This is a genomic window from Pseudomonas chlororaphis subsp. piscium (genome assembly GCF_003850345.1).
Classification (GTDB): domain Bacteria; phylum Pseudomonadota; class Gammaproteobacteria; order Pseudomonadales; family Pseudomonadaceae; genus Aquipseudomonas; species Aquipseudomonas piscium.
In genome coordinates this window covers 1,782,022-1,839,479 of record NZ_CP027707.1, presented here as the reverse complement: position 1 = coordinate 1,839,479, position 57,458 = coordinate 1,782,022, and the positions used below count along the sequence as shown (strand labels likewise).

Below are 57,458 nucleotides of genomic sequence, written 5' to 3'. Positions count from 1 at the left end.
TGCGGCGACCTCCTCGGCCCCCGCAGGCTCGGCCAGGCGGGCCAGGGCGGCCAGCAATTCCGGAGTGGCGGCGGTGATCTCGGTACGCTCACGCACCTGGCCGAACATGCCGTTCACCGCGTCCAGCGCTTCGAGCACGACGTCCATCAGTTCCGCGTCGACGCGGCGCTCACCCTTGCGCAGGATGTCGAACACGTTTTCGGCGATGTGGCAGCACTCCACCAGCTCGTTGAGCTGGAGGAAGCCGGCGCCCCCTTTTACAGTGTGAAAACCGCGAAAAATTGCGTTGAGCAGATCCGCATCGTCCGGTCGGCTTTCCAGCTCGACCAGTTGTTCGGACAGTTGCTCTAGAATCTCGCCGGCCTCAACCAGAAAATCCTGAAGGATTTCTTCATCGGCGCCGAAGCTCATGTATGGGTGCTCCTAGAATCCAAGGCTGGAAAGCAAATCGTCGACATCGTCCTGACCGGATACAACGTCTTCACGTTTATCGGCATGAATCTGCGGACCTTCACCCTTGGCCAGATGTTTTTGCGGATCTTTTTCAGCGAGGATCGATTCACGGTCATGTTCGATGCCGGCAAAACGATCGACCTGGCTGGCCATCAGGACCAGTTTGAGCAGATTGCTCTCGACTTCGGTGACCAACTGGGTCACGCGCTTGATCACCTGACCGGTCAGGTCCTGGTAGTCCTGCGCCAGCAGAATGTCGTTGAGGTTGCTCGATACCGCGCGCGTCTCTTGTTCGCTGCGGGTCAGGAAACCGTCCACCCGGCGGGCCAGGTCGCGGAATTCTTCGGCGCCCAGTTCGCGGCGCATGAAACGCCCCCAGTCGGCGCTCAGGGTCTGGGCTTCGTTGCTCAGGCCATTGACCAACGGGGTGGCGCTCTCGACCAGGTCCATGGTGCGGTTGGCCGCGGCCTCGGTCAGCCTGACCACATAGGACAGGCGCTCGGTGGCATCCGTGATCTGTGAAACCTCCTCGGCTTGCGGCATATGCGGGTCAATCTGGAAATTGACGATGGCACTATGCAGCTCGCGGGTGAGCTTGCCGACTTCCCGATACAGGCCGCGGTCACGGGTCTGGTTGAGCTCATGGATCAGTTGCACTGCTTCGCCGAACTTGCCTTTTTCAAGGCTGTCGACCAGTTCCACTGCGTGTTTTTTCAGGGTCGATTCGAAATCGCCCAATGAAGATTCGTTGTGCTCCATAGCTCCCCCGTGGCGGAATGGTTCCACATCTCAACCGATGCGTTCGAAGATCTTCTCGATCTTCTCTTTCAACGCCTGGGCCGTGAAGGGCTTGACCACATAGCCGTTTACGCCGGCCTGGGCAGCTTCGATGATCTGTTCGCGCTTGGCTTCAGCGGTCACCATGAGTACCGGCAGGTGCTTGAGTTTTTCATCGGCGCGCACATGGCGCAGCAGATCGATACCGGTCATGCCAGGCATGTTCCAGTCCGTTACCAGAAAGTCGATGCTCCCGCTGTTGAGGACCGGAATGGCGGTGGTGCCATCGTCAGCCTCGACCGTGTTGGTGAACCCCAGGTCACGCAACAGGTTTTTTATGATCCGCCGCATCGTTGAGAAGTCATCAACGATGAGGATTTTCATGTTCTTGTCCAATTCGACCTCCAAGCAGTCTTAAACGCGTCCAGCACCTGAACGCGCCATTCAATCAATCAGGCAGAGCACTCAACGACTGCATGGAATACACACCGCAAGACCGGCAACGTCGTGCCAATCTCGTCCGCAGTGTCCCCCACACTGCCTGTCAGCGCGCTCGCCACTCTCCCAAACGCCCCCGCAAACGGGCCGCGCACTGGCTGTGTAACTGGCTGACCCGCGATTCGCTGACCCCCAGGACCTCACCGATTTCCTTGAGGTTCAGCTCTTCGTCGTAGTACAGCGCCAAGACCAGTCGCTCACGCTCCGGCAAATTGGCAATCGCGTCCGCCAGCGCTGCCTGGAAACGTTCGTCCTCCAGGTCGCGCGACGGCTCGAGATGAGCACTCGCGCCATCCTCATGCAGCCCTTCATGCTCGCCGTCCTGCAACAGGTCGTCGAAGCTGAACAGGCGACTGCCCAAGGTGTCGTTCAAAATCCCGTAATAATCGTCGAGACTCAATTGAAGTTCGGCCGCAACTTCATGATCTTTAGCGTCACGACCGGTTTTAGCTTCAATTGCACGAATGGCATCGCTCACCATCCGGGTATTGCGATGTACCGAACGCGGCGCCCAGTCACCTTTACGGACCTCATCGAGCATCGCGCCACGGATACGGATACCCGCGTACGTCTCGAAACTCGCGCCCTTGCTCGCGTCGTACTTGGTCGACACTTCGAGCAGACCGATCATCCCGGCCTGGATCAGGTCTTCGACCTGGACACTGGCCGGCAGGCGCGCCAGCAGGTGATAGGCAATACGCTTGACCAGTGGCGCATAACGCTCGATCAATTCGTACTGGCTGTCACGTGCTGACTTTTTGTAAAGGTTGTAGCCGCTGGCGCTCATAGCACCGGTCCCGCTGTCTGATGCACTAGCCGCTCGACGAAAAATTCCAGATGCCCACGTGGGTTGGCCGGCAACGGCCAGGTATCGACTTTCTGCGCAATGGCCTTGAACGCCAGCGAGCATTTCGAACGCGGAAACGCCTCATAGACCGCACGCTGCTTTTGCACGGCCTTGCGCACGCATTCGTCGTAAGGCACGGCGCCGACATATTGTAGGGCCACGTCCAGGAAGCGATCCGTGACCTTGGTCAACTTGGCGAACAGGTTGCGGCCTTCCTGCGGGCTCTGCGCCATGTTGGCGAGCACGCGGAAGCGGTTCATGCCGTAGTCGCGGTTGAGCAGCTTGATCAGCGCGTAGGCGTCGGTGATCGAGGTCGGCTCGTCGCAGACCACCAGCAAGACTTCCTGCGCGGCGCGAACGAAGCTGACCACCGAGTCACCGATACCGGCAGCGGTGTCGATCACCAGTACATCGAGGTTGTCGCCGATGTCGCTGAATGCCTGGATCAGGCCGGCATGCTGCGCCGGGCTCAGATGAACCATGCTCTGGGTGCCGGACGCCGCCGGCACGATGCGGATTCCACCCGGCCCCTGCAGCAGCACATCGCGCAGCTCGCAGCGGCCTTCGATCACGTCGGCGAGGGTCCGTTTGGGGGTCAGCCCCAATAGCACGTCGACGTTAGCCAGACCCAGGTCGGCGTCCAGCAGCATGACGCGCCGGCCGAGCTCCGCTAGGGCCAGGGACAAGTTCACTGACACGTTAGTCTTGCCGACGCCACCTTTGCCGCCGGTCACCGCGATCACCTGTACGGGATGCATGCTGCCCATGTTCTTTCTTTACCTTGTCTTACTTAGACGGGGCCACATAACTGGCTGCGCGTTCACCAACGGAACAATGCCTGGCAGACCATCGATGTAGGTACATTGCAATCTTTTCATGATTCCCTCAGCCAACCCGCTTGGTCGGGTTGTGATAGAGGTCAGCGAACATGTCAGCCATGGCTTCTTCGCTGGGTTCTTCCTGCATCTGCACGCTCACCGCACGACTGACCAGCTGATGACGGCGCGGCAAGTGCAGATCGTCCGGAATCCGCGGGCCATCGGTCAGATAGGCAACGGGGAGTTCGTGACTGATCGCCAGACTCAGCACCTCACCAAGGCTGGCGGTTTCATCCAGTTTAGTCAGGATGCAGCCGGCCAGCCCGCAACGCTTGTAGCTGTGGTACGCGGCGGTTAGAACCTGTTTCTGGCTGGTGGTTGCCAAGACCAGATAATTTTTTGCCCGGATCCCGCGTCCGGCCAGACTTTCCAGCTGCATGCGCAGGGCCGGGTCGCTGGCTTGCAGGCCGGCGGTGTCGATCAGCACCACGCGCTTGCGCAGCAGCGGATCAAGGGCTTGCGCCAGGGACTGGCCCGGGTCGACATGGGTCACCGAGACATTGAGGATCCGGCCCAGGGTCTTGAGCTGTTCCTGGGCGCCGATGCGGTAGCTGTCCATGCTCACCAGCGCGATGTTCTGCGCGCCGTACTTGAGTACGTAACGGGCGGCCAGCTTGGCCAGGGTGGTGGTCTTGCCCATGCCGGCGGGGCCGACCATGGCGATCACACCGCCCTCCTCCAATGGCTCGACTTCCGGGGTCACGATCATCCGCGCCAGGTGGGCCAGGAGCATGCGCCAGGCCTGGCGGGGTTCGTCGATTTCAGTGATCAGCGCCAGCAGGTCGCGGGCCAGCGGACCGGACAAGCCGATACGCTGCAGGCGCCGCCAGAGGTTGGCCTGCTCGGGCCGGCTGCCTTGCAGCTGGCTCCAGGCCAGGGAACCGAGCTGGACTTCCAGCAGCTCGCGCAGGCCGTTGAGTTCAAAACGCATCGAGTCGAATGCCCGCTGATCCACAGCCGGCGCGGCGGCCACCGGGGCCGGGCGCTGGGGCTCGCTGAACGTAGGTTCGATCAGCGGCTCGGCAGCGGTCAGCGGCAGGCCGGCGAACAGCTGGCGACTGGTGCTGGCATCGCCGTCGCCACGCAGGCTCAGTTCGGCCTGGGCGGTAACGATGCGCGACTGAGTCTTGCGCAGTTCGTCCTCGAGCTCCATGTTCGGCACCCGCGGCGCCAGCGCCGACAGCTTGTAATCCAGGGCAGCCGTCAGCTCGACACCGCCGGCGATGCGGCGATTGCCAATGATGGCGGCGTCGGCGCCCAGCTCATCACGAACCAGCTTCATGGCCTGACGCATATCGGCGGCGAAAAAACGCTTAACTTGCATAACCCACTACCTCAGCCGTTGGGCCCTACTGTCGCAACGATGGTCACTTGCTTGTTGTCAGGGATTTCCTGGTAAGCCAACACGTGCAAGCCCGGGACCGCCAGGCGTCCGAACCGCGAGAGCATCGCGCGGACCGGACCGGCTACCAGCAGAATCACCGGTTGACCTTGCATTTCCTGGCGCTGCGCGGCTTCGATCAACGAACGCTGCAGCTTCTCAGCCATGCTTGGCTCCAACAGAACACCCTCTTCCGAGCCTTGTCCTGCCTTCTGCAGACTATTGAGCAAAATCTGTTCCAACCTGGGCTCCAAGGTGATCACAGGCAGCTCGGACTCAGTCCCTACAATGCTTTGCACGATGGCGCGCGACAATCCGACCCGCACCGCGGCCACCAAAGCGGCAGTATCTTGACTCTTGGCGGCATTGTTCGCGATGGCCTCGGCAATGCTGCGGATATCGCGCACCGGCACCTGTTCGGCCAGCAGCGCCTGCAGCACCTTGAGCAGCTGGGACAGCGAGAGCACGCCCGGCACCAGTTCTTCCGCCAGCTTCGGCGAGCCCTTGGCCAGCAGTTGCAGGAGCTGCTGGACTTCTTCGTGGCCGATCAACTCGCTGGAGTGCTTGTACAGAATCTGGTTGAGGTGGGTGGCGACCACGGTGCTGGCATCGACCACGGTGTAACCCAGCGACTGCGCCTGGGCGCGCTGGCTGATCTCGATCCACACCGCCTCCAGGCCGAAGGCCGGATCTTTGGCGGTGATGCCGTTGAGACTGCCGTAGACCTGCCCCGGGTTGATCGCCAGCTCGCGGTCCGGATAGATCTCGGCCTCGGCCAGGATCACCCCCATCAGCGTCAGCCGGTAAGCGCTGGGCGCCAGGTCGAGGTTGTCGCGAATATGCACGGTGGGCATGAGGAAGCCCAGGTCCTGGGACAGCTTCTTGCGCACGCCCTTGATCCGCGCCAGCAGTTGCCCACCCTGGTTGCGGTCCACCAGGGGAATCAGGCGATAGCCGACTTCCAGGCCGATCATGTCGATCTGGGTCACGTCATCCCAGCCCAGCTCCTTGGTTTCCATGGCGCGGGCCGGCGAAGGCAGCAGCTCCTGCTGGCGCTTGACCTCTTCCAGCGCCTGGACCTTGACCACGTTCTGCCGTTTCCAGAACAGGTACGCGGCACCGGCCGCCAGGGCCGCCATGCTCAGGAAGGAAAAGTGCGGCATGCCCGGCACCAGGCCCATCACCGCCATCAGGCCGGCGGCGACGGCCAGGGCCCGGGGCGAGGCGAACATCTGCCGGTTGATCTGCTTGCCCATGTCTTCGGAACCGGAAGCACGGGTCACCATGATCGCGGCCGCGGTGGACAGCAGCAGCGATGGCAATTGCGCCACCAAACCGTCACCGATGGTCAGCAAGGCGTAGACCCGGCCGGCATCGCCGAAGGACATATTGTGCTGGAAGATACCGACCGCCATACCGCCGATCAGGTTGATGAACAGGATCAGCAGGCCGGCGATGGCGTCACCGCGGACGAACTTGCTGGCACCGTCCATGGAACCGTAGAACTCGGCTTCCTGGGCCACTTCCTGGCGCCGCGCCTTGGCCTGGGCCTGGTCGATCAGGCCAGCGTTGAGGTCGGCGTCGATGGCCATCTGCTTGCCCGGCATCGCATCGAGGGTGAAACGCGCGCTCACCTCGGAAATCCGCCCGGCACCCTTGGTCACCACCACGAAGTTGATGATCATCAGGATCGCGAACACCACGATACCGACCACGTAGTTACCGCCGATCACCACCTCACCGAAGGCCTGGATCACTTTACCGGCGGCGGCGTGACCGTCCTGGCCGTGGAGCATCACCACCCGCGTGGAGGCCACGTTCAGCGCCAGGCGCAACAGGGTCGCCACCAGCAGGATGGTCGGGAATACCGCGAAATCCAGCGGCCGCAGGGCATACACACAGACCAGCAGCACGACGATCGACAGGGCGATGTTGAAGGTGAAGAACACGTCCAGCAGGAACGGCGGCACCGGCAGCATCATCATGGCCAGCATGACCAGCAGTAACAGCGGCACACCCAGGTTCCCCCGACTGAGGTCAGCCAGGTTAGTGCGAGCCGTACTGATTAACTGAGAGCGATCCACCGGTATTCCCCGTTCCCTAAAGCAAACTTTTGACGCCTGGAGGCGGCGCAGGGCGGGTATTGCAAGAAGCCTTCCAACTTTGGCCTGGAAGGCAAACTGATTTATGGCGTTGCGCCATCACCGGCTAAAAAGGGCGACTCCAGCGCCGTCGACGCCAAGGCGCAGATCAAGAATCGCGACGCAAATCCGGCGGAATCGGCAGATCCTTGAGCGGATCGGGACGCTTGCCCTTGCCAGCCTGGTGCTGGCGAATCTGATAGACATACGCCAGCACCTGGGCCACCGCCAGATAGAGCCCGGCGGGGATTTCCTGCTCCAGCTCGGTGGAGTAGTAGATCGAACGCGCCAGCGCCGGCGACTCCAGCAACAGCACTTCGTTGGCCACGGCGATCTCGCGGATCTTCAGCGCCAGGAAATCGCTGCCCTTGGCCAGCAACACCGGCGCCCCGCCCTTCTCCGCGTCGTACTTGAGCGCCACGGCGTAGTGGGTCGGGTTGGTGATGACCACGTCCGCCTCGGGAATCGCCGCCATCATCCGCCGCTGCGACATCTCGCGCTGGACCTGGCGAATCCGCTGCTTGACCTCCGGGCGCCCTTCCTGGTCCTTGTGCTCGTCACGAACTTCCTGCTTGGTCATCAGCAGCTTCTTGTAGCTCTGGTACAGCTGCACCGGCACGTCCACCGCGGCGATCAGGATCAGCCCGCAGGCCATCCACAAGGTGCTCCAGGCCACCACTTGCACACTGTGGATAATCGCCTGCTCCAGCGGCTCGTGGGCGATCCGCAGCAGGTCGTCGATATCCGAGCGCAGCACCGACAAAGCCACGACCAAGATCACCACAAACTTGGCGAAGGCCTTGAGCAACTCGATCAGCGAGGTCGGCGACACCATGCGCTTCATGCCGCTGAGCGGGTTCATGCGACTGAACTTGGGCGCCAGGCTCTTGGTTGAAAACAGCCAGCCGCCCAAGGAGATAGGACCGATGAGTGCCGCCAGCACCAGGGGCAGCAGGATCGGCATCGCGGCGATAATCGCGATCTTGCCCGAATGCAGCAGGTACAGGCCCATGGCGCCGGGGCTGAGCAGCACCTCGCGCGGCAGGGAGAAATTCAGGCGCATGATTTCCAGCAGGTCTTGCGCCACCCCCGCGCCGTAGATCAGCAGGCCGGCGGCACCGATCATGGTGATCGCCAGGGTGTTGAGCTCTTTGGAGCGGGCAATCTCGCCCTTTTCCCGGGAGTCCTTTTTACGTTTCTCCGTGGGGTCTTCTGTCTTGTCCTGACCGCTCTCGCTCTCAGCCATGGCTCAACGCGCCTGTGCCAGGTTGCGCAGCAACTGCAGGGCCTCGACGGCCAGCGGTTGGTACTGGTTGAGAATGTCGCCCAGGCTGACCCAGAAAATCACCAGGCCCAGCACCAGGGTCAGCGGAAAACCGATGGAGAAGATGTTCAACTGCGGCGCCGCGCGGGTCATCACGCCAAAGGCGATGTTCACCACCAGCAGCGCGGTGATCGCCGGCAATACCAGCAACAGGGCGGCGCCCAGCACCCAGCCGAGCTTGCCGGCAATGTCCCAGAAGTGGTTGACCAGTAGCGTGCTGCCCACCGGCAAGGTGGTGAAGCTTTCGGTCAGCACCTCGAAGACCACCAGATGACCGTTCATGCCGAGGAACAGCAAGGTCACCAGCATGGTCAGGAACTGCCCGATCACCGCCGCCGAAACGCCGTTGGTGGGGTCGACCATGGACGCGAAGCCCATGCCCATCTGCGTCGAAATGATCTGCCCGGCGATCACGAAAGCCTGGAAGAACAACTGCAAGGAGAAGCCGAACAAGGCGCCGATGATGATCTGCTCGGCAATCAGCAGCAGCCCGCTCAGATCCAGCGCATTGACCGCCGGCATGGGCGGCAGGCCCGGCACCACCACGACGGTGATGGCCAGGGTGAAATACAGGCGGACACGGGTCGGCACCAGGGTCGTGCCGAAGACCGGCATGGTCATCAACACGGCGCCGATACGGAACAGCGGCAGCATGAAAGTCGCGACCCAGGTGCTGATCTGCGTATCGGTAAGCGCCAGCAGAGACATGGCTTAGCCGATCAACTGCGGAATACTGCCGTACAGCTGCAGGATGTATTCCATGAAAGTTTGCACCAGCCAGGGACCGGCGACGATCAGCGTCACCAGCATCACCAGCAGGCGCGGCAGGAAGCTCAGGGTCTGTTCGTTGATCTGGGTGGCGGCCTGGAACATCGCCACCAGCAGGCCCACCAGCAGGCTGGGGATCACCAGGATGGCGACCATCATGGTGGTCAGCCAGAGCGCTTCGCGAAACAGGTCTACTGCGACTTCAGGCGTCATAACGCGTCACCCGCCAACAAGGTTCTAAACACCACCGAAACTGCCCGCCAGGGTACCGATGATCAGGGCCCAGCCATCCACCAGCACGAACAGCATGATCTTGAACGGCAGGGAAATGATCAGCGGCGACAGCATCATCATGCCCATCGCCATCAGCACACTGGCGACCACCAGGTCGATGATCAGGAACGGAATGAAGATCATGAAGCCGATCTGGAACGCGGTCTTCAGCTCCGAAGTGACGAAGGCCGGCACCAGGATCGTCAGCGGCGCCTGGTCCGGCGTCGCGATGTCGGTACGCTTGGACAGGCGCATGAACAGCTCCAGGTCGCTACTGCGGGTCTGGGCCAGCATGAAGTCCTTGATCGGCACCTGGGCCTTGGCCACCGCGTCCTGGGCGTTGAGTTTCTCCGCCAGGTACGGCTGCAGGGCATCCTGGTTCACCCGGTCGAACACCGGGGCCATGATGAACATCGTCAGGAACAGCGCCATGCCAGTGAGGATCTGGTTCGACGGCGTCTGCTGCAGGCCCAGGGCCTGACGCAGGATCGAGAACACGATGATGATCCGGGTGAAGCTGGTCATCAGCATGACGAACGCTGGAATGAAGCTCAGCGCGGTCATGATCAGCAGGATCTGCAGGCTGACCGAGTATTCCTGCTGGCCGTCGGCATTGGTGCCGAGGGTGATCGCCGGGATCGACAACGGGTCGGCCGCCAGCGCCAGCGGCGCCGCCAGCATCAGGACCAACATCAAGAGGAGGCGCAACGGCATTACTTCTTATCCTTCTGATCCTTGCCCAGCAGCTCCATCAGGCGCTGGGCAAACTCCGGAGTCGCCTGCTCGGTGCTCGGCACCTGCACCGGCTCCTTGAGCACGTGCAACGCAGTGATGGTGCCCGGCGTCAGACCGAGCAGAATCTGTTCGTTGCCGACCTGCACCAGCACCAGCCGATCTCGTGGACCGAGCGCCCGCGAGCCGACCAGCTCGATGACCTGCCCCTTGCCGGCCGGTCCGGCCTGCTGCACCCGGCGCAACAGCCAGGCGAGGAAGAAGATCAGCCCCACCACCAGCAATAGGCCCAGCACCAGCTGGGTCAGTTGCCCGGCCACGCCGCTGCTGCCAACCACCGGCGCAGCGGTGCCAGCCGCCGGCTCGGCGGCCAGGGCCCAGAGCGGCCAGGCCAGGAACAACGCGAGTGCCTTTCTCACTTAGCGCAGCTTCTTGATGCGTTCGCTCGGGCTGATCACGTCAGTCAGGCGGATGCCGAACTTCTCGTTGACCACCACCACTTCGCCATGGGCGATCAGCGTGCCGTTGACCAGCACATCCAGCGGCTCGCCGGCCAGGCGATCGAGCTCGATCACCGACCCCTGGTTGAGCTGCAGCAGGTTGCGAATGTTGATGTCGGTGCTGCCGACCTCCATGGAGATCGACACCGGGATGTCCAGGATCACGTCCAGGTTCGGACCGTCGAGGGTCACCGGCTCATTGTTCTTCGGCACACTGCCGAACTCTTCCATCGGCAGGCGATTGGACGCCGGCGCGCTGGCCGCGTCGGCCGCCAGCAAGGCATCGATATCGTCTTGCCCGGCGTCGCCGGTTTCCTGCAGGGCAGCCGCCCACTCATCAGCCAGGGCCTGGTCTTCTGCGGAAGTCATTTCGTGTTCGTCAGCCATGTTGTCCTCGGCGGGCAAAAAATCATTAACAAAGCGAATTCATAACAACACCGCTCAACGGCGCTCGATCGGCTCGATCACTTGCAGGGCCAGGTTGCCCTTGTGCGAACCGAGCTTGACCTTGAACGCCGGTACGCCGTTGGCGCGCATGATCATGTCTTCAGGCAGTTCCACCGGGATCACATCCCCTGGCTGCATGTGCAGGATGTCGCGCAGGCGCAACTGCCGGCGAGCTACGGTGGCGCTCAAGGGCACGTCCACGTCCAGCACGTCTTCGCGCAGGGCCTTGCTCCAGCGCTCGTCCTGGTCGTCCAGGTCCGACTGGAAGCCGGCGTCGAGCATTTCCCGCACCGGCTCGATCATCGAGTACGGCATGGTCACGTGCAGGTCGCCGCCGCCGCCATCGAGCTCGATGTGGAAGGTCGAGACCACGATCGCTTCGCTCGGGCCGACGATGTTGGCCATGGCCGGGTTCACTTCGGAGTTGATGTACTCGAAGTTGACTTCCATGATCGCCTGCCAGGCTTCCTTCAGATCGACGAAGGCCTGCTCCAGCACCATGCGCACCACGCGCAATTCGGTCGGGGTGAATTCACGACCTTCGATCTTGGCGTGACGACCGTCGCCGCCGAAGAAGTTGTCCACCAGCTTGAACACCAGCTTGGCGTCGAGGATGAACAGCGCGGTACCGCGCAGCGGCTTGATCTTCACCAGGTTGAGGCTGGTCGGCACGTACAGCGAGTGCACGTATTCGCCGAACTTCATCACCTGCACGCCGCCCACCGCCACGTCCGCCGAACGGCGCAGCATGTTGAACATGCTGATACGGGTGTAGCGGGCAAAACGTTCGTTGATCATCTCCAGGGTCGGCATGCGTCCGCGGACGATGCGATCCTGGCTGGTCAGGTCGTAGCTTTTGACGCTGCCGGGCTCGGCGGCGTGTTCGGTCTGTACCAGACCGTCATCGACGCCATGCAGCAGCGCGTCGATCTCATCCTGGGACAGCAGGTCCTGCACGGCCATGTCGTGTTCCTACTGCAGTACGAAGTTAGTAAAGAGCAACTGCTCGACCACCACTTTGCCGACCTCTTTCTGGGCCACTTCCTGCACGCTGGCGGTGGCCTTCTGGCGCAGCATTTCCTGACCGACCGGAGTCGCCAGGGTGTCGAAGCTCTGGCCGGAGAACAGCATGACCAGGTTGTTGCGGATCACCGGCATATGCACTTTCAGCGCGTCCAGATCGGCCTGGTTGCGCGCCAGCAGGGTGATGCTCACCTGCATGTAGCGCTGGCGGCCGTTCTGCGTGTAGTTGGCCACGAAGGCCGGCGCCATGGGCTCATAGATGGCCGCTGGCTTGACGCTGCTGGTTGCCTCGGCCGTCTCGGCAGGCTTGCTCTGGGCACTACTGTGCATGAAGTACCAGGTAGCCCCGACGGACAAACCGATCGCCAGCAACAAGGCCAGAACAATCAAGAGGATAAGCTTGAGTTTGCCTTTCCCGGCGGGGGTTTTCTCTGCTGCTTCGCTCTTCGCCATGCCAATAATCCGTCACTAATCGGGTTTTCACAGTCGCACGGCAAGGCAAGAGCAAGTGTTATGCCAGATTTGTCTGAACTGAAGGGATAGGGAAGCGCAAAGCAAAAGATCGCCAGCCGCGGTATCCCGCGACTGACGATCTTCTGTTCAATGACGCTTGAGCGGGTCAGGCGTAATAGTCGACGGCGCTGGTGCCAATGACCGTGCTGGTGCTGGCGGCGACTTCGGCCACGCTCGGCGGCAGCTCCTCATCCCCGCCATCCAGGCGCCCGCCACTGGCGCTGGTGCCGTTGCTGCGATGCTGCCCCTGCTGGGCCTGCTCCTGACCACCCTGCCAGTTGCGCGACTGGTCGGAGACGTTGACGTCCACCTGCCCCATACCTTGCTGGTGGAACATGTCGCGCAGGCGATGCATCTGCCCCTCGAGGGCCTCGCGCACGCCGACATGGGCACTCATGAAGGTCACCTGGGTCTGCTGGTCCGGCACCATGTTCACGCGGATGTCCAGGCGCCCCAGCTCGGCCGGCTGCAACTGGATCTCGGCCGACTTCAGATTGACGCTGGACAGGTACATGACCCGGTTGACCACTTCTTCGGTCCAGCCGCTCTGATGCATGGCCAGCGGCTGGTTCACCGGGATGGCGTTGGCGGTCTTGGGCGTGGCCGCCTGGGTCAGGGCCGCCAGGCGGTTGGCGAAATCGTCGACGCGGGTGTCGCTGGCGGCACTCTTGAGGTCCTTGAGACCGTCATCGAGCAGACCGCTGAAGGCCTTTTCGCCGCCCTGTTCGGTGCTGTCCTTGTTCACCTGCAGATCCAGCATGTTAGCCATGCCGCTGGCGAAGGTCTGGGCCGAAGTCGGCCCGTCATCGGCCACCAGGGGCGGCGCCGCCTTGTTCTGCGCCTGGCTGGAAGCCGAGACATGGCCACTCTGCTCCATGGCCAGGCGCACCACCGGCAGCGCATCCAGCGGATCGGCTTCGGGATCGAATTCAGGGTCGACCGGCACCGGCGTCACGGTACTGGTCACCAGCGGCGCAACCGGCTGCGTTTGCGGCTGCACTTGCGGCGATGCCGAAACCGGCGCGGCCACCACTTCCGGCTCAGGCACCGGCAATGGCACCGGCTGGGTCGCCTGCATCAGCGCCGGATCGAGGGTGGGGTCGACCGGCGTACCGTCGGCCAGCGGCTGATCGCTGCTCGCGGTTTGGTCATCGGCGACCTTGTCGTCACTGGCAGCGGCCTTGTCGGCAGGCAAGGTTTTGCCGCTATCGGCAACCGCCGGCTCGGGGACGGCAGTCTTGCCCTGGCCCGGATCCACCTTGACGGCGGCTTCGCCAGCCTTGTCGCGAGCCGGTTTGATGGGGCCGTCGGCGGCCGCTACCGGCTTGCCGAGCGCTTCCCTGGCGAACACCCGGGCAAAGCTTGCGCCTTTATCCCCGGGCTCGGCGGCGCTTGCCTGGGGACTGGCGGAAGCCGCTTGAGTCTTGGCCTGGGAAGCGGCCTGAAGCAGCATGTTCGGGGTAAGGGGCATGAAAACGGTCTCCGCTGCACTGGGATCGTAGGTACAGTTGGGAGACTTGGTTGCAAAGGTCGAGCCAGCTTTGCTGGCTCGCGGGGAAAAGCCTGGGTTGCGAGGGTTTTTCAGCAGTGGAAACGCTGGCGTTCCTGCTCGCACAGCTGCCGGACAATGGCGAATTCGCCATCGATCTCGCCCACCAGCTGCTCGATACCGCGCAACGACGAGTCCTGGGCACGCTGCTCCAACTGATGACAGAGCTCGGCCAGGCGAATCGCCCCCATATTGCTGCTGCTGCCCTTGAAGCTGTGGGCGGTGGCGACAAGTTGACGGGGGTCGTCGACCTTGTGCAACTGGCGCAAACGCTCTTCGGAGTCGCAAAGGAAGGTGTCGAGCAACAACGGATACTCATCCTCCATGACTTCCTGCAATGCGTTCAGCACCTCGTGATCCAGATGAATTTCAGCCACTTGCTCACTCCTTGATCAAGAATCGGCGAATTATGCCAGAGGCTCCCAAGAAAACTCCACGCAGGCACTACGACCATCGTCAGACCAACTGGCACGCTGGCTGAGCTGACGGATCAGGCTGACGCCGCGCCCGGACAGGCGATCACCATCGACGGGCCGCGCCATCACCCGCCCGACATCGAAACCACCGCCACTGTCCTCGACCCGGATCAGCAAGCGACCACCGGCACCCTGGGGCTCCACCTGCAGGTGCACCCGCACAAAACCCTCCTGCAACGCTTCGAGGCGTACCGCGCGCTCCCGGTAATAGCGGGAAAAGCCCTGGGCATCGCGCTTGAGGCTCGAGTCCAGGCGCAATACGCCATGCTCCAGGGCGTTGGAATACAACTCGGCCAGCACACTGTAGAGCGCCCCGCTCTGCGCCCGCAGGCCATGCACTTCCAGCAACAGCTGCAGCAGGTAAGGCAGAGGATTGAAGCGTTTGAGGGTGGCGGCGCGATACTCGAAGCTCACCGACCAGTCCAGCGGGCAGGACTGACCGCTGTCGGAGTACACCAGCGCCGGCGGCGCCAGCTGCCGGGCCTCGAGCAGACTGACCTCGACCATGCTCACATCGTCCCGCGCATCGCCACCAAACTCGCTCAGGGCCCGCTGGATCTCCTCGAACAACAGGTCCGGCTCGCGGTTGGCGGCAAACACCTGCTGCAGGCGCTCGACACCGAACAACTGCTCGTTGGCGTCGCAGGTATCGATCACCCCATCGGACAACAGGAACACCCGGTCGCCCAGGGCCATGGGAAAGACTTCGGTGCGGTCGTCGAATGCCTCGGCACCCAGCACCCCCAGCGGCAAATGGTGCGCCACCAGCGGCACCCGCTCTCCGCTTGCCAGGCGATGCAGGTAGCCATCCGGCATGCCGCCGTTCCACACCTCCACCGCCCGCCGCTGGAAACTCAGGCACAGCAGCGTCGCACAACAGAACATGCCCACCGGCAGGATGCGCTTGAGCTTGGCATTCATCTCGCGCAGGGTTTCGGGCAGCCCGTAACCCTTGGCCGTCATACCGTAGAACACCTCGGCCAGGGGCATCGCGCCCACGGCCGCCGGCAAGCCGTGGCCGGTGAAATCCCCCAACAGCACATGCATGTCGCCCGTCGGGGTAAAGGCCGCCAGCAGCAAATCGCCGTTGAACAGCGCGTACGGCGACTGCAGGTAGCGGATATTCGGCGCGTTCAGGCATCCGGAGTGCGCCACCTTGTCGAACACCGCCTTGGCCACCCGCTGCTCGTTGAGCAGGTAGTCATGGTGCTGGGTGATCTGGTCGCGCTGCTGCAGCACCGTTTCCTGCAAGCGCCGCAAGCGATCCATGGCCTTGATCTTGGCGGCCAGGATCACCGGGCTGTAGGGTTTTGCCAGAAAATCGTCGCCACCGGCTTCCAGGCAGCGCGCCAGCGCCTCGCTCTGGGTGAGCGAGGTCAGGAAAATGATCGGCACCAGCGCTTCGCCAGCCAGGCGCTTGATCTGCCGGGCCGCCTCGAAACCGTCCATCACCGGCATCATCGCGTCCATCAACACCAGATGCGGGCGCTGCTGGATGAACAGCTCCACCGCCTCGGCGCCGTTGCTCGCCGTCAGCACCTCGTGCCCCTGGCGCCGGACGATGCTCGACAGCAACATACGGTCGCTCGTGCCGTCCTCGGCGATCAGCACGCACAGAGGTGCCTCAATCGACTGCATGTCGATCAACTGATGTCGAACAGCTTGTCGAAATTGGAAATGGCGAGAATCTTGCGAACGTCCGAGTTGCTGTTGATCACTCGCACGTCGGAATCGTCGCCGCCGGCGTGATCGCGCAGCAACAGCAGCATGCCCAGGGCAGAACTGTCGAGGTAGGTGGCGTCTTTCAGGTCCACCACTATGGAGTCGGGTTTTTTGTTGAGGTGCTCGTAGGACTCGCGAAACTCTTGATGCCGGCCAAAATCGAAACGTCCCTTGATCGAAATCGTCAGTTTTTGCCCGTCCGGTGATACTTCAGTAACGACTGACATGATACCGCTTCCTTGTGATTGGCAATCTGTACAAGGTTTAGCACCCCGTACAGACATGGGCAACCCGAACCGCCGAAGCGTCGCTGACAAGCGCCTGGCGGCGACGAACGGGATGGCGATCAGTAAGGATCCTGACGCGGCAGGCGCTGGGACAACTCGTCGAGCAGCTTCTGCTCGCGCTTGTCTTCCAGTTGGCGGGCTTCATCGATGTAGCGCTGCACCAGTTTGCGCAAGCCCTCGACCCGGGCATAGGCCTGCTGCCAGGTTTCCCGGGCGCGGTTGAGGTTGTTCTGGTGCCAGGCCAGGCTTTGCCGCTGCTGCCCCACGGCGGTTTCCAGCTGATTGAGGAAGTGTTGGTAGTTCATCAGCCATTGGCCGGAAACCCCACCGCTACCCCGCTCGATCCACTGTTGCTGGTATTCGCCACGAAAGCGTTCCAGATCCCCCAGCTTGCTTTCCGCCAGGCGCACCTGGCCCTGGAAATGCCCCAGGCGCTGGGCGGCGGTGCGCTCGGCGCTTTCGGCCATTTCGACCACGGGCGCCAGACGCGCGGCACGGCTGTTGGCCATGGCGGATTAGCCGCCCGGCGCCGGAGCGAAAACCATCTCCAGATGGGCTTCGCTTTCACCCAGGCTGATGCTGTCGTTGAGCCCCTGACGCAGGTAGGTGACCATCGACGGCTGCAGCGAGATGGCGGCGTCGGTTTCGCGATCGCCGCCCGGTACATAGGCACCGACGCTGATCAAGTCGCGCGCCTGCTGGTAACGCGACCACAGCTGCTTGAAATACTGGGCGCGGGTCATGTGATCCGGGGTCACCACCGCCGGCATGACCCGACTGATGGACGCCTCGATATCGATGGCCGGGTAATGCCCCTCTTCCGCCAGGCGCCGCGACAACACGATGTGCCCGTCGAGCACACCACGGGCCGAGTCGGCGATCGGGTCCTGCTGGTCGTCGCCTTCGGACAACACGGTGTAGAACGCGGTGATCGAACCGCCACCGGCCTCGGCGTTGCCCGCGCGCTCCACCAGCTTCGGCAGCTTGGCGAAGACCGACGGCGGATAACCCTTGGTCGCGGGCGGCTCGCCGATGGCCAGGGCGATTTCCCGCTGGGCCTGGGCGAAACGGGTCAGGGAATCCATCAGCAACAGGACATTCTTGCCCTTGTCGCGAAAATATTCGGCGATACGCGTGCAGTACATGGCCGCACGCAGACGCATCAGCGGCGCATCGTCCGCCGGCGATGCCACCACCACGGAGCGCTTGAGCCCCTCTTCACCGAGGATGTGCTCGATGAATTCTTTAACTTCACGGCCCCGCTCACCGATCAGCCCGACCACGATGATGTCGGCCTCGGTAAAGCGGGTCATCATGCCCAGCAGCACACTCTTGCCCACACCGGTACCGGCGAACAGGCCAAGACGCTGACCGCGACCCACCGTCAATAATCCGTTGATGCAGCGAATGCCCACGTCCAGCGGCCGGCTGATGGGGTCGCGCTTGAGCGGGTTGATGGTCGGACCGTCCATTGGCACCCAGTCCTCGGCCTTCATTCCGCCCTTGCCGTCCAGCGCACGGCCGGCGCCGTCGAGGACCCGGCCGAGCATGCTCATGCCCATCGGCAGGCGGCCGGTATGGGCCAACGGCACGACACGAGCGCCGGGCGCGATGCCGGCGACGCTGCCGACCGGCATCAGGAATACCTTGCTGCCGGAGAAGCCCATCACCTCGGCCTCGACCTGCACCGGGTGATAGCTGTCGTCGTTGATCACCATGCAGCGCGTGCCCATGGCCGCCCGCAGGCCTTCGGCCTCCAGGGTCAGGCCGACCATGCGCAGCAGGCGGCCTTCGAGAATCGGCTGGTTCGGCAGTTCGGTGGCTTCGGCGTAGCTGCTCAGGCGCTTGCCGAAGCTGGTGCGGTCAAGGCGCATCGACGGGGTCCTGCGCGAGGTCGACAGGGTCGACATCCGCGGCGGGCTTGCCCGTGGCGGCCCCCAGCTCGACGCTCAGGTCCGATTCGGCGGGATGCAAAGCCTGCTCGTGAAGCTGGTCGGACAGCTTGTCCATGATCTTGGCGATCCGGGTTTCCATGGTCGCGTCGATACGGCTGTGCTCGGTCTCGACCCGGCAGCCGCCCGGCAGCATGGCTTCGTCCTCGACGATGCGCCAGCTCTCCTCATGGCGCTCGCGCAGGCTTTTGACCTGGGCGAAGTCCTGCGGATTGATGTACAGGCGCACATTGCCCACGCCCAGCGGCAGCAGCTTGAGGGCTTCGCGCATGACATGCTCGATCTGGCTGGAGTCGATGGCCAGCTCGCGCTGGATCACCTGGCGCGTCATGTGCTGCACCAGGTTGACCAGGGCTTTTTCAATCTGGGTGTCCTGCTCGGCGATCGGCTCGAACAGATTGCCCATCAGCGTTTCCAGCGCTGCCAGCTTGGCGCTCAGGGCCACTTCGGCTTCCTGGCGGACCTTCAGCGTGGTGCTGTGGAAACCTTCCTTTTCACCCGTGGCGAAGCCTTCGTTATAGGCTTCCTGGCGAATGCTCTCGAGCTCTTCGAGGGTCAGGGGCTGGACTTCTTCCAGCGGCACTTCCTCGATCTCCGCCGGCGGTTCTTCAACCGGTTCCGGCTCGGGCTCGGGGACATGGGGGTCGAAACTGGGCAGCGCCCAGACGTCGAAACCACCGACGTCCCGAGCGCGAATCAGGTCGCTGTGGGATTCATCACTGCTGGACGACATAAAGCGACCTTAGATCATTTCTTCGCCGCCCTTCCCGCCGAGAACGATTTCTCCGGCTTCGGCCATACGGCGGGCAATGGTGAGGATTTCCTTCTGCGCGGTTTCCACATCGCTGACGCGCACCGGGCCCTTGGCCTCGAGGTCGTCGCGCAGCAGTTCGGCAGCCCGCTTGGACATGTTCTTGAAGATCTTTTCCTTGACGCCTTCGTCCGACCCCTTGAGGGCCAGGACCAGCACGTCGGAAGACACTTCGCGTAGCAACGCCTGGATGCCGCGGTCGTCGACATCGGCCAGGTTGTTGAACACGAACATGAGGTCTTCGATCTGGCCGGACAGGTCTTCGTCGACTTCGCGGATCGAGTCCATCAACTGGCCTTCGATCGAGCTGTCGAGGAAGTTCATGATGTCGGCAGCGCGCTTGATACCGCCCAGGGTGGTACGCGAGGCGTTGGAGTTGCCGGCGAACTGCTTCTCGAGAATCTGGTTGAGTTCTTTCAGGGCGGCCGGCTGCACGGTATTGAGCGAGGAAACCCGCAGAATGATGTCCAGGCGCGCCTTGTGGTCGAAGTTGCCGAGCACTTCGCCCGCCTGGTCCGGATCGAGGTAGGCGACCACTATCGCCTGGATCTGCGGGTGCTCGTAACGGATCACGTCCGCCACGGCACGCGGCTCCATCCATTTCAGGCTGTCCAGGCCGCTGGTGTTGCCACCCAGCAGGATGCGGTCGATCAGGCCGTTGGCCTTATCCTCGCCCAGGGCCTGGGTGAGCATCTTGCGCACATAGTCGTCGGAGCCCACGCCAAGGCTGGTCTGGTCGCCGACGATGTCGACGAACTCGCTCATCACCTGCTCGACCTGCTCGCGATGCACGTTACCCATCTGCGCCATGGCCACGCCCACTCGCTGGACCTCTTTGGGGCCCATGTGGCGCAACACCTGCGCGGCATCGGTGGAACCCAGGGACAGCAGCAGAATCGCGGCCTTGTCGACCCGGGTCAGTTTGGCGGTAGCGGCTCGGTTATCACTCATCTGCGTTAATCCACTCTTTCACGACCTGGGCCACGCGACCCGGGTCTTCTGCCACCAGACTCTTGATTGCGTTCAACTGTGCATCATAGCCCTCGCTCGGGCTAGGCAGCAGGATGCTTTGCGGGCCGCCGAGGCTGACGCGATCGTTGGCCAGTTCGCCATCCAGGCCGCCCATGCCGCCGAGTTCGACATCGCTGCCGAGCCCCGCCAGTTGCTTGCCTTTGCTGCCACCGGTGATGTTGTTGAGCACCGGGCGCAGCACGCCGAACACCAGGACCAGGATAAACAGCACGCCCAGGACCTGCTTCACGATGTCCCAGAACCAGGGCTGCGAGTAGAACGGGATGTCGGCGATCACTTCACCGCGATCGGTCGAGAACGGCACGTTGATCACGCTGACGCTGTCGCCACGGCTGGCGTCGAAGCCCACGGCGTCCTGCACCAGGCGGGTAAAGCGCGCCAATTCGTCGGCGCTCCAGGGTGCGCGGGTGGTTTCGCCGTTGGCCGGGTTGACCTTGACCTGATCGTCCACCACCACCGCCACCGACAGCCGGTTCAGACGACCCTGCTGTTGCTTGGTGTGGCTGATGGAGCGATCCAGTTCGAAGTTCTTGGTGGATTGTTGACGCTTGTCGTTGGGGTACGGCGCCAGCATCGGTTGGCCGGTGGCCGGATCCATGATCTGCTGGCCGTTGGCGTCCAGCAGCGGCTGGCCTGGCTGCACCATGCCGGCGGCAGCGGCAGAACCACCGGTGGTCTGCGGCGCGCTGGCCGGCGACGGCGGCTGGTTGCTCAGGGCGCCAGGAACGCCTTGCGGGCCTTGGCTGCTGGAGCGTTGTTCGTTGACCGACTGCTCGCTGCGCAAGGCCGGCTGGTCCGGGTTGAACTGTTCGGAAGTCGACTCGACGGCACTGAAGTCCACATCGGCGGACACTTCAGCCTTGTAGCGGTCGTTGCCCAGAATCGGCTGCAGGATGTTGTGCACACGCTGGGTCAGCATGCTTTCCATGCGGCGGCTGTAGTCGAATTGCTTGCCGGCCATGGTCAGTTCGGAGTTTTCCGCCTGGTCGGAGAGCAGGTTGCCCTTCTGGTCGACCACGGTGATCTGCGACTTGCTCAGTTCGGGAACGCTGGTCGCCACCAGATTGACGATGGCCACCACCTGGCCCGGCTCCAGCGAACGACCGGAATACAGCTCGACCAGTACCGAAGCGCTGGGCTTGCGCTCGTCGCGCACGAACACCGAGCTTTTCGGGATCGCCAGGTGCACACGTGCACCCTTGACGTTGTTCAGGCTGGAAATGGTCCGCGCCAGTTCGCCTTCCAGGCCGCGACGGTAACGGGTCGCTTCCATGAACTGGCTGGTACCCAGGCCCTGTTCTTTATCGAGAATCTCGAAACCGATATTGCCGTCGCCCGGGGCCACGCCGGCAGCGGCCAGCTTGAGGCGCGCGCGCGGCAGGTCGTCGGCCTTGACCAGCAAGGCACCGGAGTTGGGCTCGACGGTGTAGGGAATGTCGGCGGAGGCCAGGGTGTCCATGACCTGCTTGGCGTCCATGCCGGCAAGGCTGCCGTACAACGGACGGTAATCGGGTTGCTGGGACCACAACACCACGGCAAAACCAATCGCCACGCTGGCAGCCAGACCGACCATGAGGCCAACCTGACGCAACATGGTCATCTCGGAGAGGTTTTCCAGAAAGGACAACCCGAACAGCGGCGGTTTGCCTTCTGTCGGAGTGGCCTTGGCCGGTACGTTATCGGCGACTGCTTCTGCCATGACTCAATCTCGTCCTTAAACCGGCATCTGCATGATGTCTTGGTACGCCTGAACCAGCTTGTTGCGCACCTGGGTCAACGCCTGGAAGGACACACTGGCCTTCTGCGAGGAGATCATCACGTCGGTCAGGTCGACACCGCTCTTGCCGATCTCGAAGGCACTGGCCAGCTGGCTGGACGCCTGCTGAGTGTCGTTGACCTTGTTCACCGCCTGCCCAAGCATGTCGGAAAAACTGCTGCCGCTCACCTGCGGCACCGCGGCCGATTTTGGCTGGGCCATGGCGTCCATTTGCATGGCCCGCATGTCCAACATCAACCGATTAAATTCAATACCTTGGCTCATGGTCTACTCTCTCCGACGACCCGCAATTTTTTGACACTCACGCAGCGGTTAGTGAGGTGTTAGCAACAAGGGTGCCAGCTCCGCGGAGACACCGAACAAAAGCCTGCACGGCTTCAGTCTTAAATGACTCATGTTGCAAACAGATACGCCTCGACATCCATTCCGGCATCGCGCATTTGCGCCAACTTGTAGCGCAAGGTACGCGGGCTGATACCCAGGCGCTCGGCGGCCTCCTTGCGCCGGCCGCGCTCGGCCCGCAAGATGTCGATGATCATCTGGAACTCCCGGCGCCGCAGATCGTCGCCCAAGGCCCCCGCCGACTCGGCTGGCGACACCTCGGCCTCCACTGGCGCACTGCGCGCCACAGCCACCACGGCGGGCGCCATGGCCGGCAACGGCGCACAGGCCAGCGGCCCGCCCAGGCAGAAGTCTTCCGGCTGGATCAGGCCACCCTGTTGCAGGATCAGCGCGCGCTGGATGGCGTTGTCCAGTTCACGCACATTGCCCGGCCATGGATAACCGAGCAGGCACGCCTGCGCTTCGGCGGACAGCCGGGCGGCAGCGTGTTTCATTTTATTGACGTGCTTGGCCAGCAGGCGCTCGGCCAGCGGCAGGATATCGGCGGTGCGCTCGCGCAGCGGACGCCAGGCCAGCGGGAATACCGACAGTCGATAGTAAAGATCTTCACGGAATCGCCCCGCTGCCACTTCGCCAGCCAGGTCGCGGTTGGTGGTCGCCACCACCCGGATGTCCAGGGCAATGGGCTTGCGCGCCCCTACCCGCTCGACTTCGCGCTCCTGCAGCACCCGCAGCAGCTTGGCCTGCAGGGCCAGGGGCATTTCGGAGATCTCGTCCAGCAGCAGGGTGCCGCCATCGGCCTGTTCGAACTTGCCGGGCTGGGCGGCAATGGCGCCGGTAAAGGAGCCCTTCTCGTGACCGAACAACGTGGCCTCGAGCATGTTGTCCGGAATCGCCGCGCAGTTGATGGCGATAAAGGGCTGGCTGGAGCGATGGGACTGCTGGTGGATGTAGCGCGCCAGCACCTCCTTACCGGTACCGGACTCGCCCGAGATCAGCACTGTGGAATCGCTGCGAGCGACCCGTGCCGCCAGCTCGAGTAGTTGCGCGCTGGCCGGCTCGAATGCCACCGGCCCTTCGCCCTCGGCAGCCCCCAGGCAACCCAGGGCATGTCGCGCCACCAGATCCAGCAGAGCCTTGGGCTCGAAGGGCTTGACCAGATAGTCGGCAGCTCCTTGACGCATGGCCTCGACCGCACGCTCGACCGCGCCATGGGCGGTCATCAGCAATACCGGCAATTGCGGTTGGCGCGCACGCAGCAGGCCCAGCAACTGATGACCGTCCATGCCTGGCATGTTGACGTCGCTGACCACCAGGCTGAACGACTCGCCAGACACGGCCTCCAGCGCTTCTTCCGCGCTGCCGACCGCCTTGTAGTCATGACCGGCCAACAGCAACGTATCCGCCAGGGCCTCGCGCAGGGCGCGATCGTCTTCAACCAGTAAAACCTTGATTGCCATTACCTTCACTCCACTCCTTGAGCGCCGGAGAACAGTGGCAGAACCACCAGCGCACATGTACCGCGCCCAGGACGCGAGCGCAGCAGCAATTCTCCCTGATGGGCACGCGCCACCGCCTTGACGACTGTCAGCCCCAGGCCGGTTCCCGTAGCCTTGGTGGTGAAAAACGGTTCACCCAGGCGCTCCAGCACCGCAGCATCGATACCGCTGCCGCTATCGCTGACACACAGCCGCAAGCTGTTGCCACGGGTATAGATATGGACTTTCAGACGCACCTGGCCGGCACTCGCCTGGATCGCGTTCTCGATCAGGTTGAGCACCGCCCCCACCAGCGTGTCGCGGTTGCACAGCAACTCGCCGGCATGGCTGTCGCACTGCCAGCGCACGGGCACATCCTGCACATGGGTCAGGGCCGCCGCCTGCAGCGACTGCAGCAGCGCCTTGGGCGTCACGCGATCGGTCAGCGGCAGCTCGCCCCGGGCGAACACCAGCATGTCGCGAACCTGATGCTCCAGCTCATGCAGCCGCTCCTTCAGCCGCCCGGCAAAGCGCTGCTGGGTGGCGACGGGCAGCTCCTGCTCGGTGAGGTGGCTGGCGTACAACAGCGCGGCGGACAATGGCGTACGAATCTGATGCGCCAGGGACGCCACCATGCGCCCGAGGGACGACAGACGCTCATGACGGGCCAGTTGATCTTGCAGGTGACGGGTTTCAGTCAGGTCGTTGAGCAGCACCAGCTGGCCTGGCTCGGCATCCAGCGAACGGGTGGCAATCGACAACCGCCGTCCATCCTTCAGGGAAATTTCATGGCCGTCGTCTTCCCGTGGCGCGAAGCAACGGGCGATCACATGCCGCCACAGTTCGCCCTCGAGAGGCAGGCCCAGCAGGTCGCAGGCGGCAGGGTTGGCTTCACGGACAATGCCCTGGCCATCGATGACGATGACGCCGCCAGGCAACAGGTCGAGGAGGTTTTGCAGACGGTTGGCCAGACGCTCTTTTTCCGCCAGCTCCTGCATGCGCTGGGCGCTGACCACGGCCAGTTCGCCCTTGAGCTCGGTCACCCGAGCCTCAAGCATGCTGTAGGAGTCGGTAAGCTGGCTCGACATCTGGTTGAACAAGGCGAACGCCTGCTCAAGGCCAAGCCGACTTGCCTGCTCTACGGACGACGATTGCCCCTGGGTTTCAGGAACAGGAGACATCTGGGCGGCTTGGGGCATCGTGCTCTCTCGCGTGGCTGACCGTCAGTTAAACGGAACGTTGAGAGAGACTTAGCAATACCCGTGCCGGAAAAAAACCGCCCAGTTTTCAACAGGTTAAAAAACAGGCGTCAATCATCCGCCTGTTCATCACCCTCACGACGGCTCATGCCGTACTTGCGCATTTTTTCCACCAGCGTGGTGCGGCGGATACGCAGACGCTCCGCAGCCCGCGCGACAATGCCGTTGGCATCGTCGAGCGCCTGCTGGATCAGGCCCTGCTCCAGACCACCGAGGTAGTCCTTCAGGTCCAGGCCTTCCGGCGGCAGCATGGCGGTGGCGGCGAAGTCCGGCGTATGGCCATTGATCGCCACCCTCTCTTCCAGGTCGCTGCGCAGGCTGTCCACTAACTGCTCGTCTTCGTCGTCGACATAGCGGAATTTTTTCGGCAGCTCGACCACGCCGATAACACCGTAGGGGTGCATGATCGCCATGCGCTCCACCAGGTTGGCCAGTTCGCGAACGTTGCCCGGCCAGCCATGGCGGCAGAGCGACATGATCGCTGCGGAGTTGAAGCGGATCGAACCGCGCTTCTCGTGCTCCATGCGCGAGATCAGCTCGTTCATCAGCAGCGGAATGTCTTCCACCCGCTCACGCAGCGGCGCCATTTCGATCGGGAACACGTTCAGGCGGTAGTACAGGTCTTCGCGGAAACTGCCGACCTCGATCATGCTTTCGAGGTTCTTGTGAGTCGCCGCGATGATCCGCACATCGACGCTCTGGGTCTTGTTGCTGCCCACGCGCTCGAAGGTACGTTCCTGCAGCACGCGCAACAGCTTGACCTGCATCGGCAGCGGCATGTCGCCGATTTCGTCGAGGAACAGGGTGCCGCCGTTGGCCAGTTCGAAACGCCCGGCACGGCTGGTGATGGCTCCGGTGAAGGCGCCCTTCTCGTGGCCGAACAGTTCGCTCTCCAGCAACTCGGCCGGAATCGCGCCACAGTTGACCGGCACGAACGGCGCTTCGCGACGCTTGGAGTGATAGTGCAGGTTACGCGCAACCACTTCCTTGCCAGTCCCGGACTCGCCGAGGATCAGCACGCTGGCGTCGGTATCGGCCACTTGCTGCATCATCTGCCGGACATGCTGGATCGCCCGGCTGGTGCCGACCAGACTGCGAAAGAGGTTGGGCTCGCGATGGCGACCGCGCTCACGGGCCTGATCGTACATTTCACGATAGACCTGGGCGCGGTGCAGAGAATCGAGCAACTTGCTGTAGCTGGGTGGCATTTCCAGGGTGGAAAGCACTCGACGACGCTGGTCTTCCGGCAAGTCAATGGAAGAATTATCGCCCATTAACAAAACTGGAAGGAACTCATCCCAGGTTGAGAGTGTCTTTAACAGGCCCAGAAGTGCACCAGGAGCATTTACAGTCCCAATGAGGACACAGATTACTTCACGACTGGATGACAATGAGCCGACAGCCTGCTGCCAGTCATGGCTACCGCAGGGTAAATTTTCTTCGCCAAGAAAATTTAAAATCACCGCCAGGTCGCGGCGGCGGACGCTATCGTCATCAATCAGCAGAATTTTGGTTTCACGCCACATGCAATAGCAACTTCCCTAGTCAACTCAATGCCCGGAATCAGGGCAAGCTAGACGCTTGTAGGCATTTTGTGCCTGATAGACGTCTGAAATCTGAAAACAGCCACTAGTTAAGTCAAAAAAGCGTGCACAGTCAAATTTATGGCGCACTGGATTCGGATTAACTTAGGGGTTAATTAACCGAACAGATGGTAAACCTTTGCCGCGTTCTGTGCTTGATGGATCTGCGACATCTCGTCGACTATTGCCTGACGCTCGCCTGTCGTCACCTCAAGAAGCTGCCGATAAACCCCCAACAGCTCCTGCAAATTCTCGCGCAACGCGGCTTCATCTTCCGGAGCTTCACTCAAGATGTCTTCCATGCAGGAACGGCAGGCCAGATCCAACTGACCGATCGCTTCCCAGTTACGCTCGGCCAGGGCGGCAACCAGTGCTTCACGGGTTTCTTCGATGCGCTGCAATACAAGACTCATGGTGATCTCCTTAGAACTGCGGACCCGGCGCAGCGATGGCGTCCCAGCCTTCCTTGACGGTGCGCAGCAGATCGGCGACCTCGTCGAGAATCTTTGGATCGGTCTTGATGTTCGCCTCGGTGAGGCGCGTCATCATGTAGGTGTACAAGCCGTCCAGATCACCCAGGGTGTCGGATGAGTTTTCCAGATCGAGCCCTTCGCGCAAGCCGCCGATAATGCCGATGGCCTTGCCGATGAACACACCCTTGCCGGGAATATCCTTGCGCTCCATCGCCCCCTTGGCCTGGGCGATACGATCCAGACCGCCTTCCATCAGCATCTGCACCAGACGATGGGGACTGGCTTCGGAAGTCTGCGCCTGGGCACCAATCTTCTGGTATTGCCGAAGGGCTAACATCGGATTCATGTTCTACCTCATCAAAACTCAAGGGTTCGTATAACCAGCGTATCGACCTGGCGTCAAAAAACTTTAGATCAAAAGCCAAAAGCCCGGAACGCTACAAACGTTGCCGGGCTTTTGGCGCCTGGTATCAATCAGCCTTTCTGTTGCGCAGCCAACGCCTCGAACATCGAGGTGATGTTGCTGGCGGTGGCTTTCAACTTGCCCACCAGGGTGTCCATGTCGTTGTACTTCTTGGTCAGTACCGCCGTCAGGGTCTCGATACGACGATCCAGGGCTTCCTGATCCAAGGTCAGCTTGGCCTTGGCCTTGTCCAGCTCAGTCTTGCGCTGATCGAGAACACCGCCGGTCTGGGCAAAAGGCTTGATGGCGTCGTCCATGCGGCTCAGCAGGCCGTTTTCGCCGGTGAACAGGGTCTGCACCTCGCCACCGAGCTTTTTGTCGTTCATCGCCGCGGTGAACTTGGTGGAGTCGAAGTCCAGGGCACCGGTCTTCTGGTTGGTGGTTATCCCCAACTGCGACAGAACGGTCAGTTTGTCGCCAGATCCGACTTCCGACAGCGGCGCACGAATAGCCGCCAGAATCGAGCGCGGCAACGAGTCGCCGGTCAGCTGTGCCGGGATGGTCAGCTTGCCATTGTCATCCAGGGACGGCTTGGTCAGCGCGGTAACGCTGTTGGCCACCGCGTTGTAGGCATCGACGAACTTCTGGATCGAAGCCTTCAAGCCGTCGGTGTTGGCCGCGACGGTAATGGTCGAAGCGCCCTTGGCGACCAGGTTGAAGGTCATCCCGGAAACCGCCTTGTCCACCGAGTTGCTCTTGCTGGTCAGCGCCATGCCGTCGACGGTGAACTTGGCATCCACCGCCAGGGCACCAATGGAGCCCGCAGAAGTGGCGGTCATTGGCGAACCGGAAGTGCCAACGACATTGCTGCCGTCGATTTCCAGACCGGCAATACCGCTAAGAGAAATGTCGGACCCCGCACCGGTAGTGGTCGACCCCACCACCAGACGCGACCCAAAGGAGTCGGTCACGATGTTCGCGCTGATACCCGCGCCCTTGAGCGATGCATCGGCGTTGATCGAGTCACGCACCGACTGCAGGGTAGCGCCAGCTTTTATATCGAGATTGTAGTTAGCACCATTTTGACTGATTTTGAGGGTACCAGTCGGAATAGCGCTTGTAGTACCGCCAGCGAAGGCAGCACTGGCGACTTTCGAGGAGGTCGCGAGATTCTGTACATCGACAACATAGTTGCCATTGACCGCGGTATTGCCAGCGACCGCCGTTACATACTTGCTGTCGGAAGTAGTGGCGGCATAGCCGGGAAATTGCGGATTGGTCTTGCTGCTGAGTTCGGTAATGGTGGTCCGAAAGGTCGACAACAAGGACTTCAAGGTGCCGATACCGGAGATGCTTGCGGTGTTGGTCGCAGTTCCCCGGTCGATCTGACCTTGCTTGGGCGCTTTGTCAGCGTTCACCAAGGCTTTGACGATAGCACCGGTATCGAGGCCGGAGCCTAGACCGGTACCCGGTAGAATTGGACTTGCCATGGAGATCTCCCTTCAGTGTGTCGCCGGTCTTTTGACCATTACAACGCCCAAAAGAACATAGCAACAAATTTCATGCCAGCTGTCAGACTTTAGCGCTGAACAACAGGCTGCTCGCATCATTCAAACTATTGGCCAACTTCAGGACTTCTTCGTTGGGGATCTGACGGATCACCTCACCGGAGTCACTGGCAATGACCTTGACGACGACCTTGCCAGAAGGCTCGTCGATCGAGAATTCCAGGTTACGCTTGACCGATTGCACAAACTTTTCAATTTCCTGAATGGCCATTTTCAGTTTGTCCCGCTCGGTTTGCCCACCCTTACTCTCTTCCTTGACAGTCGGCAGCGCCACAACGTCTGCTTGAGGCTTCTCCACAGGCTTGTCAGCAACAGGTGTTGCCGGCTTGGCCGCTGGATAAGACAAGTTCAGCTTCACGCTCATATCCATGTCCATCACCTCTTAAAGTAAAAAGCGAGAGAGCACGACCAGCGCACTCCCCCGCCAAAGCTTAGTCAGCTATTACTGAAGCAGCTTCAGTACAGCGGACGGCAGTTGGTTGGCCTGGGCCAGAACTGCGGTGGAAGCTTGTTGCAGAGTCTGCTGCTTGGTCATCTGTGCAGTTTCAGCAGCGAAGTCGGTATCTTGTACGCGACCCAGTGCAGCACTGGCGTTTTCGTTGATGTTCTGCAGGTTGGAGATGGTGCTGGTCAGACGGTTTTGTGCAGCACCGAGGTCAGCACGGCTGGAGTTGATGGTTGCCAGGGCCTTTTCGATTGCGTCGATCGAAGCCTTGGTGCTGGCTTCGGCGGTGGCGCTGCTGTTACCGGTGATGGCGATGGTTGCAGAACCTACGCTCAGGGTTGCAGCGTCGAAGCCGCTGGCCAGAGTGATGGTGATCTGGTTGGTAGCACCGGTGTTGGAACCGACCTGGAAGGTCATGGTGCCAGCACTGCCGTCGATCAGGTTCTTGCCGTTCAGGTTGGTCGACTTGGCGATACGAGTCAGCTCGTCCGACATCGAAGCGAATTCTTTGTTCAGTGCAACACGGTCAGCGGTACCGTTGGAGTCGTTTCGCGATTGAAGAGCCAGTTCGCGCATACGTTGCAGGATGTTGGTGGATTCCTGCATCGCGCCTTCAGCGGTCTGAGCGATGGAGATACCGTCGTTGGCGTTCTTGATCGCCATGGTCTGACCACGGATCTGCGAAGTCATACGGGTAGCGATTTGCAGGCCGGCGGCGTCGTCTTTTGCGCTGTTGATTTTCAGGCCGGAAGACAGGCGAGTCATCGAAGTCGACAGAGCGTCGGAAGCACGGTTCAGGTTCTTCTGAACGTTCAACGATGTGACGTTAGTGTTTACTGTTAAAGCCATGACGAATTCCTCGTTGGTTGGGTACTGCGGCTTCCGGCCCTGGCAACCGCCGGGTATGGCCTAGAGAACCTTCGTAATAGTTATCGTCGGCAATGCAAGTTGCTTTAGGGGATTTTCAAAAAATTTTGCCATCAGCGTGCCACCCCTCGTAAATCAAGGGCTTGACGATTTTAAAGGGTAGAAAAATGGCGCCAGGAAAATGCCGCAGAGGGCCCGGGCGCGAAGATCACCCGGGCAGGCAGGGAATGCTTCAGCTGGCAGAGAGGGAACGCAGCACTTCAACGCATTCGTATTGCAGGTAGTCGGCCAGGGCCAGCCAGTTTTGCCCTTGCTGACATTCGAACATCAGGCCAAGCAACACCTCCCAGTCCTGGCGCTGCTCTTGCGGCGCGGTATCGATCAGCGGCTGGATCGCCCCCATCAACTGGACCATGGTCATGGCCGCCTCGACATCGTGCCCCAGGCGAAAGCCCTCGGCGCATTGCTGCAAGCGGGCGATCAGCCCTTCGATCGCGCTCATTGGCTGAACTCCGGATGATAGGTCGTCCCGGCAATCATCGCCCCGTCCCGACTGCTGTTATAGAAGCGCACCCGTGGATGACCGGCGATAAAGCGCTCTAGCTCGCACAGGTAACTGCGGAAATTGAGCTGGGTCCTGACCCGCTGGCCATGCCCGTCCAGCACCCAATGCCTGGCCGCGCCCAGCTGTGGCCCCAGCTCACCGTCGAGCCAGCCGGCATGGGTCTTGTTCATCGGGAAAGCAAAGTCGGCACCGAACAAGGTGACCTGCTCGGCGCCCATTTTTACCGCCAGGTCCACCGCCGGATGAATCACGCTGCCACCGACATACAGCTGCGCCTTGGGCAGTTGCTCGCGCATCCGCGTGTAAATCGGGCTGGCGGAATACCCGACATACCGCGGTCCCTGCCAGAGCGTCAGAATCTGCGGATCGACCATCGGCAGATAGACCAGGGTAATGGCTGCCGATTTTTCTGGCGGCAGGTGCAGGCCGGAAATCCGGTGATCGATGCTGACCACGATATCCGGCTCGATCCCCTGTTTGAGTAGCGGCCGGTAAGCGGTATCGACACAGATAAGCAGAGGGCGCTGGGCCTGGGCGCGAATCTCGCGCAAGCGCTCGAAATGCCGCTCCAGGCTCGGCCCGGTGGCAATCACGAAGACCTCTCGCCCCGGCTGGGTGCCGAACAACTGCGCCACATCACTGTCACTGGCCACCAGCTCGGCACTCGATTGCAGGCGTTGGGCAACCTCCGGGGAATCGACCACGAAGTCACGGTTATTGAAGGCCAGGTGCACCTCGCTGACCAGGCGATCGCGGATCTTGGCGTTGTAGTCATCCGCCAACACCAGCTCGGAGGGCAAGGCAAAGAACGGCAACTGGATTTCCGCCAGATCGCCGGCATAACCCAGTTCGACTCGAGGATCGTTCAACCAGGCCCGCTGATCGAGCAATTGCAGCACCAACGCAAATACCGCGCCGTTCAGGATATGCACCTGCAAACGTTGCAGCGCCGGGTTTTCCAGCAGTATCTGCTGCAAGTCGCCCAAGCCGGTACCGTACAGATGGATCACCGGGCTGTCGGCCGGCAGGCTCGCCGCCTGGGCTCGGGCTTCCGTCGTACGATCGTGGCGGCTGGTGAGCTGAATGCCGGAAATACTCAAGGTAGAACCCAGCCCTTCGACCAGATCCGCCTGCAATGCAGCACTGTCCTCCGCCAGCAACCGCTCGAGCAGTCGTGGCCAGCGAGCCTGTATTGCCTGGGCATTGCCCTCGAAGCTTTCGCTCATGCTGTCTCGCCTATCTTCATGCAAAAAAAATAGCGCTCAGGGTACACCCTGGCGCTATTTTTGGATGCCGCGGGATCAACTCATGGGCGATAGATAATCGCCGAGCCCCAGGACAGCCCTACACCGAAGCCACTCAGGGCCACACGTTGCCACGTCGACTCGAGCACATGCTTTTCCAGCAGCAGCGGAATGCTCGACGACACGGTGTTACCGGTCTCGACCATGTCCTTGATGAACTTCTCCGGCTCGCCTTCGAAACGGCGCGCCACGGCGTCGACGATCGCCGCACTGCCCTGGTGGATGCAGAACGCATCGATCTGCTCAGCCTTCAGGCCGGACTCAGCCAGCAGCTCATTCAAGTGCGCCGGGACTTTCAGCAGGGCAAAGTTGAACACCTGGCGGCCATTCATGAAAAACACCCCATCGGTGACTTTCAGGTGCGGAGCGCCGGAACCGTCGGTGCCGAACTTGGCCTTGCCCAGCTGCCAGGGAGCGTCTTCGCCCATCCAGGTAGCAGTCGCCGCATCGCCGAACAGCATGGTGGTGTTGCGGTCTTCCGGATCGACGATCTTCGAGTAAGGGTCGGCGGTGACCAGCAGACCGTTCTTCAGGCCCGCGGCTTCCATGAAGCCCTTGAGCGCGTAGATGCCGTAGACATAACCGGAGCAGCCCAGGGAAATATCGAAGGCCGCGACGTTAGTCGGCAGGCCCAGCTTGTCCTGGACGATGGCGGCGGTGTGCGGCAGGCCTTCTTCGTCGCCGTTCTGGGTGACGACGATCAGCGCGTCGATCGACTCGCGCGACAGTTGCGGGTTGTTGGCGAACAGCGCATTGACTGCTTCGACACACAGGTCCGAGGTTTCCTGCGTGGCGTCTTTGCGCGGCAGGAAGGCCGAACCGATCTTGCCCAGGATGAACTCTTCATCCTTCTCGAATTTTGCACCTTGTGCGTAATTGTCTACGCCGGCTACAGGCACGTAGCTCGCAATGCTCTTTATGCCAATCATTACGGCTTCCCAATAATAAACAGCTGAATACCCCGACCACAGGGACCGGGGCTGCCGACAAACAGACATCCTGGCGCCCCTGACGGGCGACAGCGGGAAGAAATAGAAGGCTATCACTGCACCGTTTACCGGCCAGGCGCCATCTCCCCGGTCAATACAATACAGTGAAGATGCGCGTTATGACTCGCAGGTCACGCTATTTTGCCGAATCAGCCATACAAACGGCTATTCGACAAATGCCCAATCCAGTGCGGTACCGCGCTTGAGGGCCTGGCGCGCGCAACGCCCAAGGACCGCGTCGATGTGCTTGGGGGCCAGCCCCAGGCCCGGACGGATGGCCCTGAGGTTATCGCGGCTGAACACCTCCCCCGCCGCCATGTCGCGGGTGACATAGAGGGATCGGCGGTACAACACCGATTGCCGCTCGGCCTCGGTCGCGCCGTAACGCACCTGGCCCAGGGCCTGCCAGGCACGTTCGGTTTCCACCACCAGGCTGTGCAGCTCCGCCGGTTCCAGGGAAAAACTCGCATCCACCCCGCCGGCGGCGCGGTCGAGGGTGAAGTGTTTCTCCACCACAGTGGCGCCCAGCGCCACGGCGGCCACCGAAACCCCGACGCCCATGGAGTGATCGGACAAACCGACCTCGCAGCCGAACAGCTCGCGCAGATGGGGAATGGTCAGGATATTGCTGTTTTCCGGCGAAGCCGGGTAGGTACTGGTGCACTTGAGCAACACCAGATCCTTGCAGCCCGCCTCCCGGGCCGCGCGCACGCTTTCGTCCAGCTCGGCGATGCTGGCCATGCCGGTGGAAATGATCAGCGGCTTGCCGGTGGCCGCGACCCGACGAATCAGCGGCAGGTCGGTGTTTTCGAAACTGGCGATCTTGTACGCCGGCACGTCGAGGCTTTCGAGGAAGTCCACCGCGCTCTCATCGAACGGCGTGGAGAACGCCAGCATCCCCAGCTCCCTGGCGCGGGCGAAGATCGGCGCGTGCCACTGCCAGGGTGTGTGGGCCTTTTCATACAGGGCATACAGCGAGGAGCCGGCCCAGAGACTGGCCGGATCCTTGATGAAGAACTCGCCATGTTCCAGGTCCAGGGTCATGGTGTCGGCGGTGTAGGTCTGCAATTTCAGGGCATGGGCGCCGGCCTTGGCCGCCGCCTCGACTATCTGCAGGGCAACGTCCAGCGACTGGTTATGGTTGCCGCTCATCTCGGCAATGATGAACGGCGGCGAGCCGGCGCCAATCGAGCGCGAGCCGATCTTGAAACTAGTCATTGGGGTTTTCCTTCGATTCACGCGTAAATTCGTCAGTGCCCGGATCATCCCCGGCACGGCGCAATGGATTCCGGGCCATCTCGAACAGGGCCGCCGCCACCCGCGATGCGCCCTGCCCGTCCACCAGTTGCCGGGAGCGCTGCGCCTGGCTCTGGCGCAGCGGGTAATCGCCGACGAGCGCCGCGACCGCCTGGCGGATCTGCTCGACGCTCACCTGCTCGCAGGGTCCCAGGTAGACATGCATGCCCGCCTCGGCCAACAGCCGGGCATTGACCTCTTGATTGCCAGCCACGCTGATGCACAGGGTCGGCAGGCCCAGGGCGGCGCGCTCCCAGCTAGTGCCGCCGCCGGCACCGATAAACAGGTCCGCCTCGGCCATCACGCGGAAAAAGTCGCTGACATAGGCGTGCAAACGCCAATGCCCACGACCGGCCGCCAGCTCCTGCATCTGCGCCCAGGCCGGGTTACCGGCCCCGGCGACAAAATCCACCTCCAGGTCGTCGAACGCACTCAAAGCCAGCATCGCCTTGTATGTCTGGCTGGCCACATCGAACCCGCCGAAATTCACCAGAACCCGACTCACCCGCTCGCGAATGGCGATCGGCGGGCAACGAAACTCCTCGCGCAGCAAGGCGAAGTGCGGCCCCAGCAGCGCCCGGCACTCAGCGTCGATCAGGCCGGCGTAGGCCTGGGGCGTGCCGCTGAAGTTCTGGTCGAGCAACAGATCAACGGCATGCCGTCGATTGGCCAGGTCATCGATGGCGGCAATCCGCGGTGCCCATTGCCGCGCCGCCTGCTGCCACTGCCAGTCGAGGCCGTAGTGATCGACCAGCACCCAATCGAATCGCGGCTGATCCTGCAACGCTGCCTGCAAGGCGGCGATATCCGCCTGCCAGGGCAACGACGCCTCGATGCCCTGCACGCATTCACCCGGATAACTCGCCGGCAGGGTGAACGTCTGGAAACCCAGTTCGGCCAGACGGTCCAGCTGCTGTCCGGGCAAGCTTCGGCAAGCGAACGCCACTGTGGCGCCCTGCTCGCGCAACGCCCTGGCCAGAGTCAGGCAGCGGGCGATATGGCCACTGCCAATGGCCGACGAAGCATCGGCCCGGATCAGCACCCTCACTCCAGTTCTCCACCGGCCTTCAGCGCCGCGTACAGATACTCCGCGCGCAGCCAGTCTTCCTCGGTGTCGATATCCTGAACCAGATGGCGCGGCAAAATCACCGGCAGGCTGAGCGGGGAAAACACCAGGTCGCCGCGCAGCCAGGCCTCGCTGCGCCCCCAATAGAACTGCCCGGCATCCTGATAGGCCGGCGGCAGGTCTTGGGAGCGGGTGTTGCGAAACTCCGGATAAAGCGAAGTCAACGCGCCCTGGTCGTCGAGGGTCAGGGCTCGCTGCACCGGGAAAGCGAAGTTGCACACGGAAAAGGCGAAGGATCTTTCAGGATGAGCCTCCAGCGTCTCCAAGCCCTGGCGCAGGTAGCGCAGCTGCAACAAGGGCGCGGTGGCGTAAATGCAGCAGGCGTAATCGAAGGTCTCGCCACGCTCGCGCAACGCATTCAAGGCATGCACGATTACCGGCCCGGTGCCGGTGAAATCGTCTGCCAGCTCGGCCGGACGCATGAACGGCACCCTGGCGCCGCTGGCCTTGGCCAGCTCGGCGATCTGCGGATCGTCGGTACTGACCAGCACCTGATCGAACAACCCGGAACGCAGCGCCGTCGCAATCGAGCGGGCAATCATCGGCACGCCGTCGAACGGCTTGAGGTTCTTGCGCGCTATGCGTTTGCTGCCGCCACGGGCGGGAATGATCGCGATGGCACTCAAGGCTGGGCGGGCTCCTGGATAAGCTGGCGCAATTGCTCGACCACATACGTCTGTTGCTCATCGTCCAGCGCCGGAAACAGCGGCAGGCTGATGGCCTCGGCGTAGTAGCGTTCGGCCTCGGGGAAATCCCCCGCGGCGAATCCCAGGTCGCGGTAATAAGGCTGCAGGTGCACCGGGATGTAATGCAGATTGACCCCGACCCCGGCCTCGCGCAATGCCTCGAACACCCCGCGATGGGAGCGGCGGATGCGCTCGGGTTGCAGGCGCACCACGTACAGGTGCCATGCCGACTGCGCTTGCTCCTGAGCCTGCGGCAGGGTCAGCGGCAGATCGGCCAGCAGGCGGTCATATCGGGCGGCCAGCTGCCGGCGCCGGGCGATGAAAGCGTCGAGCTTGTCCAGCTGGGACAAACCCAGGGCTGCCTGCAGGTCGGTGATGCGGTAATTGAAACCCAGCTCGGTCTGCTGGTAGTACCAGGGGCCGTGGCTGGGCTCGGTCATCTGCGCCGGGTCGCGGGTCATGCCGTGGCTGCGCAAGCGCCGCAGATGGTCCGCCAGCTGCGGGCTGTTGGTCAGGACCATACCGCCCTCCGCGCTGGTGATGATTTTCACCGGATGAAAGCTGAACACCGTCATCGCGGCGAATTCGCCACAGCCCACCGGCCGCCCGGCATAGGAGGCACCCACCGCGTGGGAGGCATCCTCGATCAGCACGAAACCATAACGCTGTGCCAGCTGCGCCATGGCCCGCATGTCGCAGCTCTGCCCGGAAAACGCCACCGCCACCACCACCTTGGGCAGGCTGCCCGTGCGTTCGGCAGCTTCAAGCTTGAGCGCCAACGCCCGGGCATCCATGTTCCAGGTGTGCGGGTCGATATCGACGAAGTCCACCTCGGCACCGCAATAACGTCCACAGTTAGCCGAGGCCAGAAAGGTATTGGGCGTGGTCCACAGCCGGTCTCCCGGCCCCAGCCCGGCGGCCAGGCAGGCAATGTGCAAGGCCGCCGTGGCATTGCACACTGCCACCCCATGGCCAGCCTCGCAGCGAGCGGCCATGGCCTGTTCGAAGCGTTCGATGGTCGGCCCCTGGGTCAGCCAGTCGGACTGCAGCACCGCGACCACTGCATCGATGTCCGCCTGGTCGAGGCTCTGGCGCCCGTAGGGAATCATGCCGACAGCCCGGCATGCAGCGCGGCGATCTGGCCCACCGAGAGGAAATGCGGATTGGTGTCGGAGCGGTATTCGAATTGCTCGTCCACCGGCCGCCCCCGCTCGCCCAGGCCGTCCACGGCAAAGTCGACATTGACGTTGGTAAAGCGGATCGACGGCTGGATGGTGTAGTGATCGGTGAACTCCAGGGTCATGCGCGCGTCATCCAGCGGTACCATCAGCTCGTGGAGTTTTTCCCCCGGACGAATGCCCACCTGCTTGTGCGGCAGGTTTTGCGCCATGCCTCGCGCCAGGTCGACGATCCGGATCGACGGAATCTTCGGCACGAAGACTTCACCGCCATGCATGCGCGAGAAGCTGTCGAGCACGAACTGCACCCCGTGATCCAGGGTGATCCAGAAACGGGTCATGCGCGCGTCGGTGATCGGCAGCTCGCGGGCGCCTTCGGCGATCAGCTTGCTGAAGAACGGCACCACCGAACCCCGGGAACCGGCCACGTTGCCGTAGCGCACCACGGCAAAACGGGTCTGCTGGTCGCCGGCGATATTGTTCGCCGCGACGAACAGCTTGTCCGACAGCAGCTTGGTCGCGCCATACAGGTTGACCGGGCTGGCCGCCTTGTCGGTGGACAGGGCAATGACTTTCTTCACGCCGTTGTCGATGGCCGCGGAGATGATGTTTTCCGCGCCATTGACATTGGTGCGGATGCACTCGGTGGGGTTGTACTCCGCCGCCGGCACCTGCTTCAGAGCCGCGGCGTGCACCACATAGTCGATCCCGCGCATGGCCTGGCGCAGACGCTCGGCATCGCGCACGTCGCCGAGGAAATAACGCATGCAGGGCGCATTGAAGGTCTGCTGCATTTCGTACTGCTTCAGCTCATCACGGGAGAACACCACCACCCGCTTGGGCTGGTATTGCTCCAGCAGACGCCGGATGAAATTGCGCCCGAACGAGCCGGTGCCACCAGAGATGAAAATCGATTTGCCGTTGAACATGCCTTGAGTCCTTTTTCCTGTCAGCCGGGCTTATGCGAGCAGCTGCGACCAGTCGACACTGGAAGGAGCGCCAGGAGTGAAGCCCTTGCCGGTCCGGCTCAGGTTCTGGTTGTAGGCCACATCGTGTTCGAAGCGGGCCTGCCATTTGTCACGCAGCGCCGCCGCGGCCTGGGTATCGTCCGCCAGGAGGCCCGGATGGAGGATCTGCACCTGCGGGGTCCAGACCGTCAACAGCCCGGCATCGGCCACCTTCAGGCACAGGTCGACATCAGCGAATGACTCGGCGAAATGCTCTTCGTCCAGGCCACCGACAGCGTTGTAGACGTCCTTGCGAATCATCAGGCAGGCGCCGGAGACCGCCGAATAGTTCTGCTCGGCGAGCAAGCCGTTCAGGTAGCCGCTGGCGCCTTTCGACTCACCGGCGAACGCCGCCCCCAGATGCTCGTTCAGCCCGAGAACCAGGCCGGCCGAGGTGGTCCCACCCTTGGCGTCCACCAGGCGCGCGCCGACGATCCCCACTTCCGGACGCTGCGCCTGATTGAGCAGGCTCTCCATCCAGTCGGCATTGACCACTTCGCCGTCGGCCGCCAGCAGCACCAGGTAGTCGCCCCGGGCCTCCTGGCTCGCCGCGTTGTACAGCGCCGCGACGCTCAGGCGCTGCGGGCTGCGCAGAACGCGGATACGATCGCTCTTCTGCTCCAGGCTGGTGAGCCAGCTGGCCAGCTCTTCGGACTGGCTATGGTTGTCGGCGATGACCACTTCGTAGCGCTGGTAGCGCGTGCGTTGCAATACACTGACCAGGCAACGCTGCAGCTGCTTCAGGTTGTCTTCGCTGCGCAGGATGATCGAGACCAGCGGACGTTCGCCATGGCCGTAGTTGATCTGATAGACCCCTGGCTGCGCCGCGCTGACCTGGGCCCGGTAGCCACGGTTGCCCAGATGACGGGTCAACACCTGGCTGTACTGGGTGTTCTCCTGCGCCTCGGCGGCCTGGCCGAGCAACAGCGGTTCGGCCAGATGGGCCAGGCCGGCCAGCCCGCCGTCTTCGATCAGGCGCAGCAGCAGGTCGTATTCCATGGCCTGCGGAAAGGCCGTCGAATAACCACCGGCGGCCACCAGCACATCCCGGCGAATCAGCCAGTGGCCGGCCATCATGTCCGGCACGCTTTGCAGCAGGTCAAGGTTGACGCCCGGGCGGAACACATCTTTCAACGCGCCATCGGCGCCGTAGTGGATTTCGTCCATGGCCACCGCGCGGCACCCTTCGGCGCCGAGCAGTTCCAGGCTGGCGCGCAGCAGGCCGCTTGCGGTGAAACGCTCGCCGGCACGGGCCAGGAGCAACCAGTCGCGGGAAGATTGCGCCGCGACCTGGTTGATTCGCTCCACATAGTTGCTGGTGCTGACCTTGACGAAATGCACGGTGTCCTGGGCGGTGGTGGTCGCCGGCAGGTCGCCCGTGGTGAAGACCACCACCTGGAAGGACCGGCAATGGCCGTTGACCAGGCTGTCGAAGGTCGCCTGCAACTTGACCATGTCCGCGTCGAGATCGAGCAGCAGGATGCCGAAGCTCGGCCCGCCGTTGTGCCGGGCCAGGTGCTCGTTGATCGACTTGAGCTGCTGCGCCTCGGGGTTGCGCGCCTCCAGCCACTTCAGCAGGCGCCCCGAAGGCATGTTCTCCAGCAGCCCCGGGCCGTCCTGGAAAGGCACCGATGCCAGGCGCTCGGCCCAGGCCTGCAGCTTGCGGGCATCCTCCTGTTCCTCAGAGCCTTGCAATGAAGACGCCAGACGCTGGACCACCTCAAGGTTGAACAGGTTGCACGACAGCGCCTCCCACAAGCGGCTGCGCAGGGTACGGTCGGTGTCGTTGGGTTGCACCTGCATCAGTTGCTGCTGCTTGAGCAGCACGCCTTCGAGTTCCAGAAGTTGCAGGCGGCCAGCCGGCATCGCATGCATGAGGAATTCGAACTCGGTCAACAGGTCGAACATCGGCTTGTTGTAGAACGGCATCTCGACGAACTGTTCCGGGCCGAACGAACGCACCGGCTCGGCCCCGGGCTCGACCCAGGCCGAACGGAAAATCATCTTGCCATTGAGCGAGCGCCCGGTGAGCAGGCACTCGGCCATGGCCTTGAAACTGTCCAGGGCAAGCTGCTTGGCCTGCTGCGGCCCCTGGGCGCTCAAGCCGGTGGGCAACGACGCCAGGAAGCCGGCGAACTCCTCGCGCCGGGCCACCGACTTGGCGTCGCCGTAGGTCAGCACCGTCAACACATCGGTGTTGTGCTCCGAGGCGTTGTAGTTGACTTCCCGCACGGCGAACGGGATCGGCAGGATCCGCGCCTTGGCCGAGGCGAGCAGGAAGAAGGTATGGCCGATTTCCTGCCATTCGAAACTGGTCCCCGGCGGCAGCAGGCTGTACCACTGTTGCAGCAGGTCGGTGCGGGTCACCGCGTAGAACGGCGGCAGGAAATGGCTCATGAACGCCATGACCCGCTCGCCGGCATCTTCCGAGGCGTAGTCCTCGATCACCCGGCAGTCGCGCCGGTAGTAGTTCACCTCGGCGGCGCGGGCCAGGTACATCATCCCGTAGCCATGGCACAGGCCGTAGTCGGGGTTGGCTTCGAGAAACTCCACCGACTCGGTCAGCGCGCCATGGAGCAGGAAGTCGTCGTCGGCGGCAAACACCATGTACGGCGTCGTCACCTGCCCGACACCGTAGCTGAGCTTGTCCTGCAGGCCCTTGTAGGTGTACTGCGGCAGATGCCGATAGTCGACCTGGGGGAACTGCGCGGCCAGGCTTTCGTCGGCGTGCAGCGAAGAGTCCAGCACCAGGATCTTGCAGGGGTAGGTGCTGTAGTACTGCAAGGTGCGGCGCAAGAACGCCTTGCGATTGTGGGACATCACCACCAGCGTGAAACGCTCGCTCAACGGTGCGCTAGTGTTTTGAGCCTTGTCTTGAACCTGCATCAGTGTTTCCCCACAACTGGCAAAGTGCTGTTAGCTACAACCATTGAATTCAACGAACGCGACGCAGATAGCCATCTGGCGCCACGGTGATCAGCAACTTGTTCTGCATCTGGTAGTCGATCTCGAAGTCGCGGTTCTCTTCCAGGTAGGCCCAGACCGCGGTTTTCGGGTTGTCGCCCGGGCCCCATGGACGGTCCGGGAAGAAGTCCGCCGGCATGTCCTCGACCACGGTGTCCATCACCACGCAGTAGCTGTCCACCGATACCAGCGGCGCATACAGGCGCAGTTCTTCGAGCACGTGCTCGTGGGTGTGGTTGGAGTCCAGTACCAGAATCACTTTTTTGCCTTCGGCGGCGGCGCGCACCTTGGCAGCGATGGCCGGGTCGATGCTCGAACCTTCGATCATCTTGATGCGCTTGCTCATCGGATGGCTTTCGATGGCTTCGCGGTTATGGGCGCGGATATCCAGGTCGATGCCCAGCACTTCGCCGTGGCCCTGCAGTTCGAGCAGCGAGGCGTAGTAGATGATCGAGCCGCCGTGGGCGATGCCGCATTCGATCACCAGGTCCGGCTTGACCCGCCAGATGATCTCCTGCATGGCCATCATGTCCTGGGGCAGCTGGATGATCGGGCGGCCCATCCAGGAGAAGTGATAGCTGTACTTGTGGCCGGCGGACTGGTTGAAGAAGTCGCGCGCCAGGCCCTTGAGTTTCTGGTCTTCGCCCTGGGCGCGGATCTGTTCCTGGCACTCGGCTTCGAAGGCTTGGATGATGCTGTTGTCGGTCATGGTCGGGTCTCAATAAACGTCATTTGAACGAAGCGCTGTCGACCGCGTGATAGACATAACGCCCATCGGTCATGCGCTTGATTTCGTCGAGATAGTTGGAATTCATCACAAACAGGTTGGCGCCCTCGGGCAAGGTCGCCATGACCTCTTCGGGGGACGACACACGGGCGCCGCTCAGGGGCAGATAACGGCCCTGCTTGGCCGGATTGATATCCACCACCTGGTCCACCGAAACGCCCGCGCGCTGCAGGAACAGCGAATAGATCACGCCTTTGGACGACGCGCCCCAGATCGCCGAGCCCGCCTCGGGCTGCGCCTGGATGATCTGCTTGGCGCGCTCGATGCTGGCGGTGAAATCCAGCGGCATTTCCAGGCGCGCGACCGGTGTCTCGCCAGGCTCGCGCAAGGTGCCGAGGTCAGCCACCACGTACAGGTACTGGCCGCCGAACAGGTGGCCGGCTTCGTGCACGGTGCCGAACATGCGCCGCAGGTCATCCAGGCGGAAGTAGTTCACATGCTCGTAGAACACATCGAACCAGGCGCGATGCTCGACGATCCAGTCGAAGCACGGCACTTCGATGTAGATCTGCCCGCCCTGGTTGGCCTCGGCCATCTCCGCCAGGAACGCCCGCGGGTCGGCGATATGTTCCAGCACATGGCGCAACACCACGGCATCGGCCGACAGGCCCAGGCCACGAGTAAAGGGCGCCTTGATCACATCGGCGTTATCGCCCTCGTAGGCCGGGTCGATGCCGGTGATGCGGTAGCCCCGCTCACGCAGCAGTTCGAGGAAGTAGCCCTTGCCACAACCGACCTCGATCAGCTCGCGGCCCTTGAAATGCCGGGCGATGATGCCCTCGACATCCTGCAGGTGACGCTGGAACTGCGCCGAGTGGGCCTGCTCGTTCTGGTAGTCGCTGTCGTAGCTCAGTTTGTCGGGGTCGAAGGCCTGGTTGAAGATCAGGCCGCTCTCCTCGTCCTGCACCAGCACCATGTCGGCACAGGCCGAGGCCCTGGCGCTGTGCGCGTCGGCGAAGGTGCGGTTCTGCAGCACCGGCAGGTCCATGACCCGATACAACTCATGCCCCATGTTCTGCTCCCAATAGTTGTTGCAGGCGCTGGTTCGCCCCCCAGAACGCCATGGGTTCATGGGCGGGATAGGGGTAATGCCCCAGGTTCAGGCGGATCATCGAGCCGCGCTCGCGCACACGCTGCTCGACCAGCGCCCGAACCGATATCGGCTGGCCGCTGGAACAGTTGACCACTCCGGAAAACTCTCGCCGTTGCAGCAGTGCCGCAAGGCTGGCGGCGGCGTCCTCGATGGCCAGGTAATCGCGCAGCTGTTCGCCGGCGGACATGTCGAACACCGCGTCGCCGGCATCGATCGCCCGGTCCAGGGCGGCCAGCAGGCTGTTGGGGTTCTGCCCGGCACCGTGCAGGTAGAACAGCCGCACCCATTGCAGGGTAAAAGGCACATGCTGCTGCAGGCTCTCCAGGAACAGCCGCAGGCTATGCTTGGCCAGCCCGTAGGGATTGCTCGGCTGCGCCGGCGTCTGCTCGTCGAGCGGACCGCTCTGCATACCGTATTCGAAACAGGTACCGGTGATCATGACCTGGGGCACGCCCGCCTCGACCGCGGCCTTGATGAACCGGTAGTCGGCCATCAGGTTGTGCTCGAGATGGAACAGCGCCTTGTAGTTCGGCAGCCCCGGCCAGGCCAGGTGCGCCAGGGCATCGACGCCGTCGACCAGAGAGGCGATATCAGTGTCGGCGGCATGCACATCCGCGGCCACCTGCTCCACCGCCCCGGCCCAGGGCATGGCGGCGAGTTTTTGTGGATCACGGGCCAGCGCCCGCACTTGGCAGCCGCGGGCCAGCAAGGCGGCGACCAGATGCCGGCCGACAAAACCGCTGGCGCCGGTGACCAGTACTTTCATGCCACTCACAGCAGCTTCAACTCGGGCACGGCGATCACGAAGCGCCCGCCCCACTGGCGAACGTGGGCCAGCTGCTCGCTGACTTCCTGCAACAGGTTCCACGGCAGCACCAGTACATAGTCCGGGCGCTCGCTGTCGATACGCTCTGGCGCGACCACCGGAATCCGGCTGCCGGGCAGGAACTTGCCCTGTTTGTGCGGGCTGGCGTCGGCGACCCAGGCCAGCAGGTCCGGCTTGATCCCGGCGTAATTGAGCAAGGTGTTGCCCTTGGCCGCGGCGCCATAACCCACCACGCGCTTGCCTTCGGCCTTGGCCTGGAGCAGGAAGCGCAGCAGGTCATGCTTGATGCGTTCCGCAGCGGGTGCCAGCGTGGCGTAGAACTCGGGGGTTTTCACGCCCGCGTCGAACTCGGCTTGCAACTGCTGCTGCACCGCCGGTTGCACGGCGCGGCGTTCGCCGTCCTTGCGCTGGACGAAAACCCGCAGCGAACCGCCATGGGTGGCCAACTGGCTGACGTCGAAGACTTCCAGACCGTTGCGCTCGCACAGTACCTGCACGGCGGTCAGGGACAGATAGGAATAGTGCTCGTGGTACAGGGTGTCGAACTGCGCGCCGGCCATCAGCGTCAGCAGTTGCGGGAACTCGAAGGTGGCCACGCCGGTCGGCTTGAGCAGCGTCGCGAAACCGCCGAGGAAATCGTTGATGTCCGGCACATGGGCCAGCACATTGTTGGCGGCCATCAGGTCCGCCGCCCAGCCTTGGTTTTTCAGCTGCGCGGCGGTGTCGCGACCGAAGAACAGTTCACGAATCTCCAGGCCTTTTTCCCGCGCGGCTTGCGCGGTGCTGCGGGTCGGCTCGACGCCCAGGCATTTGATCCCGCGAGCGGCCACGTACTGCAACAGGTAACCGTCGTTGGCGGCGACTTCCACCACACGGCTGTCAGCCGTCAAGCCAAAGCGCTCGACCGTCTCGGCCACATAGCGCTCGGCGTGGGCCAGCCAAGTGCTGGAAAACGAACTGAAGTAGGCGTACTCGGCGTCGAACAGGCTTTCGGCGCTGGTGTAATCCTCGGTCTGTACCAGCCAGCATTGCTGACACACGGCGACCTTCAGCGGCACCCATTGCTCGGCCTGTTCAAGACGATCGGCATGCACATAGGCGTTGGACGGTGGTGAGGTGCCGAGGTCGATCAGCGGCAGGCTCAGCGGTGCGGCGCACCCACGGCAGTTCATAGACGCACTCCAGCAAAGTGTTGATCGAGCGCGGGATGGCTGGAATCCCGGGCCGACAGATTATTGACAGGCAACGGCCAGGCAATCGCCAGCCGTGGATCGTTCACCGACAGACCACCCTCGTGCTCCGGCGTGTAATCGGTGCTGTGCAGGTAGAGCAGCTCAGCATCGTCGGTGAGGGTCTGAAAGCCGTGGGCGAATCCGGCCGGGATCAGCAGGCTGCGGCCATCGCCGGCCTTCAGGTGCTCGGCGTGCCAGTGCAGAAAGGTCTCGGAGTCCGGACGCAGATCCACCGCCACATCCCACACCTCGCCGCGCAGGCAGGTGATCAGCTTGGCTTCCGGCGCGTTGGCGTTCTGGTAATGCAGACCGCGCACACTGCCCTTCTCGCGGGTACAGGAATGGTTGATCTGGCGGATATGAAACTCGCTGCCGAATGCACTCAGGCTGCCTTCGCAGAACAGTCGGGCGAAGTGTCCGCGCTGATCTTCGAAGCGTTTGTGCTGGACGCTGAACAGTCCGGCCAGCGGCAGTTGTTTCAAGGAAAACTCGCTCACAGCGCGCCCCGGTACAGATTCAGTTGAGCGAGGGTCACGGTGCGCATGTCGTCACCGTTCTGCCAGGCCAGGTGCCAGTCCAGGGTCTGCGCCAGGCATTGCTGCAGCGACCAGCGCGGTTGCCAGGCCAGCAGCTGGCGTGCGCGGCTGCTGTCCAGGCGCAACAGGCCGGCTTCGTGCAGCTCGCTCGGTTCGATGCGCAGCCCGGGGGCCGCCGGCCAGCGCGCGGCCAGCAACTCGACCACTTCGCCGACGCTGCACATGTCCGCTTCGCTTGGCCCGAAGTTCCAGGCCCCAGCGAACTGCGGTCCTTGTTCGTAGAGCCCGGCGGCCAGTTGCAGGTAGCCGGCCAGCGGCTCCAGGGCGTGCTGCCACGGACGCACGGCTTGCGGGTAACGCAGGGTCACCGGCTCGTCCGCCGTCCAGGCCTTGAGTACGTCGGGAATCAGCCGCTCAGGCGCGAAGTCGCCGCCGCCCAGCACGTTGCCGGCACGCGCGGTGGCCAATGCCAGACCGTGCTCGGCGTACTTGTCGGCCGGGAAAAACGACGCCGCGTAAGACTGCGCCAGCAATTCGCAGCAGGCTTTGCTGCTGCTGTAAGGGTCGTGACCACCGAGGGCTTCTTCCTCGCGGTACGGCCACAGCCATTCCTGGTTGGCGTAGACCTTGTCGGTGGTCACCAGCACACAGGCACGCACGCCGCCGACCTGACGGATTGCTTCCAGCAGGTTCAGGGTGCCCATCACGTTGCTGGAGTAAGTACCCAGCGGGTCGCGATAGCCCTCGCGCACCAGCGGTTGCGCCGCCAGGTGCAGGACGATTTCCGGCTGCGTCTCGGCGATCAGCTCCAGCAAGGCGCCGAGGTCGCGCAGGTCGCCACGCTGGTCGTTGATGCCCTCGGCGACCCGCGCCAGCTCGAACAGGCTCGGCTCGGTCGCAGGGTCCAGGGAGAAACCGCTGACTTCAGCCCCCAGGCTTTGCAGCCACAGGGTCAGCCAGCTGCCCTTGAAACCGGTGTGGCCGGTCAGCAGGACCCGCTTGCCACGCCAGAATTGCGGGCTCAGTCCCACTGCTTCCATGGGGCCTCCCCGCTCTGCCAGAGCTGTTCCAGGTGGTTCTTGTCACGCAGGGTGTCCATCGGATGCCAGAAGCCATCGTGCTGGAAGGCCTGCAGCTGGCCTTGCCGGGCCAGGGTGGCCAGCGGCTCGGCTTCCCACACCGTGTCGTCGGCGGTCAGCAGCGGCAACACCTTGGGCGACAGCACGAAGAAGCCGCCGTTGATCCAGCCACCGTCACCGCGGGGCTTTTCGGTAAAGCCCAGGACGCTGTCACCGTCGCGCTCCAGGGCGCCGTAACGGCCAGGCGGCTGCACTGCCGTGACGGTCGCGTGCTTGCCGTGGGCCCGGTGGAAGTCCACCAGGGCGCCGATATTCAGGTCGGACACGCCGTCGCCGTAGGTGAAGCAGAAGGCTTCTTCATCCTGCAGATAGCGGCCGGCCCGGCGCAGACGGCCGCCGGTCATGGTTTCCTCACCAGTGTCGATCAGGGTCACACGCCAGGGCTCGCTGTAGTTCTGGTGAACGTCCATGCGGTTTTCCCGCATGTCGAAGGTGACGTCGGAGGTGTGCAGGAAGTAGTTGGCGAAGAAGTCCTTGATCGCGTACCCCTTGTAGCCCAGGCAGATCACGAAGTCGTGAATGCCGTGGGCGGAGTACTGCTTCATGATGTGCCAGAGAATTGGCTTGCCGCCAATCTCGATCATCGGCTTGGGCTTGAGATGGGACTCCTCGCTGATGCGCGTGCCCAGGCCACCCGCCAAAATAACTGCCTTCATCGTCTCCCCTCTTGTTCGTCACAGGGCTCTGCCAAGCTGTACCGAGCTTTTTGCGGGCCTTCTGGATAAAACCTTGTGCCGTTGACGGCGCCTCGCTGGTCTGCGAAAACGCTCGTTTTATGGCGATATCGAGGGGGGCTTGCAGGAAACGCGCCAGCTCCTGGGTCCCGGGCCCATGGCCCTGGGGCAGTGGAACGACACGACGAGGGTCGCCTTGAGCGGAGAAACCTGCCCCTGGATCGCCGCCATAAAAAAGCCAGGCGTCCAGGCCTGGCTTGTTGTGTTCCCGCGCCTTATCAATCCGGCAACCACCCCTGCATCCACAGATTCAGGTTGTTGCCCCGCAACATGTAGTCGCGCAGGACTTCTTCACGCAGCGCATCGCCCATGCGGTAGCTGGCCTCGGGATCGGCCAGGTGCATGCGGATCGCCTCGATCCACTCCTGGGTGCTGTTACTCACGACCTTGGTACAGGGCAGATAGCCGCGGTAGGCCTCGGTGTCGGTACAGATCACCGGGTAACCGCAGGCGCCGTACTCCAGCAGGCGCAGGTTGCTCTTGCAGTCGTTGAAGATGTGGAACTCCAGCGGCGCCAGGGCCAGGTCGAGGTTGAGGCTGGCCAGTTTGAACGGGTAGGTCTGCAAGCCTATCGCCGGATGGAACTCATGTACGTAAGGCCGTAGTTCATCCGGGCACATGCCGAAGAACACCCATTCGACTTCATGGGCCAGCTCGCGTACCACATCGGCGATGATTTCCAGGTCGCCGGTGTGGCTAGTGCCTCCGCCCCAGCCCACCCGTGGCTTGCTCGAAGTACCGCGACGGCAGGTCAGGCTGCCCCAGGGATCGACCGGCAGCATGTTCGGCACGATCCGGATGTCGCTGTGCATGCTCGACAGCGCATCGGCCAAGGGCTGCGTGGTGACCACCACCCGGTCGCACAGGGCGATGCCCTGGCGCAGCATTTCTTCGGTATTCAGCGGCTGATTGCGCGCATGGGTATTTTTCTTCGGCGCACTGACCACATAGTCGTCGAGCTCGAAAACCCGCAGCGCACTGGAATACTTCTTCATGCGCAGGATATCGCTCACCGCGCCGTCGCTGTAGCGGCACTGGAGGATAATCGAGTCGGGGGACAGGCGCTCGATTTCCACGCTCGAAGGGGACTCGTAGGCGAACCGGCCGATCAACCGCCCTTCCTCTTCCAGCGCCGTCATAGGCGCGGTCACCCGGTAATGGCCCACCGCCGAGCTGTTCACCGGCAAGCCGAGCACCAGCGGCAAGGCGCGGGTCGAGAACGGGTTCCAGTTATTGCGCAGCCCCACTTCCAGGCTGAAGCTGGAGTATCCCAGGCTCAGGGCCGGGTTGTAGGCCGGATCACGGGCGACCTGGGGCATCCAGCTGCGGTAGAAAGTGTCGTGTTCACGCTCCCGTACTGCCAGCTCCTCGGGCTCCTGCGCTACCTTTTCGGCCGACACAAGCACCACGCTGGCAAAGGGCGTCCAGACCACCAGGTAACCGTCGCGCTTGATCCTCAGGCACAGGTCGACATCACTCAGCCCCCGGGAATAGTTGACCTCATCCAGCTGGCCGGCACTGTCGAAGACTTCCTTGCGCACCATCAGGCAATCACCACTGACCGCACTCCAGCTCTGCGGCACCTGCAAGCGCTGCATGTAACCGCGGGCACTGGCGGCCTCGCCGTAGAACGGCGAGCTGGCGGCGCCGGCCAGGCCGAGGATCAGTCCGGCGTGCACGATCGAGCCATCCAGGCCGAGCATGCGCGCGCCGACCACACCCACTTCCGGCCGCTGCGCGTGATTGAGCAGCTCGTCCAGCCAGTCGCCGGAGCAGATCAGGGCATTGGCGCTGAGCAACAGCAAGTACTCGCCGCGCGCCTGTCGCGCCGCGTAATTGCGCAGTGCCACATCGCTAGCGCTGCCGGTAAACGGCAACACCCGCAACATATCGGCACCCAGCTGCGCCATGGCCTCCAGCCAGCCGGCCATGGCCGGGTCGCGACTGCCACTGTCGACGATCAGGATCTCGTAATGGCTGTAGGCGGTTTTTTCGATCAGGCTCTCGGTGCAGTGCTGCAACGCCGCCAGCGAATCACCCGCCGGGATGATGATCGACACCAGCGGCCGCTGCGGGAACAGGTAATCGATGTGATTAAGCAGCGGCAGTTCGTCGTGGCTGATGCGGTGCTCCACGCCGATTCTGTTCAGATGCGCACCGACCAGTCCGGCGTTGCCCTCGATCACCTCGGGCAGCGACAGCCAGTCGGCGAAATTGAACGGGCTCTCGACCTGGATCTCGGCAATGTGTTCGATGGTCTGCGGCCCCGCTTCTTCCACCAGGCGCCACAGCACGTCATGAGGGGCCAGCTCGCCGAAAGCCGGATCGAATCCGCCCAGGGCCAGAAAGCGCTGGCGCTCGAATGCCAGCGTCCGGCCGACATAGGGGTAACCGCGCATCAGGTCCAGGTTGAAATCGGGCTTGAACACCGGGTCGATGGACTCGCCCTCGCCCCGTGCGCCTTCGTCGCTGTAGACGCACAGCGCGCCCGGCGTCGCGGCAATGCGCTCGGCGAGGATCAGCAGCGCCGATTCCTTGAGGAGGTCGCCGGCGCGCAGCAGGTAAAACCAGTGGCAACCTTCCAGCTGCGGCACCAGGGCATTGAGCTGCTGCGGCCACTGCGCTTCCAGAGGCAGTTGCAGCACACGCTCGTGCTCCGTGCACTCGGCATTGGACAGGACCAGGATCGCCTGCGGCGCATACAACTGCTGCGCCAGGCTCTGCAAGGTCGACTCCAGGGCCACAGCATCGGCCTCCACATCGATCACGATGGGTACGATCTGCGGCCGCACCGGCCAGCTGGCGATACGCTGTGGCAGATGACGTTTCTCGGTCTCGGTAAAACACCGGATCGCCAGCCACTCCTGGTAGAAGTCGGCGTAACTTTCAGTCTCGCCACCGACCCGGCCACTGACCACGGTGTTGCGGTTGCCGAGCACCCGGGTCACGCACAGCTCGCCCCACTGCCAGCCCGGCTCCGTCATTTTCGCCAGGTCCACGTAACGTACCCAGCCCGAGGCCGGGGCCGATTCGCCGCTACGCGCGGCGAGCATCTGTGCCAGCCAGTCCCACTCGAGCTTCGCCGCCCGCAACATCTCCGGCTGCTTGCTCAAGCGTTCCGGATACAGGCGCTCGGTGCTCAGCACGGTATTGATCAGCGCCAGGTTGCCACGCCGCATCAAGCATACGAACAACGCCAGATCCAGCAGCGCGAGGAAGCCTGCGCTCTCTTGGGTCAAGGCTGGCAACAGTTCCAGCACGTCGGCGCGACGCATCAGGGTCGAACTGAAATTGCCAAGGAAGTTGCGTGGCGTACTCTCGAGGATCGCCAGCATGTCATCGCCCTTGAGCATCGCGTCGTTCGGCGACAACCGGGCGTTCTCGACCCGCGGCGGCAGAATGAAATTACCGGCATCGCTCATCATGCGCAGCGCGCAAACCAGATTGATCTCGGGGTGGTCGACCAGCACCTGTGCCTGCAGGGCAATGCTCGGGGCGAACAGGCGGTCATCGTCGCAGAGGATCTTGATCAGCTCGCCCCGCGCCTCTTCGACACAGCGCAGCAGGTTCTTCTGCAGACCCAGGCGTTGCGGGTTGCGCAGATAACGCACCGGATGGGGTGGCTCGACGATGGCGTCCACCGCCTGACGGATCTCGTCGCCGGCCGAGTCGTCGCAGATGACGATTTCGATCCGCTCCCAGGTCTGGGCCAGCGCACTCTCGAGGGCCTGGCTGAAGAAGCGCGGATTGAAGGCAGGGATGACGATGCTGACTAGAGGGTGTTGATTCACGGCGGGAAACTCTCGAGCGGTGGGCCCGGCCTGATCAGGCGGACCCCGGAACCGCTTAATGAAGACGGCTGACGGCTCGGCGGTGCGGCCGCGCTCACAGGAGCGCGACCGGCTCAGACTCAGACCTTGTTGAACAGGCCCAGTTGGGCAATCTTGCTGAAGGCCAGTTGCGAGGCTTGCAGCATGGTCTGTTGCAGGGTCAGGCGGGTCATCACCTCGGCCGGGTCGGAATCGCGGATCGCCGACTGGGTCTGGGTGTTGGCCGCGCTCAGGCTCAGGTTGGTTTCGTTCTGGATCTCCAGCGCCGAACCCCGACCACCGATGTCGCTGACCGCGCTCGCCACCTGGTTGGCGCCGCTGGCCAGGTTGGCCATCCCCGCCTGCAACCCGGCGTTGAGTTTCTGGATGGCGATCGGATCACCGTTGGTCGGTGTATTCAGCACCGAACGCAGCTGGCTGATGGTGTCGAGGACGTTCTGGGTCTGGTGGTTGTTGACCGCCACCACGTACTGGTCGCCCGCTGCCGGTGTACCGCTGAAGGTAAAGTTCACGCCAGACGCAGTGGCGGTGGAGCCGGCCATGGTGCCAGTGGAAACCGGCTTGCTGTCGGCGGTCAACGGTGAGGCGTACAGCTCGTAGTTGGTGGCGCTGGTGAACTTGATGATCGCACCACCGCTCGGGAAGCTGGCGTTGTAGGCGTTGGTGTTGCTGACGCTGGCGCCAGTCACCACCGCGGTCGACGGGTTGCCCGGGCTGCGCGAGACGTTGAAGGAATCAGGCTTGGCCGCCAGGGTGAAGCTGTGACCGGCGATCTCCGTGTTCGGGGGGGTGGCATCACCGGGTTTCAGGTTGATGCTCAGGCGCAGATCGACGCCACGGAAACTGACGGTCTGTGCCTCTGCACCCTTGCTGGAGCTGAAGGAGCCATTTTGGCTGGCCTCCGACGTCACGTCGTTGCCGGCGCTGTCGGTGATCTTGAACTGGGTGCTGCTGAGGAAGCTGATGGTGTACGGCTCGCCGCTGCGGAACTCACTGTTGTACTTCGGATTCGAAGACACCTGGCCGTTGGACAGCGTCACCCGGCCGTCATCCACCGTCGGGGCGGTCATGCTGACCTGGCTGCGGCTGGTGTTGATGGCTTGCTGGAAGGCGGCCCAGCCGGTGGTGTTGGTGGCCATGGACATGGTGTCGCCCACCGGGAGGTTCAGCGTGGTCTGGTCGCCGTTGTAGCTGTAGGTGCCGTCGGAGTTGCGGGTGAACGGCACGGTGTCGCCCTGGGAACCGGCAAAGATGTACTTGCCGTTTTCGTCCTGGGTGTTCATCAGGCTCAACAGCTGCTCTTCGATCTGCGCCAGTTCGGCGGCGTTGGCCTTGCGGTCGTCGTCGGTGAAACCGGCGTTGCCGGCCCCGCTCGCCAGTTCCTGGGCACGCGCCAGAACGTTGGTGATGCTGGTCAGGACCGATTCGGCCTGGCCCAGGGACGCCTTGATCGAGGTGGTGTTGGCCGAGTACTGGCTCAACAGCGAAGCCTGCTGGCCCAACTGCAGCAGGCGCGAGGCGCCTACCGGATCGTCGGCCGCGGTGTTGACGCGAACCAGGCTGCTGGCCTCTTCGCTGCTCTTGACCGCATTGGCGAAGTTCTTCTGGTAGTTGGCAGCCGAGGATTCGTAAAACTGGGCGGTGGAAATACGCATGAGCTACGACTCCTTAAAGGCTGTTGATCAGGGTGGCGAAGGTTTCCTGCGCCGCCTTGATGATCTGCGAGGACGCGGTGTAGTACTGCTGGTACTTGACCAGGTTGCCGGTCTCTTCATCCAGGTCGACCCCGGACAACGAATCCCGCGAGCTCTTGGCGTTGGCCAGGATCGCCTCGGTGGCCGCGCCGTCGAGCTTGCCCTGGTTGGCCTTGGCACCGACGTTCTCCACCAGCTTGCCGTAGGCGTCGACCAGGGTGATGCCCTTGCTGGCCGAACCGGTATCCACGGTCTGCTTGCTCTGCAGCCCCGCCAGCGCAGTGCCGTTGCGGTTGTCGGTGGAACCGGCGCCGTTGAACTTGACGTTCAGCCCTTCGCCTTCCTTCGGCGAACCGGCGACGCTCATTTCCACGGTAAAGGTTTTCTGCACCGGCGGTGTAGCGCCGTCGGTGATCGGGTTGCCGCTGGCATCGACCATCTTGATCTGCAGGCTCAGGGTGTTGTTCTGCCCCGGAACGATCGAACCGGTGCCCATCAACGTGCCCTTGGCATCGTAGTACTTGTAGCCCTGGCTACCGCCCGCGGGGGCGTCGAAGACCAGCTTGACCGGTACCGAGTTCTTGATCGCGGTCTGCATCTCGGCGTTGGCGGCCGAGTCGTAGATGTCCAGCGCCGGCTTGACTGTCGGCAGGCCCGGAATGCTCAGCGAACCGGTCGCCCCGGGCAGCACTTCGGCGTTCAGCGGCGCGGCGATGGCCAGGCGCTTGGCGTCGGTCAGCTCGGTCTTGATAGTGGTGGCCGCGTTGCGGGTCGGGGTGATCTTGAAGCTGTCGCCGGCGCTCATCGCCCCGCCGTTGAGGCTCAGGGTGAAACCGTCGATCACTGGTGGCGGCGTGGTGGTGGTGCTGAACGCGCCCAGGCTGGTGCCATCGGAGCGCTTGACGGTGTAGTCGGTGGCGCTGGTGAAGGTCACCTGGTAGTCGCTGATGGTCAGCTTGCCGGTGTCCTTGATGGTCACATCGAGGTTGCCCGAGCCTGCGCTGTTGTTGCCGTTGGCAATGCTGCGCTGGCTGATCAGGGCCGCACTGTTGATGTTGTTGAACAGCGCCGCGCCGAACTCGCCGTTCTTGTCGATGCCCTGGCCGAGCTGGCGGTTGACCTGGTCGGCGATCACCAGGGCCACGCGCCCCAGTTCGTTCATCGCCGGGTCCAGCACCTCGCTGCGATAGCGCAGCAGGCCGCCGATCTCGCCACCAGTGACTACCGAGGTCACATCGATGGTGCTCGAGCCGCGATTGAGTTGCAGCGAGGAACGGGTCGGGTCGGTCTTGCCGGCGACCACTTCCAGGGTACTGGAGGTGTTGCCCACGACCAGCGGCTGGCCGCTGCCCAGGTACAGGTCGACGCTCGAGCCGCGCGTCGAGACATCCACCTTGACGAACTCCGACAGCTGGCGCAGCGTCTCGTTGCGCGCGTCGAGCAGGTCGTTGGGCATGCCGCCGCCACTGGAGACTTCGGAAATCCGCTGGTTCAGCTGGGCGATGGTGGCCGCCAGCTTGGTGACATGGTCAGCCATGCTGCTCAGGTTGCCGTTGATATTGGCGTTCTGCTCGTTCAACTGGCTGGAAACGGAGTTGAAGCGATTGCTCAGGGCCTGCGCATCGCTGAGCAGCAACTGGCGCGAGGCATCGTCGGCCGGCTTGGCGTTGACGTTCTGCATCGAGGCAAAGAACTTGGTCAGCGCGCCGGTGATGCCGGTGCCGCTGTCCGACAGCAGCTTGTCCACCGGGGTGATCTGCCCCAGGTAGGCGGCGGCATCGCTGTTCAGCGAGGTCTTGGTCTGCAGCTGGGCGTCCAGGTAGCTGTTGTACACCCGGCGCACGTCGGCCAGGGTGGTGCCGCTGCCGATGAAGACATTGCCGTACTGGTTCGAAGCCTTGGTGCCCTGCACGGTCTGCTGGCGCGAATAACCGGCGGTATCGGCGTTGGCGATGTTGTTACCCGTGGTCATCAACGACGTTTGGCTGGCTGACAGCCCCGACATCCCGATATTGAGCAAACTCATGATTCAGACCTTATAAATTCGTGGAAGCGCCCGCCGCAGCGTAGTTCTCGTAGCTCTTCATCTGCTTGGCAATCTGCGAAATCTTGCTTGCGTAGTCCGGGTCGGTTGCATACCCGGCCTTTTGCAACTCGCGTACAAACTGTTCTGGGTTATCGGCCGCCTTCAGCACTTCTTGATAGCGATTGTTGCTCTGCAACAAGGTCACCAGGTCGTGGAAGCTGTCCTGATACGAGGCATAGGAACGGAACTCGGCCGTCTCCTTGACCATCTGGCCATTTCTGAATTCGCTGGTGATCGCCCGCGCCTGGTCGCCCTTCCAACTGCTGCCGGCCTTGATGCCGAACAGGTTGTGGCTGCTGCTGCCGTCCTGCTGGCGCATCACCGATTTGCCCCAGCCGGTTTCCAGCGCGGCCTGGGCGACCAGGTAGCGTGGGTCGACACCGATGCGGTCGGCGGCCTGCTGCGCCATCGGCAGCATGGTGGCGACGAATTCGTCCGCCGAGCTGAAGGCCTTCTTCGCCGGCGCCAAGGGTGGCTGGGCCATGGCGCGACCGTAGATCTGCATGCGCCCGTGGGGCACGGCGGCAAAGCTGCGAGAACTGTTCTTGACCAGCGCGTCGGTGGCGGCCGTGGTGCGTTCCGGCAAGGCCGTCCGGTTGGTGGCGGTACTGTCGGCCGACGGCACGATGCCCGCCAGCAGGCGATCGGTCAGCTTGCTCGGCAGGGAGATGCGCCGCTGGTTGAGCAGCGCCATATCGTTATGGGTACCACTGTCGGCGGCGCGCTGCGGCTCCAGTGCACGGGAGGCCCACAACGGGCGCTGGCCATTGACCCGCGACAACGGACCGCCCAGGGCTGTGGTACCGGCAGCGATGGCGGTTGGCGTCGCGACCTTTTCAGCCTGGGCGCCAGGCAAGGTCGCCGCCGCGGCAGGATTGCTGGATTTGTTCTTCGACATCTGACGCATCAGCACATCGGCCAGGCCGATACCGCCGCCCTCACGGGACATGGAAACCGCCAGCTGCTGGTCGTACATTTCCTGGTATTGCTTGGCCGCCGGGGTGTTGAGCGGGTTGTCCTTGCCCAGCGCTTCGGTGGCCGAGCGCATGGACTTGAGCATTTCGTTGAGGAACAGCGACTCGAACTCCTGCGCCACCTTGCGCATGTTGGCGTCGCTGTTCTTGTCGCCGACCTTGAGCTGGTTAAGCCGGTTGAGGTCCGAGTAGGAACCCGAATCCCCGCTGCTGACCAGACCGCTCTTGCGAATATCCATGGCCCCTACCTCAAATCACGATCAGGTCGGCTTGCAGCGCGCCGGCCTGTTTCAAGGCTTCGAGGATCGCCATCAGGTCGCCCGGTGCCGCGCCGACCTGGTTCACCGCACGCACGATCTCGTCGAGGGTGGTGCCCGGGCCGAACTTGAACATCGGCTTGGCTTCCTGTTCGGCGTTGACCCGCGAGCGCGGCACGACCGCGGTCTGGCCGTTGGACAACGGGCCAGGCTGGCTGACGATCGGGTCTTCGGTGATGGTCACGGTGAGGCTGCCGTGGGTCACGGCGGCTGGTGACACCTTGACGTTCTGGCCGATGACGATGGTGCCGGTACGCGAGTTGATGATGACCTTGGCCACCGCCTGCCCCGGATCGATTTCCAGGTTCTCGAGGATCGACAGGTAGTCGACGCGCTGGCTCGGATCGAGCGGCGCGGTAACGCGAATCGAACCGCCGTCGATGGCCTGGGCCACGCCCGGACCGAGCATGTCGTTGATCTTGTCGACAATGCGCTTGGCGGTAGTGAAGTCGGAACGGTTGAGGTTCAGGGTCAGGCTGTTGCCCTGGTTGAAACCGCTCGGCACCGATCGCTCCA

At 62.8% G+C, this 57,458-nt stretch carries 53 protein-coding genes and 1 pseudogene (2 of these 54 only partly in view); all 54 read right to left on the bottom strand.

Translation table 11 applies throughout. From position 1 onward, the window contains the following. A protein-coding gene (locus C4K38_RS08390) for a chemotaxis protein CheA (protein ID WP_053277970.1) crosses the window boundary here: on the bottom strand, window positions 1-411 show its 5' portion. Its footprint begins 1,869 nt before the window's first position; the window shows 411 of its 2,280 coding nt (coding positions 1-411); the start codon lies at window positions 409-411; the stop codon falls past the left edge of the window. 12 nt (window positions 412-423) lie between these two features. Beyond that, a complete protein-coding gene (locus C4K38_RS08385; protein WP_053277969.1) occupies window positions 424-1,212 on the bottom strand; it encodes a protein phosphatase CheZ in 789 nt (262 codons plus the stop codon). A 30-nt stretch (window positions 1,213-1,242) separates the two neighbouring features. Beyond that, the gene (locus tag C4K38_RS08380) at window positions 1,243-1,614 is read right to left on the bottom strand and encodes a chemotaxis response regulator CheY (protein WP_003183998.1); all 372 of its coding nucleotides are present in this window, start codon (window positions 1,612-1,614) and stop codon (window positions 1,243-1,245) included. 160 nt (window positions 1,615-1,774) lie between these two features. Beyond that, window positions 1,775-2,515, bottom strand: a complete 741-nt coding sequence (gene fliA, locus C4K38_RS08375) for an RNA polymerase sigma factor FliA (protein WP_007922505.1) — start codon at window positions 2,513-2,515, stop codon at window positions 1,775-1,777. Continuing rightward, window positions 2,512-3,342 (bottom strand): flagellar synthesis regulator FleN, encoded by an 831-nt coding sequence (gene fleN / locus C4K38_RS08370; RefSeq protein ID WP_025805213.1) that lies wholly within the window; start codon window positions 3,340-3,342, stop codon window positions 2,512-2,514. The genes fliA and fleN overlap by 4 nt, the downstream gene beginning before the upstream one ends. A 118-nt stretch (window positions 3,343-3,460) precedes the next feature. Next, window positions 3,461-4,777, bottom strand: coding sequence for a flagellar biosynthesis GTPase FlhF (gene flhF, locus C4K38_RS08365; protein WP_025805212.1), 1,317 nt, complete (start codon window positions 4,775-4,777; stop codon window positions 3,461-3,463). 11 nt (window positions 4,778-4,788) lie between these two features. Next, entirely contained in the window at window positions 4,789-6,918 is a 2,130-nt protein-coding gene (flhA, locus tag C4K38_RS08360; protein ID WP_053277968.1) for a flagellar biosynthesis protein FlhA, read from the bottom strand. A 166-nt stretch (window positions 6,919-7,084) separates the two neighbouring features. Continuing rightward, window positions 7,085-8,221: a flagellar biosynthesis protein FlhB gene (flhB, locus tag C4K38_RS08355; RefSeq protein WP_053277967.1), complete on the bottom strand. Its 1,137-nt coding sequence runs from the start codon at window positions 8,219-8,221 to the stop codon at window positions 7,085-7,087. A gap of 3 nt (window positions 8,222-8,224) precedes the next feature. Beyond that, entirely contained in the window at window positions 8,225-9,007 is a 783-nt protein-coding gene (gene fliR / locus C4K38_RS08350; RefSeq protein ID WP_053277966.1) for a flagellar biosynthetic protein FliR, read from the bottom strand. A gap of 3 nt (window positions 9,008-9,010) precedes the next feature. Beyond that, on the bottom strand, window positions 9,011-9,280 hold the full coding sequence (gene fliQ, locus C4K38_RS08345) for a flagellar biosynthesis protein FliQ (RefSeq protein ID WP_003184009.1): 270 nt from the start codon (window positions 9,278-9,280) through the stop codon (window positions 9,011-9,013). A 24-nt stretch (window positions 9,281-9,304) separates the two neighbouring features. After that, window positions 9,305-10,054: a flagellar type III secretion system pore protein FliP gene (gene fliP, locus C4K38_RS08340; protein ID WP_053277965.1), complete on the bottom strand. Its 750-nt coding sequence runs from the start codon at window positions 10,052-10,054 to the stop codon at window positions 9,305-9,307. Further along, window positions 10,054-10,491 (bottom strand): flagellar biosynthetic protein FliO, encoded by a 438-nt coding sequence (gene fliO, locus C4K38_RS08335; RefSeq protein WP_016702248.1) that lies wholly within the window; start codon window positions 10,489-10,491, stop codon window positions 10,054-10,056. The genes fliP and fliO overlap by 1 nt, the downstream gene beginning before the upstream one ends. After that, a complete protein-coding gene (gene fliN, locus C4K38_RS08330; RefSeq protein ID WP_009042742.1) occupies window positions 10,492-10,959 on the bottom strand; it encodes a flagellar motor switch protein FliN in 468 nt (155 codons plus the stop codon). A gap of 54 nt (window positions 10,960-11,013) precedes the next feature. After that, window positions 11,014-11,982, bottom strand: coding sequence for a flagellar motor switch protein FliM (gene fliM / locus C4K38_RS08325; protein WP_009042741.1), 969 nt, complete (start codon window positions 11,980-11,982; stop codon window positions 11,014-11,016). A gap of 9 nt (window positions 11,983-11,991) precedes the next feature. Beyond that, window positions 11,992-12,495 carry a flagellar basal body-associated protein FliL gene (gene fliL / locus C4K38_RS08320; RefSeq protein ID WP_053277964.1) on the bottom strand — a complete coding sequence of 168 codons (504 nt, stop codon included), beginning with the start codon at window positions 12,493-12,495 and terminating at the stop codon, window positions 11,992-11,994. A gap of 166 nt (window positions 12,496-12,661) precedes the next feature. Beyond that, window positions 12,662-14,026, bottom strand: coding sequence for a flagellar hook-length control protein FliK (locus C4K38_RS08315; protein WP_053277963.1), 1,365 nt, complete (start codon window positions 14,024-14,026; stop codon window positions 12,662-12,664). Between the two features lie 110 nt (window positions 14,027-14,136). Then, window positions 14,137-14,481 (bottom strand): Hpt domain-containing protein, encoded by a 345-nt coding sequence (locus C4K38_RS08310; RefSeq protein WP_025805201.1) that lies wholly within the window; start codon window positions 14,479-14,481, stop codon window positions 14,137-14,139. Between the two features lie 30 nt (window positions 14,482-14,511). After that, window positions 14,512-16,218, bottom strand: coding sequence for an ATP-binding SpoIIE family protein phosphatase (locus C4K38_RS08305; RefSeq protein ID WP_053278335.1), 1,707 nt, complete (start codon window positions 16,216-16,218; stop codon window positions 14,512-14,514). A gap of 5 nt (window positions 16,219-16,223) precedes the next feature. Next, window positions 16,224-16,529 carry an STAS domain-containing protein gene (locus C4K38_RS08300; protein ID WP_025805198.1) on the bottom strand — a complete coding sequence of 102 codons (306 nt, stop codon included), beginning with the start codon at window positions 16,527-16,529 and terminating at the stop codon, window positions 16,224-16,226. A gap of 119 nt (window positions 16,530-16,648) precedes the next feature. Beyond that, the gene (gene fliJ / locus C4K38_RS08295) at window positions 16,649-17,098 is read right to left on the bottom strand and encodes a flagellar export protein FliJ (RefSeq protein ID WP_025805197.1); all 450 of its coding nucleotides are present in this window, start codon (window positions 17,096-17,098) and stop codon (window positions 16,649-16,651) included. A 6-nt stretch (window positions 17,099-17,104) separates the two neighbouring features. Continuing rightward, window positions 17,105-18,463 (bottom strand): flagellar protein export ATPase FliI, encoded by a 1,359-nt coding sequence (gene fliI, locus C4K38_RS08290; protein ID WP_053277962.1) that lies wholly within the window; start codon window positions 18,461-18,463, stop codon window positions 17,105-17,107. Then, window positions 18,453-19,274, bottom strand: a complete 822-nt coding sequence (gene fliH, locus C4K38_RS08285) for a flagellar assembly protein FliH (protein WP_053277961.1) — start codon at window positions 19,272-19,274, stop codon at window positions 18,453-18,455. Before fliH ends, fliI begins: the two co-directional genes overlap by 11 nt. 9 nt (window positions 19,275-19,283) lie before the next feature. Beyond that, window positions 19,284-20,303, bottom strand: a complete 1,020-nt coding sequence (gene fliG, locus C4K38_RS08280) for a flagellar motor switch protein FliG (protein WP_007922630.1) — start codon at window positions 20,301-20,303, stop codon at window positions 19,284-19,286. Beyond that, window positions 20,296-22,083 carry a flagellar basal-body MS-ring/collar protein FliF gene (gene fliF / locus C4K38_RS08275; protein WP_053277960.1) on the bottom strand — a complete coding sequence of 596 codons (1,788 nt, stop codon included), beginning with the start codon at window positions 22,081-22,083 and terminating at the stop codon, window positions 20,296-20,298. The genes fliG and fliF overlap by 8 nt, the downstream gene beginning before the upstream one ends. Window positions 22,084-22,098: 15 nt before the next feature. Beyond that, entirely contained in the window at window positions 22,099-22,425 is a 327-nt protein-coding gene (gene fliE, locus C4K38_RS08270; RefSeq protein WP_007922633.1) for a flagellar hook-basal body complex protein FliE, read from the bottom strand. 128 nt (window positions 22,426-22,553) lie between these two features. Further along, entirely contained in the window at window positions 22,554-23,963 is a 1,410-nt protein-coding gene (locus tag C4K38_RS08265) for a sigma-54-dependent transcriptional regulator (protein ID WP_053277959.1), read from the bottom strand. A gap of 5 nt (window positions 23,964-23,968) precedes the next feature. After that, window positions 23,969-25,162 (bottom strand): sensor histidine kinase, encoded by a 1,194-nt coding sequence (locus C4K38_RS08260; protein ID WP_164486998.1) that lies wholly within the window; start codon window positions 25,160-25,162, stop codon window positions 23,969-23,971. Between the two features lie 128 nt (window positions 25,163-25,290). Then, entirely contained in the window at window positions 25,291-26,766 is a 1,476-nt protein-coding gene (locus C4K38_RS08255; protein ID WP_007922638.1) for a sigma-54 dependent transcriptional regulator, read from the bottom strand. Window positions 26,767-26,939: 173 nt separating this feature from the next. Further along, window positions 26,940-27,236, bottom strand: a complete 297-nt coding sequence (gene fliT, locus C4K38_RS08250) for a flagellar protein FliT (RefSeq protein WP_007922640.1) — start codon at window positions 27,234-27,236, stop codon at window positions 26,940-26,942. A gap of 10 nt (window positions 27,237-27,246) precedes the next feature. Further along, window positions 27,247-27,642, bottom strand: coding sequence for a flagellar export chaperone FliS (gene fliS / locus C4K38_RS08245; protein WP_053277957.1), 396 nt, complete (start codon window positions 27,640-27,642; stop codon window positions 27,247-27,249). A gap of 128 nt (window positions 27,643-27,770) precedes the next feature. After that, window positions 27,771-29,189, bottom strand: a complete 1,419-nt coding sequence (gene fliD / locus C4K38_RS08240; RefSeq protein ID WP_053277956.1) for a flagellar filament capping protein FliD — start codon at window positions 29,187-29,189, stop codon at window positions 27,771-27,773. A gap of 82 nt (window positions 29,190-29,271) precedes the next feature. Then, a complete protein-coding gene (locus C4K38_RS08235; protein ID WP_053277955.1) occupies window positions 29,272-29,637 on the bottom strand; it encodes a flagellar protein FlaG in 366 nt (121 codons plus the stop codon). Window positions 29,638-29,709: 72 nt separating this feature from the next. Next, a complete protein-coding gene (locus tag C4K38_RS08230; protein ID WP_025805189.1) occupies window positions 29,710-30,561 on the bottom strand; it encodes a flagellin domain-containing protein in 852 nt (283 codons plus the stop codon). Window positions 30,562-30,811: 250 nt separating this feature from the next. Beyond that, window positions 30,812-31,081 (bottom strand): hypothetical protein, encoded by a 270-nt coding sequence (locus tag C4K38_RS08225; RefSeq protein ID WP_053277954.1) that lies wholly within the window; start codon window positions 31,079-31,081, stop codon window positions 30,812-30,814. Next, the gene (locus C4K38_RS08220; protein ID WP_053277953.1) at window positions 31,078-32,370 is read right to left on the bottom strand and encodes a motility associated factor glycosyltransferase family protein; all 1,293 of its coding nucleotides are present in this window, start codon (window positions 32,368-32,370) and stop codon (window positions 31,078-31,080) included. Before C4K38_RS08220 ends, C4K38_RS08225 begins: the two co-directional genes overlap by 4 nt. Window positions 32,371-32,450: 80 nt before the next feature. Then, on the bottom strand, window positions 32,451-33,377 hold the full coding sequence (locus tag C4K38_RS08215) for a ketoacyl-ACP synthase III (RefSeq protein WP_053277952.1): 927 nt from the start codon (window positions 33,375-33,377) through the stop codon (window positions 32,451-32,453). Between the two features lie 225 nt (window positions 33,378-33,602). Next, complete coding sequence (gene pseI, locus C4K38_RS08210) at window positions 33,603-34,655, bottom strand: pseudaminic acid synthase (RefSeq protein ID WP_025805185.1); 1,053 nt, start codon at window positions 34,653-34,655, stop codon at window positions 33,603-33,605. A gap of 73 nt (window positions 34,656-34,728) precedes the next feature. Next, window positions 34,729-35,781, bottom strand: a pseudogene (gene pseG, locus C4K38_RS08205) (UDP-2,4-diacetamido-2,4,6-trideoxy-beta-L-altropyranose hydrolase); the annotation flags it as partial. Further along, complete coding sequence (pseF, locus tag C4K38_RS08200; RefSeq protein WP_053277950.1) at window positions 35,778-36,485, bottom strand: pseudaminic acid cytidylyltransferase; 708 nt, start codon at window positions 36,483-36,485, stop codon at window positions 35,778-35,780. The gene pseF and the pseudogene pseG, both read right to left, overlap by 4 nt. After that, window positions 36,482-37,654 (bottom strand): UDP-4-amino-4,6-dideoxy-N-acetyl-beta-L-altrosamine transaminase, encoded by a 1,173-nt coding sequence (gene pseC / locus C4K38_RS08195; protein ID WP_053277949.1) that lies wholly within the window; start codon window positions 37,652-37,654, stop codon window positions 36,482-36,484. Before pseC ends, pseF begins: the two co-directional genes overlap by 4 nt. Continuing rightward, on the bottom strand, window positions 37,651-38,652 hold the full coding sequence (gene pseB, locus C4K38_RS08190; RefSeq protein ID WP_053277948.1) for a UDP-N-acetylglucosamine 4,6-dehydratase (inverting): 1,002 nt from the start codon (window positions 38,650-38,652) through the stop codon (window positions 37,651-37,653). The genes pseC and pseB overlap by 4 nt, the downstream gene beginning before the upstream one ends. 30 nt (window positions 38,653-38,682) lie before the next feature. Further along, window positions 38,683-41,616, bottom strand: coding sequence for a TIGR00180 family glycosyltransferase (locus C4K38_RS08185; RefSeq protein ID WP_053277947.1), 2,934 nt, complete (start codon window positions 41,614-41,616; stop codon window positions 38,683-38,685). 49 nt (window positions 41,617-41,665) lie between these two features. Beyond that, window positions 41,666-42,403, bottom strand: a complete 738-nt coding sequence (locus tag C4K38_RS08180) for a cephalosporin hydroxylase family protein (protein ID WP_053277946.1) — start codon at window positions 42,401-42,403, stop codon at window positions 41,666-41,668. Between the two features lie 19 nt (window positions 42,404-42,422). After that, a complete protein-coding gene (locus C4K38_RS08175; protein WP_053277945.1) occupies window positions 42,423-43,493 on the bottom strand; it encodes a class I SAM-dependent methyltransferase in 1,071 nt (356 codons plus the stop codon). After that, window positions 43,483-44,340 carry an NAD-dependent epimerase/dehydratase family protein gene (locus C4K38_RS08170; protein WP_053277944.1) on the bottom strand — a complete coding sequence of 286 codons (858 nt, stop codon included), beginning with the start codon at window positions 44,338-44,340 and terminating at the stop codon, window positions 43,483-43,485. The genes C4K38_RS08175 and C4K38_RS08170 overlap by 11 nt, the downstream gene beginning before the upstream one ends. Before the next feature lie 5 nt (window positions 44,341-44,345). After that, window positions 44,346-45,572, bottom strand: coding sequence for a class I SAM-dependent methyltransferase (locus tag C4K38_RS08165; protein WP_053277943.1), 1,227 nt, complete (start codon window positions 45,570-45,572; stop codon window positions 44,346-44,348). Next, window positions 45,569-46,129, bottom strand: a complete 561-nt coding sequence (gene rfbC / locus C4K38_RS08160) for a dTDP-4-dehydrorhamnose 3,5-epimerase (protein ID WP_053277942.1) — start codon at window positions 46,127-46,129, stop codon at window positions 45,569-45,571. The genes C4K38_RS08165 and rfbC overlap by 4 nt, the downstream gene beginning before the upstream one ends. Then, window positions 46,126-47,208 (bottom strand): CDP-glucose 4,6-dehydratase, encoded by a 1,083-nt coding sequence (gene rfbG, locus C4K38_RS08155; protein WP_053277941.1) that lies wholly within the window; start codon window positions 47,206-47,208, stop codon window positions 46,126-46,128. The genes rfbC and rfbG overlap by 4 nt, the downstream gene beginning before the upstream one ends. Beyond that, a complete protein-coding gene (rfbF, locus tag C4K38_RS08150) occupies window positions 47,190-47,963 on the bottom strand; it encodes a glucose-1-phosphate cytidylyltransferase (RefSeq protein ID WP_053277940.1) in 774 nt (257 codons plus the stop codon). The genes rfbG and rfbF overlap by 19 nt, the downstream gene beginning before the upstream one ends. 296 nt (window positions 47,964-48,259) lie before the next feature. Continuing rightward, a complete protein-coding gene (locus C4K38_RS08145) occupies window positions 48,260-51,832 on the bottom strand; it encodes a glycosyltransferase (protein ID WP_053277939.1) in 3,573 nt (1,190 codons plus the stop codon). Window positions 51,833-51,951: 119 nt separating this feature from the next. Then, window positions 51,952-53,526 (bottom strand): flagellar hook-associated protein 3, encoded by a 1,575-nt coding sequence (locus C4K38_RS08140; protein WP_053277938.1) that lies wholly within the window; start codon window positions 53,524-53,526, stop codon window positions 51,952-51,954. 13 nt (window positions 53,527-53,539) lie between these two features. Beyond that, window positions 53,540-55,591: a flagellar hook-associated protein FlgK gene (gene flgK / locus C4K38_RS08135; RefSeq protein ID WP_053277937.1), complete on the bottom strand. Its 2,052-nt coding sequence runs from the start codon at window positions 55,589-55,591 to the stop codon at window positions 53,540-53,542. A 10-nt stretch (window positions 55,592-55,601) separates the two neighbouring features. Next, the gene (gene flgJ, locus C4K38_RS08130; RefSeq protein ID WP_053277936.1) at window positions 55,602-56,864 is read right to left on the bottom strand and encodes a flagellar assembly peptidoglycan hydrolase FlgJ; all 1,263 of its coding nucleotides are present in this window, start codon (window positions 56,862-56,864) and stop codon (window positions 55,602-55,604) included. A 10-nt stretch (window positions 56,865-56,874) separates the two neighbouring features. Next, on the bottom strand, window positions 56,875-57,458 hold the 3' portion of the coding sequence (locus C4K38_RS08125) for a flagellar basal body P-ring protein FlgI (protein WP_164487035.1). It continues 505 nt past the right edge of the window; the window shows 584 of its 1,089 coding nt (coding positions 506-1,089); the start codon falls outside the window, past its right edge; its stop codon occupies window positions 56,875-56,877.

What these genes read in the sequence shown, in the direction of transcription:
- C4K38_RS08385 (WP_053277969.1), bottom strand. Translation starts at nt 1,212, where the DNA reads ATGGAGCACAACGAATCTTCATTGGGCGATTTCGAATCGACCCTGAAA.
- C4K38_RS08380 (WP_003183998.1), bottom strand. Translation starts at nt 1,614, where the DNA reads ATGAAAATCCTCATCGTTGATGACTTCTCAACGATGCGGCGGATCATA.
- fliA (WP_007922505.1), bottom strand. Translation starts at nt 2,515, where the DNA reads ATGAGCGCCAGCGGCTACAACCTTTACAAAAAGTCAGCACGTGACAGC.
- fleN (WP_025805213.1), bottom strand. Translation starts at nt 3,342, where the DNA reads ATGGGCAGCATGCATCCCGTACAGGTGATCGCGGTGACCGGCGGCAAA.
- flhF (WP_025805212.1), bottom strand. Translation starts at nt 4,777, where the DNA reads ATGCAAGTTAAGCGTTTTTTCGCCGCCGATATGCGTCAGGCCATGAAG.
- flhB (WP_053277967.1), bottom strand. Translation starts at nt 8,221, where the DNA reads ATGGCTGAGAGCGAGAGCGGTCAGGACAAGACAGAAGACCCCACGGAG.
- fliR (WP_053277966.1), bottom strand. Translation starts at nt 9,007, where the DNA reads ATGTCTCTGCTGGCGCTTACCGATACGCAGATCAGCACCTGGGTCGCG.
- fliQ (WP_003184009.1), bottom strand. Translation starts at nt 9,280, where the DNA reads ATGACGCCTGAAGTCGCAGTAGACCTGTTTCGCGAAGCGCTCTGGCTG.
- fliP (WP_053277965.1), bottom strand. Translation starts at nt 10,054, where the DNA reads ATGCCGTTGCGCCTCCTCTTGATGTTGGTCCTGATGCTGGCGGCGCCG.
- fliN (WP_009042742.1), bottom strand. Translation starts at nt 10,959, where the DNA reads ATGGCTGACGAACACGAAATGACTTCCGCAGAAGACCAGGCCCTGGCT.
- fliM (WP_009042741.1), bottom strand. Translation starts at nt 11,982, where the DNA reads ATGGCCGTGCAGGACCTGCTGTCCCAGGATGAGATCGACGCGCTGCTG.
- fliL (WP_053277964.1), bottom strand. Translation starts at nt 12,495, where the DNA reads ATGGCGAAGAGCGAAGCAGCAGAGAAAACCCCCGCCGGGAAAGGCAAA.
- C4K38_RS08315 (WP_053277963.1), bottom strand. Translation starts at nt 14,026, where the DNA reads ATGCCCCTTACCCCGAACATGCTGCTTCAGGCCGCTTCCCAGGCCAAG.
- C4K38_RS08305 (WP_053278335.1), bottom strand. Translation starts at nt 16,218, where the DNA reads ATGCAGTCGATTGAGGCACCTCTGTGCGTGCTGATCGCCGAGGACGGC.
- C4K38_RS08300 (WP_025805198.1), bottom strand. Translation starts at nt 16,529, where the DNA reads ATGTCAGTCGTTACTGAAGTATCACCGGACGGGCAAAAACTGACGATT.
- fliJ (WP_025805197.1), bottom strand. Translation starts at nt 17,098, where the DNA reads ATGGCCAACAGCCGTGCCGCGCGTCTGGCGCCCGTGGTCGAAATGGCC.
- fliI (WP_053277962.1), bottom strand. Translation starts at nt 18,463, where the DNA reads ATGCGCCTTGACCGCACCAGCTTCGGCAAGCGCCTGAGCAGCTACGCC.
- fliH (WP_053277961.1), bottom strand. Translation starts at nt 19,274, where the DNA reads ATGTCGTCCAGCAGTGATGAATCCCACAGCGACCTGATTCGCGCTCGG.
- fliG (WP_007922630.1), bottom strand. Translation starts at nt 20,303, where the DNA reads ATGAGTGATAACCGAGCCGCTACCGCCAAACTGACCCGGGTCGACAAG.
- fliF (WP_053277960.1), bottom strand. Translation starts at nt 22,083, where the DNA reads ATGGCAGAAGCAGTCGCCGATAACGTACCGGCCAAGGCCACTCCGACA.
- fliE (WP_007922633.1), bottom strand. Translation starts at nt 22,425, where the DNA reads ATGAGCCAAGGTATTGAATTTAATCGGTTGATGTTGGACATGCGGGCC.
- C4K38_RS08265 (WP_053277959.1), bottom strand. Translation starts at nt 23,963, where the DNA reads ATGGCAATCAAGGTTTTACTGGTTGAAGACGATCGCGCCCTGCGCGAG.
- C4K38_RS08260 (WP_164486998.1), bottom strand. Translation starts at nt 25,162, where the DNA reads ATGTCTCCTGTTCCTGAAACCCAGGGGCAATCGTCGTCCGTAGAGCAG.
- C4K38_RS08255 (WP_007922638.1), bottom strand. Translation starts at nt 26,766, where the DNA reads ATGTGGCGTGAAACCAAAATTCTGCTGATTGATGACGATAGCGTCCGC.
- fliT (WP_007922640.1), bottom strand. Translation starts at nt 27,236, where the DNA reads ATGAGTCTTGTATTGCAGCGCATCGAAGAAACCCGTGAAGCACTGGTT.
- fliS (WP_053277957.1), bottom strand. Translation starts at nt 27,642, where the DNA reads ATGAATCCGATGTTAGCCCTTCGGCAATACCAGAAGATTGGTGCCCAG.
- fliD (WP_053277956.1), bottom strand. Translation starts at nt 29,189, where the DNA reads ATGGCAAGTCCAATTCTACCGGGTACCGGTCTAGGCTCCGGCCTCGAT.
- C4K38_RS08235 (WP_053277955.1), bottom strand. Translation starts at nt 29,637, where the DNA reads ATGGATATGAGCGTGAAGCTGAACTTGTCTTATCCAGCGGCCAAGCCG.
- C4K38_RS08230 (WP_025805189.1), bottom strand. Translation starts at nt 30,561, where the DNA reads ATGGCTTTAACAGTAAACACTAACGTCACATCGTTGAACGTTCAGAAG.
- C4K38_RS08225 (WP_053277954.1), bottom strand. Translation starts at nt 31,081, where the DNA reads ATGAGCGCGATCGAAGGGCTGATCGCCCGCTTGCAGCAATGCGCCGAG.
- C4K38_RS08220 (WP_053277953.1), bottom strand. Translation starts at nt 32,370, where the DNA reads ATGAGCGAAAGCTTCGAGGGCAATGCCCAGGCAATACAGGCTCGCTGG.
- C4K38_RS08215 (WP_053277952.1), bottom strand. Translation starts at nt 33,377, where the DNA reads ATGATTGGCATAAAGAGCATTGCGAGCTACGTGCCTGTAGCCGGCGTA.
- pseI (WP_025805185.1), bottom strand. Translation starts at nt 34,655, where the DNA reads ATGACTAGTTTCAAGATCGGCTCGCGCTCGATTGGCGCCGGCTCGCCG.
- pseC (WP_053277949.1), bottom strand. Translation starts at nt 37,654, where the DNA reads ATGATTCCCTACGGGCGCCAGAGCCTCGACCAGGCGGACATCGATGCA.
- pseB (WP_053277948.1), bottom strand. Translation starts at nt 38,652, where the DNA reads ATGTTCAACGGCAAATCGATTTTCATCTCTGGTGGCACCGGCTCGTTC.
- C4K38_RS08185 (WP_053277947.1), bottom strand. Translation starts at nt 41,616, where the DNA reads ATGCAGGTTCAAGACAAGGCTCAAAACACTAGCGCACCGTTGAGCGAG.
- C4K38_RS08180 (WP_053277946.1), bottom strand. Translation starts at nt 42,403, where the DNA reads ATGACCGACAACAGCATCATCCAAGCCTTCGAAGCCGAGTGCCAGGAA.
- C4K38_RS08175 (WP_053277945.1), bottom strand. Translation starts at nt 43,493, where the DNA reads ATGGGGCATGAGTTGTATCGGGTCATGGACCTGCCGGTGCTGCAGAAC.
- C4K38_RS08170 (WP_053277944.1), bottom strand. Translation starts at nt 44,340, where the DNA reads ATGAAAGTACTGGTCACCGGCGCCAGCGGTTTTGTCGGCCGGCATCTG.
- C4K38_RS08165 (WP_053277943.1), bottom strand. Translation starts at nt 45,572, where the DNA reads ATGAACTGCCGTGGGTGCGCCGCACCGCTGAGCCTGCCGCTGATCGAC.
- rfbG (WP_053277941.1), bottom strand. Translation starts at nt 47,208, where the DNA reads ATGGAAGCAGTGGGACTGAGCCCGCAATTCTGGCGTGGCAAGCGGGTC.
- rfbF (WP_053277940.1), bottom strand. Translation starts at nt 47,963, where the DNA reads ATGAAGGCAGTTATTTTGGCGGGTGGCCTGGGCACGCGCATCAGCGAG.
- C4K38_RS08140 (WP_053277938.1), bottom strand. Translation starts at nt 53,526, where the DNA reads ATGCGTATTTCCACCGCCCAGTTTTACGAATCCTCGGCTGCCAACTAC.
- flgK (WP_053277937.1), bottom strand. Translation starts at nt 55,591, where the DNA reads ATGAGTTTGCTCAATATCGGGATGTCGGGGCTGTCAGCCAGCCAAACG.
- flgJ (WP_053277936.1), bottom strand. Translation starts at nt 56,864, where the DNA reads ATGGATATTCGCAAGAGCGGTCTGGTCAGCAGCGGGGATTCGGGTTCC.